General features: G+C 69.0%; 55 protein-coding genes and 1 tRNA gene (2 of these 56 only partly in view). 34 read left to right on the top strand and 22 right to left on the bottom strand.

The genetic code is table 11. The features are described from left to right. From EAO78_RS11970 to EAO78_RS11960, 3 genes are all read left to right on the top strand, one after another. On the top strand, positions 1 to 1,074 hold the 3' portion of the coding sequence (locus EAO78_RS11970) for a mandelate racemase/muconate lactonizing enzyme family protein (protein ID WP_122106065.1). Its footprint begins 33 nt before the window's first position; only the last 1,074 of its 1,107 coding nucleotides appear in the window; its start codon lies beyond the left edge, outside the window; its stop codon occupies positions 1,072 to 1,074. Next, positions 1,071 to 2,288 carry a mandelate racemase/muconate lactonizing enzyme family protein gene (locus EAO78_RS11965; protein ID WP_122106064.1) on the top strand — a complete coding sequence of 406 codons (1,218 nt, stop codon included), beginning with the start codon at positions 1,071 to 1,073 and terminating at the stop codon, positions 2,286 to 2,288. Before EAO78_RS11970 ends, EAO78_RS11965 begins: the two co-directional genes overlap by 4 nt. A 141-nt stretch (positions 2,289 to 2,429) precedes the next feature. Continuing rightward, the gene (locus EAO78_RS11960) at positions 2,430 to 3,590 is read left to right on the top strand and encodes an acyl-CoA dehydrogenase family protein (protein WP_122106063.1); all 1,161 of its coding nucleotides are present in this window, start codon (positions 2,430 to 2,432) and stop codon (positions 3,588 to 3,590) included. 78 nt (positions 3,591 to 3,668) lie between these two features. Here EAO78_RS11960 and EAO78_RS11955 read toward each other — a convergent pair whose 3' ends face one another. From EAO78_RS11955 to EAO78_RS11940, 4 genes are all read right to left on the bottom strand, one after another. Beyond that, positions 3,669 to 4,640: a D-2-hydroxyacid dehydrogenase gene (locus EAO78_RS11955; RefSeq protein ID WP_122106062.1), complete on the bottom strand. Its 972-nt coding sequence runs from the start codon at positions 4,638 to 4,640 to the stop codon at positions 3,669 to 3,671. A gap of 55 nt (positions 4,641 to 4,695) precedes the next feature. Beyond that, positions 4,696 to 5,946, bottom strand: a complete 1,251-nt coding sequence (locus EAO78_RS11950) for an MFS transporter (RefSeq protein ID WP_122106061.1) — start codon at positions 5,944 to 5,946, stop codon at positions 4,696 to 4,698. Between the two features lie 295 nt (positions 5,947 to 6,241). Next, a tRNA-His gene (locus tag EAO78_RS11945) sits at positions 6,242 to 6,314 on the bottom strand. Positions 6,315 to 6,391: 77 nt separating this feature from the next. Further along, positions 6,392 to 7,732: a hemolysin family protein gene (locus tag EAO78_RS11940; protein WP_122106095.1), complete on the bottom strand. Its 1,341-nt coding sequence runs from the start codon at positions 7,730 to 7,732 to the stop codon at positions 6,392 to 6,394. Positions 7,733 to 7,932: 200 nt separating this feature from the next. Between EAO78_RS11940 and EAO78_RS11935 the strand changes: the two genes are divergently transcribed. Both EAO78_RS11935 and EAO78_RS11930 read left to right on the top strand, forming a co-directional pair. Beyond that, entirely contained in the window at positions 7,933 to 10,179 is a 2,247-nt protein-coding gene (locus EAO78_RS11935; protein WP_122106060.1) for a hypothetical protein, read from the top strand. 239 nt (positions 10,180 to 10,418) lie between these two features. Next, positions 10,419 to 11,621, top strand: coding sequence for a M20 family metallopeptidase (locus EAO78_RS11930; protein WP_122106059.1), 1,203 nt, complete (start codon positions 10,419 to 10,421; stop codon positions 11,619 to 11,621). A gap of 146 nt (positions 11,622 to 11,767) precedes the next feature. On the opposite strand, the gene fer is transcribed toward EAO78_RS11930, so the two are convergent. Further along, a complete protein-coding gene (gene fer, locus EAO78_RS11925; protein WP_122106058.1) occupies positions 11,768 to 12,157 on the bottom strand; it encodes a ferredoxin Fer in 390 nt (129 codons plus the stop codon). A 196-nt stretch (positions 12,158 to 12,353) separates the two neighbouring features. On the opposite strand from fer, the gene EAO78_RS11920 reads away from it, so the two are divergent. The 3 genes from EAO78_RS11920 to EAO78_RS11910 all read left to right on the top strand — a co-directional run bounded on the left by EAO78_RS11920 (position 12,354) and on the right by EAO78_RS11910 (position 15,088). Further along, a complete protein-coding gene (locus tag EAO78_RS11920) occupies positions 12,354 to 13,223 on the top strand; it encodes a CheF family chemotaxis protein (protein ID WP_122106057.1) in 870 nt (289 codons plus the stop codon). A 104-nt stretch (positions 13,224 to 13,327) separates the two neighbouring features. Then, a complete protein-coding gene (locus EAO78_RS11915; RefSeq protein WP_122106056.1) occupies positions 13,328 to 14,446 on the top strand; it encodes a sensor histidine kinase in 1,119 nt (372 codons plus the stop codon). 87 nt (positions 14,447 to 14,533) lie between these two features. Then, positions 14,534 to 15,088 carry an HIT family protein gene (locus EAO78_RS11910; RefSeq protein WP_122106055.1) on the top strand — a complete coding sequence of 185 codons (555 nt, stop codon included), beginning with the start codon at positions 14,534 to 14,536 and terminating at the stop codon, positions 15,086 to 15,088. A gap of 72 nt (positions 15,089 to 15,160) precedes the next feature. Here EAO78_RS11910 and serS read toward each other — a convergent pair whose 3' ends face one another. Both serS and EAO78_RS11900 read right to left on the bottom strand, forming a co-directional pair. Further along, positions 15,161 to 16,531 (bottom strand): serine--tRNA ligase, encoded by a 1,371-nt coding sequence (serS, locus tag EAO78_RS11905; protein ID WP_122106054.1) that lies wholly within the window; start codon positions 16,529 to 16,531, stop codon positions 15,161 to 15,163. A 73-nt stretch (positions 16,532 to 16,604) separates the two neighbouring features. Next, positions 16,605 to 17,324, bottom strand: coding sequence for an SDR family NAD(P)-dependent oxidoreductase (locus EAO78_RS11900; protein WP_122106053.1), 720 nt, complete (start codon positions 17,322 to 17,324; stop codon positions 16,605 to 16,607). Between the two features lie 186 nt (positions 17,325 to 17,510). Between EAO78_RS11900 and EAO78_RS11895 the strand changes: the two genes are divergently transcribed. Beyond that, positions 17,511 to 19,187, top strand: a complete 1,677-nt coding sequence (locus EAO78_RS11895) for a thiamine pyrophosphate-binding protein (protein ID WP_122106052.1) — start codon at positions 17,511 to 17,513, stop codon at positions 19,185 to 19,187. 99 nt (positions 19,188 to 19,286) lie between these two features. Then, positions 19,287 to 20,519 (top strand): Zn-dependent hydrolase, encoded by a 1,233-nt coding sequence (locus tag EAO78_RS11890; RefSeq protein WP_122106051.1) that lies wholly within the window; start codon positions 19,287 to 19,289, stop codon positions 20,517 to 20,519. A gap of 41 nt (positions 20,520 to 20,560) precedes the next feature. On the opposite strand, the gene EAO78_RS11885 is transcribed toward EAO78_RS11890, so the two are convergent. After that, positions 20,561 to 21,433, bottom strand: coding sequence for an EamA family transporter (locus tag EAO78_RS11885; protein WP_122106050.1), 873 nt, complete (start codon positions 21,431 to 21,433; stop codon positions 20,561 to 20,563). A 106-nt stretch (positions 21,434 to 21,539) separates the two neighbouring features. Between EAO78_RS11885 and EAO78_RS11880 the strand changes: the two genes are divergently transcribed. The 7 genes from EAO78_RS11880 to EAO78_RS11850 all read left to right on the top strand — a co-directional run bounded on the left by EAO78_RS11880 (position 21,540) and on the right by EAO78_RS11850 (position 28,347). Next, a complete protein-coding gene (locus EAO78_RS11880) occupies positions 21,540 to 22,142 on the top strand; it encodes an LURP-one-related/scramblase family protein (RefSeq protein ID WP_122106049.1) in 603 nt (200 codons plus the stop codon). Positions 22,143 to 22,238: 96 nt separating this feature from the next. Then, positions 22,239 to 23,489 (top strand): ArgE/DapE family deacylase, encoded by a 1,251-nt coding sequence (locus tag EAO78_RS11875; RefSeq protein WP_122106048.1) that lies wholly within the window; start codon positions 22,239 to 22,241, stop codon positions 23,487 to 23,489. A 56-nt stretch (positions 23,490 to 23,545) separates the two neighbouring features. After that, positions 23,546 to 24,820: an amidohydrolase gene (locus EAO78_RS11870; RefSeq protein ID WP_122106047.1), complete on the top strand. Its 1,275-nt coding sequence runs from the start codon at positions 23,546 to 23,548 to the stop codon at positions 24,818 to 24,820. Positions 24,821 to 24,998: 178 nt separating this feature from the next. After that, positions 24,999 to 26,015: a threonine ammonia-lyase gene (locus EAO78_RS11865; protein ID WP_122106046.1), complete on the top strand. Its 1,017-nt coding sequence runs from the start codon at positions 24,999 to 25,001 to the stop codon at positions 26,013 to 26,015. A 186-nt stretch (positions 26,016 to 26,201) separates the two neighbouring features. Next, on the top strand, positions 26,202 to 26,642 hold the full coding sequence (locus EAO78_RS11860) for a phage tail protein (protein ID WP_122106045.1): 441 nt from the start codon (positions 26,202 to 26,204) through the stop codon (positions 26,640 to 26,642). 123 nt (positions 26,643 to 26,765) lie between these two features. Beyond that, a complete protein-coding gene (locus EAO78_RS11855; RefSeq protein ID WP_122106044.1) occupies positions 26,766 to 27,317 on the top strand; it encodes a phage tail protein in 552 nt (183 codons plus the stop codon). Positions 27,318 to 27,366: 49 nt separating this feature from the next. After that, entirely contained in the window at positions 27,367 to 28,347 is a 981-nt protein-coding gene (locus tag EAO78_RS11850) for a helix-hairpin-helix domain-containing protein (protein WP_162498071.1), read from the top strand. Between the two features lie 38 nt (positions 28,348 to 28,385). On the opposite strand, the gene EAO78_RS11845 is transcribed toward EAO78_RS11850, so the two are convergent. Next, complete coding sequence (locus EAO78_RS11845) at positions 28,386 to 29,558, bottom strand: NAD(P)/FAD-dependent oxidoreductase (RefSeq protein WP_122106094.1); 1,173 nt, start codon at positions 29,556 to 29,558, stop codon at positions 28,386 to 28,388. Between the two features lie 183 nt (positions 29,559 to 29,741). Here EAO78_RS11845 and EAO78_RS11840 point away from each other — a divergent pair, with 183 nt between their 5' ends. The 7 genes from EAO78_RS11840 (at position 29,742) to EAO78_RS11810 (ending at position 36,403) form a co-directional block, all read left to right on the top strand. Beyond that, positions 29,742 to 30,749: an ornithine cyclodeaminase family protein gene (locus EAO78_RS11840; RefSeq protein ID WP_122106042.1), complete on the top strand. Its 1,008-nt coding sequence runs from the start codon at positions 29,742 to 29,744 to the stop codon at positions 30,747 to 30,749. A gap of 189 nt (positions 30,750 to 30,938) precedes the next feature. Next, positions 30,939 to 32,345 (top strand): ABC transporter substrate-binding protein, encoded by a 1,407-nt coding sequence (locus tag EAO78_RS11835; protein ID WP_122106041.1) that lies wholly within the window; start codon positions 30,939 to 30,941, stop codon positions 32,343 to 32,345. 5 nt (positions 32,346 to 32,350) lie between these two features. After that, complete coding sequence (locus EAO78_RS11830) at positions 32,351 to 33,265, top strand: branched-chain amino acid ABC transporter permease (RefSeq protein ID WP_122106040.1); 915 nt, start codon at positions 32,351 to 32,353, stop codon at positions 33,263 to 33,265. Next, positions 33,262 to 34,305 (top strand): branched-chain amino acid ABC transporter permease, encoded by a 1,044-nt coding sequence (locus EAO78_RS11825; protein WP_122106039.1) that lies wholly within the window; start codon positions 33,262 to 33,264, stop codon positions 34,303 to 34,305. The genes EAO78_RS11830 and EAO78_RS11825 overlap by 4 nt, the downstream gene beginning before the upstream one ends. After that, positions 34,302 to 35,066 (top strand): ABC transporter ATP-binding protein, encoded by a 765-nt coding sequence (locus EAO78_RS11820; protein ID WP_122106038.1) that lies wholly within the window; start codon positions 34,302 to 34,304, stop codon positions 35,064 to 35,066. The genes EAO78_RS11825 and EAO78_RS11820 overlap by 4 nt, the downstream gene beginning before the upstream one ends. Beyond that, positions 35,063 to 35,767, top strand: a complete 705-nt coding sequence (locus tag EAO78_RS11815; protein ID WP_122106037.1) for an ABC transporter ATP-binding protein — start codon at positions 35,063 to 35,065, stop codon at positions 35,765 to 35,767. Before EAO78_RS11820 ends, EAO78_RS11815 begins: the two co-directional genes overlap by 4 nt. A 342-nt stretch (positions 35,768 to 36,109) precedes the next feature. Next, positions 36,110 to 36,403 (top strand): hypothetical protein, encoded by a 294-nt coding sequence (locus tag EAO78_RS11810; protein WP_122106036.1) that lies wholly within the window; start codon positions 36,110 to 36,112, stop codon positions 36,401 to 36,403. 57 nt (positions 36,404 to 36,460) lie between these two features. On the opposite strand, the gene EAO78_RS11805 is transcribed toward EAO78_RS11810, so the two are convergent. The 4 genes from EAO78_RS11805 to EAO78_RS11790 all read right to left on the bottom strand — a co-directional run bounded on the left by EAO78_RS11805 (position 36,461) and on the right by EAO78_RS11790 (position 39,780). Continuing rightward, the gene (locus tag EAO78_RS11805) at positions 36,461 to 37,297 is read right to left on the bottom strand and encodes a VOC family protein (protein WP_122106035.1); all 837 of its coding nucleotides are present in this window, start codon (positions 37,295 to 37,297) and stop codon (positions 36,461 to 36,463) included. A gap of 42 nt (positions 37,298 to 37,339) precedes the next feature. Then, a complete protein-coding gene (locus tag EAO78_RS11800; protein ID WP_122106093.1) occupies positions 37,340 to 37,801 on the bottom strand; it encodes a YqaA family protein in 462 nt (153 codons plus the stop codon). A 101-nt stretch (positions 37,802 to 37,902) separates the two neighbouring features. Continuing rightward, a complete protein-coding gene (locus tag EAO78_RS11795; RefSeq protein ID WP_122106034.1) occupies positions 37,903 to 38,331 on the bottom strand; it encodes a GtrA family protein in 429 nt (142 codons plus the stop codon). Further along, positions 38,332 to 39,780, bottom strand: coding sequence for a sulfatase (locus EAO78_RS11790; RefSeq protein WP_122106033.1), 1,449 nt, complete (start codon positions 39,778 to 39,780; stop codon positions 38,332 to 38,334). It abuts the gene before it with no gap. A 158-nt stretch (positions 39,781 to 39,938) separates the two neighbouring features. Between EAO78_RS11790 and EAO78_RS11785 the strand changes: the two genes are divergently transcribed. Continuing rightward, a complete protein-coding gene (locus EAO78_RS11785; RefSeq protein WP_122106032.1) occupies positions 39,939 to 40,253 on the top strand; it encodes a transcriptional regulator in 315 nt (104 codons plus the stop codon). A 1-nt stretch (position 40,254) separates the two neighbouring features. Here the strand turns inward: EAO78_RS11785 and EAO78_RS11780 are convergent, their stop codons facing one another. Continuing rightward, a complete protein-coding gene (locus tag EAO78_RS11780; RefSeq protein ID WP_122106031.1) occupies positions 40,255 to 40,701 on the bottom strand; it encodes a universal stress protein in 447 nt (148 codons plus the stop codon). 81 nt (positions 40,702 to 40,782) lie between these two features. After that, positions 40,783 to 42,687, bottom strand: a complete 1,905-nt coding sequence (locus tag EAO78_RS11775; protein ID WP_122106030.1) for an ATP-binding protein — start codon at positions 42,685 to 42,687, stop codon at positions 40,783 to 40,785. 125 nt (positions 42,688 to 42,812) lie between these two features. On the opposite strand from EAO78_RS11775, the gene EAO78_RS11770 reads away from it, so the two are divergent. After that, the gene (locus tag EAO78_RS11770) at positions 42,813 to 43,148 is read left to right on the top strand and encodes a DUF7113 family protein (protein ID WP_122106029.1); all 336 of its coding nucleotides are present in this window, start codon (positions 42,813 to 42,815) and stop codon (positions 43,146 to 43,148) included. Between the two features lie 30 nt (positions 43,149 to 43,178). On the opposite strand, the gene EAO78_RS11765 is transcribed toward EAO78_RS11770, so the two are convergent. The 6 genes from EAO78_RS11765 to EAO78_RS11740 all read right to left on the bottom strand — a co-directional run bounded on the left by EAO78_RS11765 (position 43,179) and on the right by EAO78_RS11740 (position 48,481). After that, positions 43,179 to 44,162, bottom strand: coding sequence for a PfkB family carbohydrate kinase (locus tag EAO78_RS11765; RefSeq protein WP_122106028.1), 984 nt, complete (start codon positions 44,160 to 44,162; stop codon positions 43,179 to 43,181). A 58-nt stretch (positions 44,163 to 44,220) separates the two neighbouring features. Next, complete coding sequence (locus EAO78_RS11760) at positions 44,221 to 45,144, bottom strand: LLM class oxidoreductase (RefSeq protein WP_122106027.1); 924 nt, start codon at positions 45,142 to 45,144, stop codon at positions 44,221 to 44,223. A 141-nt stretch (positions 45,145 to 45,285) separates the two neighbouring features. Continuing rightward, positions 45,286 to 45,762: a 50S ribosomal protein L11 gene (locus EAO78_RS11755; protein WP_122106026.1), complete on the bottom strand. Its 477-nt coding sequence runs from the start codon at positions 45,760 to 45,762 to the stop codon at positions 45,286 to 45,288. A 134-nt stretch (positions 45,763 to 45,896) separates the two neighbouring features. Next, the gene (locus tag EAO78_RS11750) at positions 45,897 to 47,279 is read right to left on the bottom strand and encodes an MFS transporter (protein ID WP_238987681.1); all 1,383 of its coding nucleotides are present in this window, start codon (positions 47,277 to 47,279) and stop codon (positions 45,897 to 45,899) included. Positions 47,280 to 47,373: 94 nt separating this feature from the next. Further along, a complete protein-coding gene (locus EAO78_RS11745; RefSeq protein WP_122106025.1) occupies positions 47,374 to 48,114 on the bottom strand; it encodes a TetR/AcrR family transcriptional regulator in 741 nt (246 codons plus the stop codon). Between the two features lie 172 nt (positions 48,115 to 48,286). Then, positions 48,287 to 48,481: a cold-shock protein gene (locus EAO78_RS11740; protein WP_004046659.1), complete on the bottom strand. Its 195-nt coding sequence runs from the start codon at positions 48,479 to 48,481 to the stop codon at positions 48,287 to 48,289. Positions 48,482 to 48,753: 272 nt separating this feature from the next. Here EAO78_RS11740 and sdhC point away from each other — a divergent pair, with 272 nt between their 5' ends. From sdhC to EAO78_RS11705, 8 genes are all read left to right on the top strand, one after another. After that, entirely contained in the window at positions 48,754 to 49,179 is a 426-nt protein-coding gene (sdhC, locus tag EAO78_RS11735; protein WP_112077414.1) for a succinate dehydrogenase, cytochrome b556 subunit, read from the top strand. Position 49,180: 1 nt separating this feature from the next. Beyond that, positions 49,181 to 49,552, top strand: a complete 372-nt coding sequence (locus EAO78_RS11730) for a succinate dehydrogenase/fumarate reductase transmembrane subunit (protein WP_122106024.1) — start codon at positions 49,181 to 49,183, stop codon at positions 49,550 to 49,552. A gap of 7 nt (positions 49,553 to 49,559) precedes the next feature. Beyond that, positions 49,560 to 50,456, top strand: coding sequence for a succinate dehydrogenase/fumarate reductase iron-sulfur subunit (locus EAO78_RS11725; protein WP_122106023.1), 897 nt, complete (start codon positions 49,560 to 49,562; stop codon positions 50,454 to 50,456). 65 nt (positions 50,457 to 50,521) lie between these two features. Further along, entirely contained in the window at positions 50,522 to 52,351 is a 1,830-nt protein-coding gene (locus EAO78_RS11720) for an FAD-binding protein (protein WP_122106022.1), read from the top strand. A 226-nt stretch (positions 52,352 to 52,577) separates the two neighbouring features. Further along, entirely contained in the window at positions 52,578 to 52,805 is a 228-nt protein-coding gene (locus EAO78_RS11715; RefSeq protein ID WP_122106091.1) for a MarR family transcriptional regulator, read from the top strand. Positions 52,806 to 53,353: 548 nt separating this feature from the next. Further along, complete coding sequence (locus EAO78_RS17920) at positions 53,354 to 53,521, top strand: hypothetical protein (RefSeq protein ID WP_162498070.1); 168 nt, start codon at positions 53,354 to 53,356, stop codon at positions 53,519 to 53,521. 1 nt (position 53,522) lies between these two features. Further along, the gene (locus tag EAO78_RS11710) at positions 53,523 to 53,855 is read left to right on the top strand and encodes a type II toxin-antitoxin system RelE family toxin (RefSeq protein WP_122106021.1); all 333 of its coding nucleotides are present in this window, start codon (positions 53,523 to 53,525) and stop codon (positions 53,853 to 53,855) included. Between the two features lie 298 nt (positions 53,856 to 54,153). Then, entirely contained in the window at positions 54,154 to 54,789 is a 636-nt protein-coding gene (locus EAO78_RS11705) for a uracil-DNA glycosylase (RefSeq protein ID WP_122106020.1), read from the top strand. 77 nt (positions 54,790 to 54,866) lie between these two features. Here the strand turns inward: EAO78_RS11705 and EAO78_RS11700 are convergent, their stop codons facing one another. Further along, a protein-coding gene (locus EAO78_RS11700) for an NAD-binding protein (RefSeq protein ID WP_122106019.1) crosses the window boundary here: on the bottom strand, positions 54,867 to 55,943 show its 3' portion. The gene runs 114 nt beyond the window's last position; the window shows 1,077 of its 1,191 coding nt (coding positions 115-1,191); its start codon lies beyond the right edge, outside the window — the gene reads right to left on this strand; it ends in the stop codon at positions 54,867 to 54,869.

Genomic DNA, 55,943 nt, shown 5'->3' with positions numbered 1-55,943 from the left:
GAGCTCCCGTTGGAGTCGCCCGTCTCCTTCTCCAACCGGACGCTCACCTACCGGGACCACGCGATCACGTACGTTCGAACCGCCGACGGCCTCGAGGGAGTCGGCTACTCGCTGGGCTACGAGGGTGCCCACCTCGTCGCGGACGCGGTCGAGTCGATGCTCGAGCCGATCGTGGCCGGCGAGGACCCGCGCGACACCACCCGGCTCTGGCGCGAGATGTACGAGGGCAACGTCCAGATCGGTCGGATGGGCGTCATGTTGCGCGCCATCTCCACCGTCGACATGGCGCTCTGGGACCTGAAGGCGAAGGACGCCGGCCAGCCGTTGTACAAGCTGCTCGGCGGCAACAGCGAGTCGGTTCCCTCCTACGGCAGCGGGGGATACTACCGCGACGAGAAGGGACACGAGGCCCTGCGGAGCGAGGTTCGGCGATACGTCGACGAGGGGCACGACGTCGTGAAAATGAAGGTCGGCCGCCTCTCGATCGACGAGGAGGTCGAGCGCGTCGCCGCCGTCCGCGACGAGGTGGGCTCGGAGACGACGCTGCTTCTCGACGCCAACGGCGTCTGGGAGTCGACGACCGAGGCGGTCCGCGCCTGCCGCGCCTTCGAACCGTACGACCCGTACTTCATCGAGGAGCCGGTGATGATCGACCGCGTGGAGACGATGGCGGAGGTGAACGACGCCATCGACTACCCGGTCGCCACCGGCGAGCTCGAGGGGAGCCGCCACAACTTCGCGCGGCTCCACGACACGGGCGCGGCGACGATCCTCCAGCCGGACGTGACCGTCTGCGGCGGGATCACGGAGTGGCTCCGGATCGCGAACTACGCCGCCGCCTACGACGTCCCGATCGCGCCCCACTACAACTGGAACATCCACACGTCGCTACTCGGGGCGATCGACAACGGGCTGTGGATCGAGTACTTCTATCGCGACATGGACGTGAAGGCGTTCGACGACGTCGTCGCGGAGCCGCTCGCGCCCGGCGACGACGGCCGGATCGCGATGCCCGACGAGCCGGGCCACGGCGTGACGCTCGACGAGGACGCACTGGAGGAGTTCAGCGCATGAGGGACTTCTCCGATCGGATCAACGTTCGCGACGCGGACCGGGACGTCGAGATCACGAGCATCGACGCCTGCGTCGTCGAGGGCAACTTCGAGTGGAACCTGATCAAGGTGGAGACCGACGCCGGGGTCACCGGGATCGGCGAGTCGTACCGCGGCGGCGGGATCCCCGAACTCGTCGAGTACACGAACCGGTTCCTCGTGGGTGAGAACCCGCTCGACGTGGAGCGGCTCGTCCGCTATGTCTTCCAGGAGATGTCCGGCCACGGCGGCACCACCGGCAAGGTCGTGACCGCCGCGTCCGGCATCGAGGTCGCGCTCCTGGACGCCGCCGGGAAGATCCTCGGCCTCCCCGTCTACCAGCTCCTCGGATCGAAGTACCGCGACGAGGTCAGGCTCTACTGCGACTGTCACGCGGGCGAGGCGTACGCGGTCGAGGACGGCGCGACGGCCTACGCCGACGCCGAGGCGTACTCCCCGGAGGCGTACGCCGCCGAGGCGGCCCGCGTCGTCGACATGGGCTTTTCGGCGCTCAAGTTCGACCTCGACCTGCCCGCCGACAACGAGAACGACCCGTACAACGGGCGGCTGACGAACGCGGCCATCCGCGAGAAACGCGAGATCGTCGAGGCGGTGCGCTCGGAGATCGGCTACGACGTCGACCTCGCGTTCGACTGCCACTGGGACTACTCCGTGGAGAGCGCGAAGCGGCTGGCCTACGAGCTGGAGGAGTTCGACCTGATGTGGCTCGAGGACCTCGTCCCGCCGGAGAACATGGACGCACAGAAGGAGGTGACGAAGGCCACGCGGACGCCGGTCGCGACCGGCGAGAACCGGTTCCGCGTGTTCGAGCTCTCGGACCTGATCTACGACCACGGCGTCGACGTCGTCACGCCCGACCCGACGACGGTCGGCGGGCTCCACGAGACGATGCGGATCGCCGACCGGGCCGAGGAGAACTACATGCCGATGTCGCCGCACAACGTCTGTAGCCCGGTCGGGACGATGGCCTGCGTCCACCTCGGCGCGGCGACCCCGAACTTCGACCTCCTGGAGTACCACGCGCTGGAGGTCGACTGGTGGGACGACCTCCTCGTCCGGGACGAGCCGCTGATCGACGAGGGCCGGATCGCGGTCCCCGAGGAGCCGGGACTGGGGATCGAACTCGACATGGACGTCGTCGACGAGCACCTCCTCGAGGGAACGACCGGGTTCTGAGGGACGGATCGGCCGCCTCCTCGATTCGTCGGCATCCTTCTCGACTCGTCGGCATCCCCGAGACCGACGATCCGGAGCGTTTCCCCGACCGCGTCGTTCCGGGAAGTAGGGTTATTTATTCGTGGATACGTAACGCCGTACATGATCGATTATTTCGATTTGGAGGCGTCACTCACCCAAGAGGAGCGACTGCTCGTCGACTCCGCGCGCTCGTTCGTCGAGGGGGAGGTCGACGACATGGGGGAACACTGGATCGAGGGCACGTTCCCGACCGAACTCATCCCGAAGATGGGCGAGATGGGGTTTTACGCGCCGAACCTCGAGGGATACGGGCTACCGGGCGTGAGCGAGACCTCCTACGGACTCCTGATGCGCGAGCTGGAGGCGTGTGACTCGGGGCTCCGCTCGATGGCGAGCGTCCAGGGCGCGCTCGTGATGTACCCGATCCACGCGTTCGGCAGCGACGAGCAGAAGGAGGAGTGGCTGCCCGCCCTCGGCGAGGGCGAGGCGGTCGGCTGTTTCGGCCTCACCGAGCCCGAACACGGGTCGAACCCGTCCGCGATGGAGACGCGCGCCGAGAAGGACGGCGACGAGTACGTCCTGAACGGCACGAAGACGTGGATCACGAACTCACCGATCGCGGACGTCGCCGTCGTCTGGGCGAAGGACCACAGCGAGGAGGGGACGCCCGTCCGCGGGTTCCTCGTCGAGACCGATCGCGACGGCGTGACGACCAACAAGATCGACGAGAAGCTCAGCCTCCGCGCGTCGATCACCGGCGAGGTCAGCCTCCAGGACGCCCGGATCCCCGAGGAGAACCGCCTTCCGGGCGTCTCCGGGATGAAGGGCCCGCTGTCGTGTCTGACGCAGGCACGGTACGGCATCGCGTGGGGCGCGGTCGGCGCGGCCCAGGACTGCTTCGAGACCGCCCGCGAGTACGCGACCGACCGCGAGCAGTTCGGGAGGCCCATCGGCGGCTTCCAGCTCCAACAGCGCAAGCTCGCGGAGATGGCCACCCAGATCACGCTCGCGCAACTCCTCGCCCACCGACTCGCCGAGCTCAAGGAGGCGGGCGAGATGCGCCCGCAACACGTCTCGATGGCCAAACGGAACAACGTCCGGACCGCCCGCGACCAGTCGCGGATCGCCCGCGAGATGCTCGGCGGCAACGGGATCACGGCTGACTACTCCCCGATGCGGCACATGGCCAACATGGAGACCGTCTACACGTACGAGGGAACCCACGACATCCACACGCTCATCCTCGGCGAGGACCTCACCGGGCTCCAGGCGTATCAGTGAGCCGGTAGCTACCGGCTGGCGATCGAATCGGACGCCGGCGGACCGGAAGTGGGACGTCTCGACGGGACCGGGGAGGACTCAGGCGACTCGGTTGCGGAGGTCCTCGTACTCGCCCGTTTCGGCCACCCGCTCGACGTTCGCCACGAGCACGTCGGCCCGCCGCTCCCAGTACTTCGGGGTGTGACCGGAGACGTGCGGCGTGAGGAAGACGTTCTCGAAGCCCCAGAGCGGATGGTCCTCGGGGAGCGGCTCGGGGTCGGTCACGTCGAGGCCCGCCCCGTGGATCCCGTTGTTGCGTATCGCGGACACCAGCGCCTCGGTGTCGACGACGCCGCCGCGCGCGACGTTGACCACGATCGCGTCGTTCGGGAGCGCCTCGAACTCGTCCTCGCCGATCAGCCCCGTCGTCGTTTCGGTCAGCGGACACGAGAGGACGAGGACGTCGGTCCGAACCAGCGCCTCCGGGAGGTCGTCGTACCCGAGGACCTCGTCGGTGGGTCCGCCCTTCGAGGGAGTGTGTCGGATCCCGATCGTCTCCACGTCGAACCCCTCGAGTCGTTCGACGATCGTCTCGCCGATCGCGCCGAGGCCGACGACGGTGACGGTGCTCCCCGTCAGCTCGGTGAACGACTGGAACCGACGCCACTCGCGGCGTCGCTGTCGTCGGCGTCCCTCGTCGAGGCGGCGGACGAACGTCAGGATCCACCCGAGCACGTGTTCGGCGATGTTCGGTCCGTGGACGCCGGAGGCGTTCGTGACCGCGACGCCGCGTTCGGCGAGCTCCTCGAGCGGCAGGTGGTCGACGCCCGCGGCGTTACACGCGAACAGTTGCATGTCCTCCGCGATCCCCAGGTCCTCGTCGGTCAGACGCACTCCGGCGACGACGGGTGCCTCGGCGAGGTATCGACGCCGCTCCGCGTCGGTCCGAACCAGACGGACCGTGTGGTCGGGGAGTCGCTCGCGCAGGATCGAGACGTAGTCGGCGGCCGGGATCCCGTGTGCGCCGTGGTCGAGCACCGCGATGTCGGTGGTGGTCGGCTCCGCGTTCATCGTCCGGGGGTCGCCGCGGGGGGACTAAGTACCCGCGGTCGGAGCGGGGAGGGGATCAGCCGTCCACCCGGATCGGCGGCGCCCGGCTCATCAACACCAGACAGCCGATCCCGCCGACCGCGCCGACGACGCCGGTCGCGACGCCGACGGCGCGGACGGCGGGAACGAACCCGAGCCACGAGCCGGTGACCGCGATGGCGCCGCCCATGAGGATCGGCGTCAGCGTCGCGCTCGCCCGTCCGGTCCCCTCGCTCAGGCTCACGAGCCCGCCGCGCAGCGCCGGCGGGGCCAGATCGGTGACGATGCTCCGGTAGATCGACAACACGACCCCGAAGCCCGCTCCCATCAGGACGACTCCGAGCGCGGCGAGCGGGAGCGCGGTCGCGAGGAAGACGAGCCCGATCCCGGCACCCATCGAGGCGTTCGCCGCGATGAGCGGGTAGAGTCGGTCGTCGAAGGCCGCCGAGATCCGGCCCGTCTGGGTCGCCGCGAGCGCGTACGTGAGGCTGGCGAGCGCCGCGAGCACCCCGGCCTGTGCGGGCGTTCCGCCGAGCACGTCGACGACGACGATCGAGTTGTACGTGAGGAAGCCGAACCACGCGAGGTTCGCCGTCCCGCGGGCGACGACGATGCTCCACGCGCGTCGGTGAGCCACGAGGGACCGGAGGTCCGCGAGCTGCGTCCGGAGGTCGTCCCCGGATCCGCCCTTCGCGTCGTCGTCCATCGGCTCCTCGAACCGGAGGTACACCACCGCCGCGATGGGGAACGCGAGCGCGTAGAGGAGGAACGGGTACTGCCACGCGAACCCGACAAGGACGCCCGCGATGAGCGGGAAGACCGTCTGTGAGAGGCCCGACCCGGTGAAACGGAGTCCCTGTGCGGTCGCCTCCTTCGTGCCCGCGTAGAGGTCGCCGAGGCTCGTGATGATGATCGGCGTGAGCGCGGCGAACCCGATCCCCTGGAGCAGCCGAAGGGCGAGCGCCGCGGCGAACGTCGAGACGAACGCGATCGCGGTCCCGGTCAGTCCGAACCACACCAGCCCGAAGATCAGGACCGGCCGTCGGCCGTACCGGTCGGCTATCACCCCGGCGATCGGGATGACGACCACGGCCGGGCCGGTGAACGCCGACATCAACAGCCCGACGTTCGCCGCCGACGCGCCGAGCGGCTCGACGAGCGACCCCAACACCGGCGAGAGGAGGGCGGTGCCGAGCGGCGGGAGCACGTTGATCAACAACAGGAGCTGGAACGGGCGCTCCCGGACGATGCCCGACTCGCTCCCCGCTATCGACGGCGTCGAGACCACGGATACTCTCCCGGAAGGCGGTGGGGTACATGGGACTGCGTCTTCCGGCAGAGATCGTTGCGATCGACGGCGTTCACCGAACCGCGAGACGCTCGCCACGGACCTCGATCGTCCCTCGGTCACCGCCACCGTCGCGTCGACTCCGCGGCGGCGACGGTGACACGCGAAGCGGACCGCGACCACCCTTGCGTTCCCGTGTCACCGGAAAAACTGACCCGAGCGAGACTCGCTAACTCTCGTCTCGCGTGGTTCGATCTCGCCTTCCGGCTTTCCTCGTCACTACGCTACTCGGAAGGTCCGGGTGCGAGAATCGAACCCGCGTCTCAGCCTCCACAAGGCTGAAGGATAGTCCACTACCCTAACCCGGACACGCACCCTCACGTACCCCGTTTCGATTGATAACCGTTACGACTCGGGACAGGCCGTGCGAGCGAGTCGCGCGCGGCTACTCGGCGTCGTTTTCCCCGTCTCCTCCGTCCTCCTGACGGATCCGGACCGTGGAGACGCGGGCACCGTCGACCGCCAGCACTTCGATCGTGTAGCCGTCCTCCGAGACGGCGTCACCGACCTCGGGCGGGCGGCCGAGCCGGTCGAACACCAGGCCGCCGAGGGTGTCGAAGCCGACGCCCTCGAAGTCGACGCCGAGCGTGTCGTTGACCGTCGAGAGGGGAACGCCCCCGTCGATCTCGTATCCCTCGTCGCCGTGCCGGCGGATCGAGGGTTCTCCCCCCTCGATGTCGAAGCCGTCCCGGAGGTCGCCGACGATCGTCTCGACCGCGTCCTCGACGGTGACGAGCCCCTCGAACGCGCCCCACTCGTCGATCACGACCGCCAACTGACGACGTTCGTCCTGGAAGCGGACGAGCAGTTCCGCGACCGTCGTCGTCTCGGGGACGACGAGCACCTCGCGCGCGAGGTCGCCGGCCGTCGCGGTCCCGCCGCCGTCCGGATCGACGGCGCCGAGGACGTCCTTGGCGTCGAGGTAGCCGACCACGCGACCCTCGTCGTCGGCTTCGACGACCGGATAGCGCGTGTGTCCGGCCTCGCGGATCGTCGCCCTGATCGCCGACAGGGAGGCGTCCGTCGGGACGCTCACCACGTCCGGGCCGGGGACCATGACCTCGGTGACGTCCGTGTCGTCGGTCTCGAAGACGCGATCGATCATCTCCACCTCCGCCTCGGCGACGTGACCGGCCTCGCCGGCGCGTGCCAACACCCGTCGGATCTCGCGCTCGTCCAGGGTCTCGTCGGTCTCGGAGGCCGGCGGGACGCCGATGAGTCGCGTGAACGCGTTGGCCGTCCCGTTGAACACGACGAGTCCGGGGTAGAACAGCAGATAACAGAGCTTCATCGGCGGCGCGACGAAAAGCGAGAGCCGCTCGGCCTCCGCGATGGCGATCGTCTTCGGCGCGAGCTCGCCGAAGACGACGTGGAGGAACGTGATGAAGCCGAACCCGACCGCGAACGCGACGAGGTGGATCAGATTCGCCGGGAGCAGCGGCTCCAGAACGGGCTCGATGAGCGACGCGATCGCGGGCTCGCCGGCCCACCCCAGACCGAGGGACGCGAGCGTGATTCCGAGCTGTGTCACCGCGAGGTAGTTGTCGAGGTTCGCCATCACCTCCTGGAGGGTTTCCGCGCCCGGACGCCCCTCCTCCGCGAGCTGCTCGACCGACGTCGACCGGATCCGGACGAACGCGAACTCCGAGGCGACGAAGAAGCCGTTCAGGACGACCAGCACCAACGCGAGGAGGAGCCGCGACCCGGAGACGACGAGGTCCGTCATCGGTGCCTCCGCGTCGCGTCGCCGTTCGATCGAGTCGTGATCATACCGGTACGTCACGACGGGGGCTTAAAACGGTGACCGAGGGTTCGGGACGCGAGACGGACGACGGGGGATCGGCCGCCCTCGGTCCGAGCGCCAAGAGAGTACGACGCTGAGGAAGGTAATTATACCCCGCTCGCGTATTCCGTGAGAGATTCGAGATGTCGAACACGAACGGAGGTGACGACGAGGGTGTGACCGATGGGGACGGAACCGACCGCGACGCGGCGGACGAAGGGACGACCGACGGGCGACGCCGTCGGCTCCTGGCGTACGCGGGGCTCGCGACGCTGGGCGCGGGCGGGCTTCTCGGGGCGTGGACCCGCTCCGACTCGGAGGAGCCGACGGTTCCGGAGCCGCCGACGTCCGAACCGCCGGAGAGCGACGGGAACGGATCCGAGGATCCCTCGGACGGCGAGGATCCGCTGGACGAGATCCCCGCGGTCGTCGAGCGGTACGCCCCCGACCTCTACTTCGGAGCCCTCGAGAAGTGGTTCCCCACCGATCCTCGTCCGTACGTCGTCGACTCCGGCGACGGTCCGGTCGTCGACGGCTTTCGCGCGCTCGAGGAGTACTCGCGACGGTTCCGCGAGACGGGGTCGCCGCCGGCACCGACGGTGTTCTACCGGGTCGTCGAGGCGGCCGACGGCGTCGACGCGATCCAGTACTGGTTCTACTCCGTCTTCGACCAGTTCACGGTGAACTTCCACTGGCACGACTGGGAGCTGCTCCAGGTGTTCCTCGACCGCGAGACGGGCGAACCGCTGTTGTTGTCGGCGAGCGCTCACGCGCGTGGCACCCCGAACAACGAGTTCCTCGAACCCGATCTCGCGGCCGGCCGTCGGCCGGGGATCCTCTCGGAGGTCGGCTCACACTCGAGCGCCAGCGAGGTCAACGGGGTCCGACCGAGCTTCGAGCGGCTGCCGGGTGACGACTGGCAGTCGGACGTGACCAACGACGCCCTGGAGGTCGCCGAGAGCCTGGCAGCCCCGTTCGCGTACGGACTCCCCCGCGGCGAGGGAGCCAGGCTCCCGTTCGTCATGCCGGAGCTCGACGGGTATCCGCTCCACGAACACCCGTCGCTGTCGGTCGACCGCGAGGACTTCGTCGACGAGCGGGTGACCGTCGGGGGCTGGCACGGGTTGCCCCGCCCGCCCGATGCGATCCCCCTCCGGGAGCCGGGGCTCGTATTGACCCATCCCGACAGCGCCACTCCCGCGGACGCGACGTACGCCCTCGAGCCGATGGAGTCGCTTCCGGAGGCGATAGCGGATTTCGTCGGTCCGCAACTCAGTTTCGAGTTCGCGATCCCGGGATTCGCCGAGGATCGCCTCGCGGACCACATCACGTCCGTCGGGATCCCGTGGGAACAACCGCGGTACGCCGACCCGCTCGCCGACGTCACGGACCCCGCGCACCGACGCCGGATCGACGGCGAGTCGCCGTCGGGACTCACGAACCGGGTCGTCGGCCGGGTCCGTTACCTGGGTTCCGGAGCGGACGGCGCGCTCGACGGGATCGGCGACGACGCGCGCGACGCGCTCGGGTCCGCGATCGCCGTGTCGCGATACCCGTTGCCGGTGGAGCTCGCCGTGCGGCTCGCGAGCGAGGACCCGACCGCGACGGTGACTCGCGGGGGCGTCTTCGGGTACCTCGACGTCGACCCCGGCGAGCACCTCCTCGTCGTCGACGGACCGGGGTTCGCCCCGGTCGCCCGGCGGTTCGTCCATGAGGGTGGAACGTACCGGGCCGCCGGGGACGGCGAACTCACTGTCGTCCCGACCGAGGACGCGGGATGGATCCGCGGCGACGGCCGCGAGACCGGGGGGATCGCTCACGTCCGCGTGACCGAGGACTACGCCGGCGTCGTCCACGACGGAGCGCCGACCGAGGCGGACCGGTTCGCCGTCGCGGTCCACCGGGAGGGACGCTACACCGTCGAGGTGGTCGATTCGGAGGGGCGCCCCGGCGCGTACCGGGTGACGCCGGAGACGTTCGGCGACGGCACCGAAGCGACGCGCCGGGCCGTCGAAACCGGGAAGGCGTCGCTCGCCGGAGCGCTCCGCGACGAGTTGGCCGACGTCATCGACCTGGCGCGGTCGCTGCGGGAGGACGGCGACGCCGACGGCGGGACGGACGCCGACGGGAACGACGACACCGACGCCGTACTCGATCGACTGTCGCGTGCCCGCGAGGAGGCCGCGGCGGCGGCACGGACCGCCGAACGCGGCGACGGGGAGGCGGCGAACGAACACCTCGCGGCCGCCGTCTCGTCGCTCGAGGAGGCGATCGAACTCCTCGCGAGCGGGAGGGTTCGGGAGTACGACGACGCCGACGCGGCGGCGCTCGAGCCGCGGATCGAGGGCACGATCGCTCGGGGCGAGACCGCGATCGAGACGGAACTGTGAGCCGGGAAACGCGGGCAGGGGAGGGTCCGAGCGATCCGATCGATCTCCGGCGCGTCGCCCGAGGGCTTTATCGATCGTCGCTCGCGAATGGTGGACGATGACCACATGCGATCCACCGACTGCGGCGACGACGCTCGAGCGATGCGGCCGAACGCGACGGCCGCCGAAGAGCCGTCGGCTTCGGATCGAGGGGTTGCCGGCTTCTGATCGGTCCGCGACGTCCGCGCGGGTGATGACCCGTGAGTGAGGGAGCCGCCTCGGAGCGTTCGACGGAGATCGAGGATCTCGCCCGCGACCTCGTGCGGATCCCCACGGAGAACCCGCCCGGGAACGAGGGGGCTGCAGCGGAGTTCGTGTACGACTGGTTCCGCGAGGCGGGGATCGACGCGACGCTGCTCAAGGAACCCGATCCCGACCGGCCGCAGGTCGGCGCCCGCGTGGGCGAGGACGGGCCGACGGTGGTGTTGAACGGGCACCTCGACGTGGTCCCCGCCGGCGACCCGGACGCGTGGTCCGCCGACCCCTACGCGGGCGTCGTCGAGGACGGCCGGCTCTACGGCCGCGGGAGCGCGGACATGAAGACGGGGGTCGCGATCGCGATGCTCGTCGCCCGCGATCTCGCACCCGAGATCCGGTCGGGCGAGCTGTCGGGTTCCGTCGTCGTCCACGCGGCGATGGGCGAGGAGACGGCGGATCCCGGCACCCGAACCCTCCTCGAACGCGGGTTCGACGGCGACTACGGGATCGTCCTCGAGCCCACCGACTTCCGCGTCGCGACGAGCACCAAGGGGCTCTCGGTCTACCGCGTCGCCGTCGAGGGCGTGGCGACGCACGCGAGCCAGCCCGACGCCGGGAGGAACGCGATCGACGAGGCGCGGCCGTTGCTCGACGCGATCGACGAGTACGACGCCGAACTCCGCGAACGCGAGGGGTCGCTGTGTGGCGGCGCGTTCGCGACGGTGACCGAGATCGAGGCGGGGACCGGCTCGAACCTCGCGGTGATCCCGGACCGCGCCGAACTCGTCCTCGACAGACGGGTGCTCCCCGGCGAGGACCCGGACGCGGTCGACGCCGAGGTCGAGGCGTTACTCGAACGGGTTCGGGAGGAACACGGCCTCAAGGCGTCGTGGACGCGGATCCAGACCTACGCCTCCTCGTCGATCCCGGTCGATCATCCGCTGGCGACGATCCTTCGCGATCGGTCCGTCGAGGTGGTCGGCGCGGGCGGGGACGTCGGCGCGGGTGGGGAGGTCGGCGATCCATGGGGTATCGAGGCCGCCACCGACGCGCGGAACTTCGTCAACGACGCCGGGGTTCCGGCGGTGACGTGGGGACCGGGCGACCTCGATCAGGCGCACACGGTCGACGAGTCGATCGACCTCGGGGACGCCGGGATCGCGAGGAACGTCCTCGAGGGCGTGGTTCGAGAGTTCCTCGAGTAGCGGAAGTGCTCACCCGCCGATCCGTCGGGAGCGGCGGGTCGAGACGGGGCGGCCCGGGAACGTCCGACGGGACGCCGCCGACGTGACGGGTGGTTTTCGGCGCGATCGGGTCGTTTCGTGTGGGTCACACGAGTACGACGCCGACGTTAGATGACGCGGTTCTGGAGGTAATCGAGGTGTTTCGCGTTGTAGACGATCTTGACCTCGTCGGCGGCCGGGCTCCCGATACAGGTGAGCCGGACGTTCTTCTCTTCGACCTCCTCGTCGGAGAGGATCTGTTGCATGTCCATCTCGATCTCGCCCTCCTTGACGATGGACGCGCAGTTCGCACACGCGCCGGCACGACACGAGAAGGGCCAGTCGTAGCCCTGCGCCTCGGCCGCTTCGAGGATGTACTCGCCCTGGTTGACCTCGAGGGAGCCGTAGTCCTCCGCGTCGAGGTCGGCGGCGGCGGCCTCCTCGAAGAGGTCGTCGTCGTCCATCGACCAACCGTGGTCGTCGAGCACTTCGTAGTTGAGGTATTCTACAGTGGGCATCAGCCGTGATTTCATCCCCCACCTCATTAGGCTTTGCTGTTCCTCCCGTGGTCCGGCAACGAACGATCCGGCATCCGTCCGCCGGAATCGTGGTGCGCGGAGACCGTGAGCACCGCGGGAACCGGGACGACCGACGGCTATCAGTTCCGAGAGAGGACGGGTAAGCCTAAAGACGGCGCTCGCCCAACCTCGGCCGATGGAGGAGTCGGTGGTGGCGGATTTCGTCGGCCGGATACACACGTCCGACGTCGAGAGCGACGATCCGGTCCGCGGACGGGTGCTGTTGAGCCAGCGCAGACTGGTGCTCGCGACGGCGGACGTGCGGACGACGGTTCCGCTCTCGCGAGTGTTCGACGTGGTGGTCGGAACCGTTCCCGGGGACCTCCAGTCGTTCTTCAGCGACAGCGTGACCGTCGCGTACGAGCGCGGCGGGAGGCGATCGACCGCTCTCGTGGAGGGCGAGTCGGACGACATGGAGCGGTTCACCCGCGTGCTGTTCAAGACACTGTTGCGGGACGTGACGGTGACCGTCCGACACCCGGCGAAGGTCGGCGGCCGGGTCACGGACGCGATCGATCGGACGGCGAAGGTGTCGCTGTCGCCCGGCGTGATCGGCTTCGTCGGAGCCGACGACTCGTTCTCGGTGGACCTCTCGACGGTCATCGACTACGACCGAACCGACCGGACGCTCGCTGGGGAACGGCGACCGGCGCTCGTCTTCCGACACGTCCCGGAGAACCGGACCGTCACGTCGATCGTCACGGTCCCCGACGAGCGGACCCTCAACGTGCTCGGCCGGTACCTCAGACTCGAGTACGAGGAGGTCCGGACCGAAGTCGAGAAGCTCGACCCGACCGGGGACGAACTGGAGGTTCTCGTATCCATCTACTCCGCCGGCGGCGAGGCGTCGGTCTCCCAGGTCGTCACCGGCGACGCCACGCGAACGTCGATGATCCTCGATTCGCTCCGGGAATCCGAACTCGTCGTCGACGGCGAGACGGGCGCGACGCTGACCCGAAAGGGACGGATGGTCGTCACGACGTACCTCGAGTCGGTCAATTCCTGACCGGTTGACCGCTCGCGGAACGACCCACGGCCTCACCGGGTGGTCCGTTGTCTCGCGATTCGACCCATAAGTATTTCCCACGCAGCGGCGACGTATATCGTCACATGGACGCGTCGCGCTCGGACGGCCGGATCCCGGTCCCGTTCGAACGGGACGCCCCGATCCCGATCGCGCTCGGCGTCTCCGGCGGGCTCCTCCTCCTCGTCGGAGCGGTGCTGGCTGCCGCCGCGATCCGTGACGGCGGGTCCCTCCTGATCGCGGTCCTCGACATCGTCTTCTTCTGGATCCCGGGGTTCTCCTTCGTCTACGCCGGCTACTGGCTGCCGCGCTCCGACCTCCCCGACCGCTCTCACCCGCGGATCGTCGCGTGGACGGGAGGTGGCGTCATCGTGATGTACGGGTTCATCGCGCTCCGTGACCTCCACCCGGCGGTCACCGTCGAGTGGTCGATCGGGACCCAGGCGATCGGGCTGACGCTCGGCTCCGTGATCGGACTCGTGATGGGTATTCAGCGAGCCAAAGCGACGGTCCGGACGGCCACGCTCGAGGAACGAACCCGCGAACTCGAGGCGAACGAACGCGAACTCGAGCGCCAGAACGCCCAGTTGGAGCGGTTCGCGAGCGTCGTCTCACACGACCTCCGGAACCCGCTCTCCGTCGCGCGTGGAAACCTCGAGCTGGCCCGTGACGACTGTGAATCCGACCGGCTCGAGGCGGTCGACGACGCTCACGCCCGGATGGAGGCGCTCATCGACGACCTGTTGACGCTCGCGCGTCAGGGCGAGTCGGTCGAATCGATGCAGACGGTCGGGCTCGCCGAGGTAAGTCGGCTCTGCTGGAGGCAGGTATCGACCGGGGACGCGACCCTCTCGGTCGAGGACGCGCCGCCGATCGTGGCCGACCGGGACCGACTCAGACAGCTCCTCGAGAACCTGTTCAGGAACGCAATCGAACACGGCGCCGTCGACGGTTCGTCCGTCGCGATCCGCGTCGGCATCCTCGACGACGGCGAGGGCTTCTACGTCGCCGACGACGGCCCCGGGATCCCCGATGGCGAACGCGACCGCGTCTTCGAGAGCGGCTACTCGACCGCCGACTCGGGGACGGGGTTCGGACTCGCGATCGTCGCCGAGATCGCCGGCGCGCACGGCTGGGAGGTCCGCGCCGTCGAGGGCGCCGACGGCGGTGCCCGCATCGAGGTCACCGGCGTCGAGTTCGCGTGAGTCGACGGGAGCCGCACGAGGCGTGGTCGCTCCGGGACGGGTGACGGGATCGCCGCCCTTGAAACGCCCGCGTCCCGTCGAGCGGATATGGACCGGATATACGCCCCCTGGCGGATCGAGTGGGTCGAACGCGACGCGGACCCGATCGAGGGCTGCCCGTTCTGCGTCCTGCCGGAGCGCGCGGACGCCCGGGAGGCCCGCGTCGTCGCACGAAGCGACCACAACTACGTCCTGTTGAACAACGCGCCGTACAACCCCGGACACGCGATGGTGATCCCCGACGCCCACGTCGAGGACTGGACCGACCTCGACGGCGAGACGATGCTGGATCACGCCCGGCTGAAGGCGGCGACGCTCGCGGCCTCGCGCCGTGGGATCGATCCGGACGGCTTCAACACCGGGCTCAACCTCGGCGGCGGGGCCGCCGGCGGCTCGATCGACCACCTCCACACCCACGTCGTTCCACGGTGGGGCGGCGACACCAACTTCATGCCGGTCGTCGGCGACACGAAGGTGATCGTCGAGGCGGTCGACCGGAGCTACGAACACCTCCACGAGGGGTTCGCCGCGGACGACGACGTCGTCGATCCCGGCGACCTCGAGACTGGCGAGGCGGTTCGGCTCTCCTTCGATCCGGCGTGATCGGCCGGCGGTTCACCCGTCGATTCGGCCATCGATTCGCCCGTCGACTCGGTTGTTGCTTCGACCGTCGGTTCACTCCCCGCCGAGTTTCGTCTCGCCGACCGCGTCGTGACCCTCGATGACCGCCGTGCCGCCCATGTACGGCCGGAGCGGCTCGGGGACGGTCACCGTACCGTCGTCGTTCTGGTAGTACTCCAGGATCGCGACGACGATCCGCGGGACCGCGAGCCCGGAGCCGTTGAGCGTGTGAAGGTGCTCGGCGGACTCGTGGTGCTCCTCGCGGAAGCGGATCCCGGCGCGGCGCGCCTGGAAGTCCTCGAAGTTCGAGACCGAGGAGACCTCCAGCCAGCGGCCGCCCTCGGCGGGACCCTCCTCCATGTCGTCGGCGGGAGCCCACACCTCGAGGTCGTACTTCTTCGCCTGCGTGAACCCGAGGTCGCCGGTACACATCTCCAACACCCGGTAGGGGAGTTCGAGCCGACGGAGCACCTCCTCGGCCTCGTCGACGAGCCCCTCGAAGCGCTCGTAGCTCTCCTCCGGTCGCACGAAGTTCACCATCTCCACCTTGTTGAACTGGTGGACGCGGACGATCCCGCGCGTCTCCGTGCCGTGTTCGCCCGCCTCCTGTCGGAAGTTCGGCGTGTACGCCTGGTACTTCAGGGGCAGGTCCTCGCCCAGCAGTATCTCCTCGCGGTGGAGGTTCGTGACGGGGACCTCCGCGGTCGGGAGCAGCCAGAGGTCCTCGTCGTCGTACGCCTCCTCGTTTCGTCCCTCGAGCCGGTAGGCGTCCTCGGTGAACTTGGGGAACTGTCCGGTGCCCCGCATCGACGCGGAGTTGACCGGGATCGGGGGGAACACGTCGGTGTACCCCTGCTCGCGGTGGACCTCGAGCATGAACTGGATCAGCGCGTGCTCCAGGCGCGCGCCGTCGCCCTTCGCGACGTAGAAGCCGCCCCCGGCGACCTTCGCGCCGCGCTCGAAGTCGAGTATCTCCAGGTCCTCGCCCAGGTCGTAGTGGGGTTCGACCGACTCGGGGAGCTCTCGCGGGTCGTCGAACCCCTCCCGGCGCACCTCCTCGTTCTCGGAATCGTCCTCGCCGACCGGCACCGACTCGTGGGGGATCTGCGGCAGCTCGAGCAGCGACTCCTCGAGTTCGGTCTCCAGCGTTTCGGCGCGCTCTTCGACCTCCTGGAGCTCCGATTTGAGCTCTCCGGACCGTTCGATGGCCTCCTGGGCCGCCTCCTCCTCGCCGTCGGCCTTGAGATCGCCGATCCGCGAGGAGACCTGGTTGCGCTCGTGACGCAGGTCGTCGCCGCGTCGCTTGAGCTCGCGCCACTCCTCGTCGACCTCGAGTATCCGGTCGAGGTCCACGTCGACGCCCTTGTTCTCGAGCGCCTCGCGGACCGTCTCGGGGTTCTCCCGGACGAACTGTCGGGAAAGCATTTACGGGCCGTTCCGCGGGACGGCCCAAAACCGTATCGGAGCGCCGGCGTCCCGACGCGACTTCCCCGTCCGACTAGATGAACTCGGACGGGCGCGGTCCGTTCGTGACGTGGACCTCGAACGGCTGCGTGCCGACGTCGTCCCGCTCGACGAGGTGCCAGTACGTCTCGGCCAGCTCGTCGGGGTCGAGGAACGTCTCCTCCTCGCGGTCCGGCTGCCGCTCGCGGACCTCCGGCGAGTCGATCTGCCCGTCGATGACGACGTGCGCGACGTGAACTCCCTCCGGGCCGAACTCCTGGGCGATGTCCATCGCCATCCCGCGGGCGGCGAACTTCGCGGCCGTGAACCCGATCGCCCCGCCGCGGCTCCGCACCGCGGACGTCGCGCCGGTGAACAGCACGGTCCCGCCGCCCGTCCCGAGCATGTCGGAGACGGCCTCCCGCGAACAGACGAACGCGCCGCGTCCGTTGACCGCCCACGCCTCCTCGAACTCCTCGACGGTCGTGTCGAGGAGCCCCGTCCAGGAGGCCGCGCTCGCGTGGTTGACGAGGACGTCCACCGGGCCGAACGCCTCACGGACCGCGTCGAACCCGTCCCGGATCGCGTCGACGTCGGTGAGATCGACCGGGACCGCGAGTCCCTCGCCCGGCTCCGGAAGGTCGGCCGCGAGCTCCTCGATGTACCCCGCGGATCGAGCGAACAACGCGACCCGACACCCCTCGGCGGCGAACCGCCGTGCGATCGACGCTCCGAGCCCCGGACCGACGCCGGCGACGACGACTGTGCGCGTCATGGGTGCGCGTACGGGCCGGCGGCTCAAAAGTACGATCCGCCGTTCGACGGACGCTCCGCCCGAGCCCCCGGTTCGACGAACGATTCGACCGTTCTTCGGCCGGGCGTTCGTCGGCCGAACCCTCGTTCCTCGGCCGGGCGTTCCGAGGCCCAAACGGTTTTTTCGGTCCGGCGAGTCGCTTCGAGCATGACCGTTACCGGGGCTGAATATCTGGCCGACGCGTTGGAGAGGTACGGCGTGGAACACGTCTTCGGGAACCCCGGAACGACGGAGCTTCCGACCGTTCAGGCGGTCGCCGACAGCTCGATCGAGTACGTCCTCGCCCTCCACGAGGACGTCGCGACCGGGATGGCGGCCGGCTACGCGACGGCGCGACGATACCACTCGCACCACGACGACTCGGTGAACCCGCTCGGCGTCACGAACCTCCACGTCGCGCCGGGGCTCGCACACGGTATCGGAAACGTCATCGGCGCGGCCTTCTCCGGTTCGCCGCTTCTCGTCACCGCCGGCAACTACAGCACGGACTTCCAACACGAGGAACCCATCCTCCACGGCGACCTCGAGGCGCTCGTCGACCAGTACACGAAGTGGAGCGCGTCGGTCCCGTCGGTCGAGGCGCTCCCGGCGATGCTGCGCCGGGCGGTCAGGCAGGCGCTCACCCCGCCGACCGGTCCCGTCTTCCTCGAGCTACCGGTCGACGTGATGACGGACGAGACCGACGTCGACGTCCAGCGTCTCGGTCCGATCCCCGACGCGGGCCGGGGCGATCCCGACGCCGTCGCGGCCGCGGCGCGGCTCGTGGCGGCGGCCGACGAGCCCGTGATGGTGATCGGCGACGAGGTCGCCCGGTCGGGCGCCGACGCGGTACGGGCCGCCGTCGACTTCGCGGAGGCGGCCGGCGTCCGGGTCCACGGCGAGTTCATCACCGCGGAGTCGAACTTCCCGACCGACCACGACCTGTGGGGCGGGGCGGTTCCGGGGACCGAGCCCGGGTTCGTCGAGACCGTCGACGGCGACACGGTCGTCTTCGTCGGCTGCGGATCGGCGACGACGTCGCTCGCGCACGACGAGGAGCTCCTCCCGGACGCGACGATCGTTCAGATCGGCCCGAACGGCTGGGAGCTCGGGAAGAACTGGCCCGCGGACGCGTCGGTGCTCGGCGACCCGGAACACGTGTTCCGCGAGCTCACGGAACTCGTCTCCGGCGAGCTCTCCGGGAGCGAGCGCGACGCGAGGCTCGAACGGGCCCGCGAGCGGGTCGCCGAGTTCCGCGAGGCCCGACGCCCCGCCGATCCCGACCCGGACGATCCCCGGGCCTCCAAGGGCCAGCTCGGGGAGGCGATGGCGGAAGCGGCCTCGGACGCGCTCATCGTCAACGAGGGAGTCACGTCCGGACGCTCCGTCCAGTACAACGTCCCGCTCGGCCCCGAACAGTGGATCGGGAACAAGAGCGGCGGGCTCGGCTACGGGCTCCCCGCGGCGATCGGAGCCGCCATCGCCGAGCGCGAGCGTCCCGATCCCCGCGACGTCGTCGCGTTCATCGGCGACGGCTCGTACTTCTACTACCCGCAGGCGATATACTCGGCCGTGCGACACGACGTGGGGCTCACCACGGTCGTCGCCGACAACCGTAACTACCGGATCCTGAAGGACAACACGCTCCGAGTGCTCGGCGGCGAGGAGCGGGACCACGACTTCACCGCGATGGACTTCGAGCCGCCGATGGACATCCCCGCCAACGCGGAGAGCTACGGTGCGACGGGCAAACTCGTCGACGACCCCGAGGCGATCGCGGACGCCATCACGGAGGCTCGAGGGCGGGACGGGCCGACGGTCCTCGACGTCGCGATCCACGACTGAGGACCGACTCGCGGTCGAATCCGATCCACGATCGGGACCCGACCCGCAGCTCGGTTCGCCGGCCGCTGGATTTAGTTGCCCCTTCGACGAGTGGACGACATGGTCACCATCGACCCCGAGCGGTTCAGGGAGACGTTCGAACGGTACTCCGAGATCGGCCGCACCGAGAACGACGGCCTCCACCGGCTGGCGCTCTCCGAGGAGGACCGGGAGGTACGCGACCTGTTCGTCTCGGACCTGGAGGACCTCGGGCTCGACGTCCGGATCGACGGGATCGGAAACACCTTCGGACGCGCGGAGGGGACCGACCCCGACGCCGAGCCGGTGTTGATCGCGTCACACCTCGACTCACAGCCGTACGGCGGCCGGTTCGACGGCCAGCTCGGCGTCCTCTCCGCGCTGGAGACGCTCCGCGCGTTCGACGACGAGGGCGTCGAGCATCGCCGACCGATCGAGATCGTGAACTGGACCAACGAGGAGGGTTCGCGGTTCAAGCCGGCGCTGATGGGAAGCGGGGCGTTCACCGGCGAACTCGACCTCGAGGAGGTGCTCGGCCACGCGGACGCCGACGGCGTGACGGTCGCCGAGGCGCTCGACGAGATCGGCTACCGGGGCGACGAGCCGGTCGGCCCCCGCGAGGAGTACCACTCGTCGCTGGAGCTCCACGTCGAACAGGGGCCGAAACTCGAGGAGGAGGGGCTCTCGGTCGGCATCGTCGAGGGCGTGTTCGGGATGGCGTGGCTGGAGGTGACGGTCCACGGCGACGCCGACCACGCCGGTCCCTCCCCGATGTACTCCCGGAAGGACGCGCTGGTCGCGGCCGCGGACGTCGTCACGGCGGTCCGGCGGCTGTCGAACCGCTTCGCCGACGACGTGGTCACGACCGTCGGGGAACTCGAGGTGGAGCCGAACTCCATCAACGTCATCCCCTCGGAGGCCCGCTTCACCGTCGACGTGCGCAGCTACGACGACGCGGTCGTCGCCGAACTCGTCGAGGCGGTCGAACGCGAGGTCGCGACCGCCTGCGAGCGCGAGGGCGTCGAGTACGACCTCGAGGAGATCTGGCGGATCCCGCACACCGAGTTCTCCCCGACCGTCGCCGAGACGGCACTTTCCGCCGCCGACGCGGTCGACGCGTCCCACCGCGCGATGGTGAGCGGGGCCGGCCACGACGCGAGCTACGTGAACGAGATAACGGACACCGCCATGCTGTTCGTGCCGAGCGTCGACGGGAAGACCCACAACGAGGTCGAGTTCACGGAGTGGGCCGACGCCGTCGAGGGCGCACGCGTGTACGCCGAGACGGTGAGACGACTGGCGGACGCGGAGTGAACCTGAGGCGGCCGGTGAACGCGGCGTGAATCAACCGCCGCTCAGAGCGCGATCAATCCCACGCCGATCACCGCGAGCAGCGCCGCGATCAGGCGGACGCGGAAGTAGCGCTCCCCGAGCAGGACGCCCCCGAGAACGACCGCGACGATCGCCTGGGTGTTGATCACCGGCGAGGCGATGCTGGCGGGCAACAGCGCGAACGCGAGCGTCGTGACGTGCTCGCCGACCGCGACGATCCCGCCCGCGGCGGCCAGCTTCGGGAGGTCCGCACGGACCCCCGTGGGTGGGTGACGAACAGCGCTCGGCAACAGGACGAGCGCGACGCCGATCAGGAGGAGCGGAACCCACAGCGTCCCGGGGAGCGCGAGCTCCTGGAGCGCGACGCGTTTGCCCAGGTCGCTCACGGCGTAACACATCGCGCTCACCAGCGCGAGCTGGGCCGGTCGCGACGCGGCCGCCTTGCGGAACGGCTCGAGCAGTCCGCCCGGCTCGTAGTTGGCGACGTACACCGCGAACGTCGCGACCAGGACGCCGAGGACCTGAACCGGACGCAACACCTCCCCGAGGAGCAGCACCTCGAGCGGGAGGACGAACATCGGCACGACCTTGTTTATCGGCGCCACGTACGAGACCTGTCCCTCCGCGATCGCCCGCAGGAAGAGGACGAACGCGAGCGCGGTCGCCGCGACGGTGAGCGCGACGATCCCGATCTCGGCGGCCCCGAACTCGCCGAGCGCGGAGAGGGAGCTCCCGCGGTCGGCGAGGGTGAGCGGGGCGTACCAAACTAGCGCGAACGCGTTGATACAGACGGTGAGCGCGGCCGCGGAGTAGCCCTCGAACCAGTGTTTCAGGACGAACAGGTAGACGCCCCAGACGACGGCGGCGACGACCGCGAACCCGAGACCGAGATCCATCGCTCGCCCGGACGACCGGCCGGTGCAAGAGGCGTTCGATCGGGCGACGGACGGGACGACCCGGCCGAGCGGAACCTTTTTCCGAGTCGTCGGTTCCCGTTATCGCATGGCCGAGCCCTCCATCCACGAGTCGCGAACGAACCCGTACGACATCTCGACGATCGATCTCTCCGACGACCGCTACGAGGTCAAACAGTCCGCCGTCCGGAACAAGTACGCCGTCCGCGACGGCGCCGGAAACGTCGTTCTCCGCGGGAAACAGAAGATGTTCAAGATGAAAGAGGAGTTCCCGTTCGTCACCGGCGACGGCGCGGACGCGTTCACGGTCAAGGCGGGCGGGATCCTGGACGTCGCGGGGAACTACGCGATCGTCGACGCGGGTACCGGCGAGGAGGTCGTCGTCCTCGACGAGGACTTCTCGCTTTTCGTCGAGAACTGGACGATCCGTGACCCCGAGACTGGGACGCCGCTGGCGACGATCCGATCGAAGAACAAACTCCTCTCGGCACTTCGACACCTCGTCTCAGTCGCCAACCTCGTCCCGAACAAGTACGAGATATTCGACGCCGACGGCGACCACGTCGGCGACATCGAGGGGAAGTTCTCGCTCCGGGACGCCTACACGGTCAGCATCGACGACGCCGGCGACGTGCCGAGGGAGGCGGTGATCGCCGCCGCGTGCGTCCTCGACGCGCTCGAGAACCAGTGACACACGACGCCGACGCTCGCACCCCGGATCCTCCGGGACGGTACCGTCCCGGAGGATCCGAAATCTGTTATGGGTGGTGGTGGTATCGCCGGTAGAATGGACGTCCGCGAAGACGAGCTGCGGGAGACGATCCGGGAACTGGTTTCATTCGAGAGCTATCCGGGCGAGGAGGCCGAGGTTCAAGCCTGGTTCCGCGAGCACCTCGCGGACCTCGGATTCGAGACGTACGAGTGGGAACCCGATCCGGCCGTCCTGGAGGCGAACCCCTCGTTCCCGCCGGTCGAGACGCTCGATCTGGAGGACCGACCGAGCGTCGGGGGCGTCCTGGAGCTCGGCGACCCCGACGCCGGGCCGACGGTCGTGTTGGGCGGCCACCTCGACGTGGTCCCGGTCGACGAGGGCTCCTGGACGGTGGACCCCTTCGACCCCCGCTGGGAGGACGGTCGCCTCTACGGCCGCGGGTCGCTCGACATGAAGTCGGGAGTCGCCGCCTGCGTCTTCGCCGCGCTCGCGGTCGAGGCGCACGCGGACGAGCTCGGCCTCGACGGCCGGATCGTCGTCGAGGGCGTCGCCGGCGAGGAGGAGGGCGGGATCGGCGCGGCGACCGCCGCCGGAAAGAATCCGTATCCCTTCGAATGCGACGCGGCGATCATCGCCGAACCGACCGACTTCGCGCTCGTCGTCGCCGCCGAGGGGAGCCTGATGAAGCGGCTCGAGGTCTTCGGTAAATCGGCGCACGCCGCACGGACCTGGGAGGGAGAGTCGGTGCTGCCGCATTTCGAGCGGATCCGCCACGCCTTCGAGGACCTCGAGCGCGAGCGCGCCGAGCGCGTCGCCCATCCCCTCTACGCGGCGTACGACAACCCGTGGCCGATCAACTTCGGCACCGTCGAGGCGGGCGGCTGGGCCTCATCCGTTCCCGCCCACCTCACCTCGGAGATCCGGATCGGCGTCGCCCCACAGGAGACGGTCGCCGAGGTCGAAGCCGAGTATCAGAAGCGGCTCGACGAGGTCGTCGCCGAAAGCGAGTGGCTGACCGAACACCCGCCCACGTTCGAGCGCTTCTCCGTTCAGTTCGAGGGGTCGGAAGTGGACCCGGACGAGCCCGTCGTCGAACGCGTGGCCGAGGCCGCGACCGCCAACGGGATCGAGGAGCCCGCGTACGAGGGGTTCACCGCGGGCACCGACGCCCGCCACTACCTCGAGGCGGGGATCCCGACCGTCGTCTTCGGGCCCGGGTCCGTCGACCTCGCACACCAACCCGACGAGCACGTCGAGTGGGAGGACGTCCGGCTCGCGTCCGAGATCATCGCCGACGCGACCGCCTCGACGCTCGAGTCGTACTGAGCTCGCGGTCTGCCGACGGATCAACGCTTAAGCGATCCCTCCGCCAACCCGCCTCCGTGAACTCGAAATCGAAGTCCCGACTGGTCGAGTTGCGTCGCGACCTCCACGAGCGTCCGGAGATCGGCTGGCGCGAGTTCTACACCACCGGACGGATCGTCGAGGAACTGGAGGCGATCGGTCCCGACGAGCTGTACGTCGGTCGCGAGATCCACCGCGAGGAGCGGCTCCGGCCGCCGACGGACGAGCAGCTGGCGAGCGCACGCGAGCGGGCCCGCGAGACCGGCGTCGACGAGGGCCTACTCTCGAAGGTCGAGGACGGCTACACCGGCGCGCTGGCGGTTCTCCGGAAGGGAGAGGGTCCGACGGTCCTCCTCCGCGTCGACATCGACGGCCTCCCCCAGTCGGAGTCGGACGGCCCCGACCACCAGCCGGCGGCCGAGGGGTTCCGATCGCGCTACGAGAAGCGTATGCACGCCTGTGGCCACGACGCACACGCCGCCATCGGCGTCGGCGTCCTCGAGGCGGTGAAGGAGAGCGACTTCGAGGGGACGTTCAAGGTGCTGTTCCAACCCGCCGAGGAGCTGGGCGCGGGCGCGGCGAGCGTCGTCGGCAGCGGCCATGTCGAGGACGTCGACTCGCTCCTTGCCGTCCACGTCGGTCTCGACGTGGAGACCGGAGTCGTGATCCCCGGCATCGAGTCGTTTCTCGCGATCAACGGCTTCGAGGCGACGTTCGAGGGGGCTCCGGCTCACGCCGGCAACAGCCCGCAGGAGGGCGCACACGCCATCCAGGCCATGTCGACCGCGGTCGGGAACCTCCACGCGATACCTCGCCACGCCGACGGCGCGACCCGAGTCAACGTGGGGCGCGTCGAGGGCGGGACGGCGACGAACATCGTGCCCGAGTCGGCCTCCCTCGAGGGGGAGGTCCGGGGGACGACGACCGAACTCCGGGAGTACCTCGAGGAGCACGCCGTTCGCGTGCTCGAGAGCGCGGCCGAGCTCCACGACTGCGAGGTCGACGTGGCGTTCCGCGACGGGGCTCCGAGCGCCGAGTGTGACGACGCGCTCGTCGACGCCGTCTCCGCGGCCGCCGCGGGACACGACGCAACCGTCACGCCCGACGAGGGCGACGCGCTCGGCGGCAGCGAGGACGCGACGCGGCTGATGCGGGCGGTCCAGCGGAACGGCGGCGACGCGACCTACGTCGGCTTCGGCGCGAGCAACCCCACCGGCCACCACACCGCGACGTTCGACGTCGACGAGGCGGTCATCCCCCTCGCGGTCGACGTGCTGACCGACGCGGTCCGATCGGTGGCGACGGCGGAGTAATGGGTTCCCTCTCCGCTACTTGGTCCGTCCAGTCGAAGCGCTTATCGACATCGATTGAGAGGGCATAGCAAGGTGTATCCATGAGATGTGACGACACGAGACATGTGGAACCCGCATCGGACGGGGAAGCCGAGTCGGACGGGGGGTCTCTCGCCGGGGAACAAGGGGTGCGGCGAGCGTGAGCCGGTACGAACCGGTCGACTCGCCCGACGAGACGACGATCTTCCCGTACCACGACCTCGCGCCGCCGGAGCCGGGCGACGTGTACGAGGCCCGCGAGGTCGTCCGCCGGTACCTCCCGCGGACGCCGCTGGTCCGGAGCGAGGCGCTCTCCGCGGAGACCGGCGCGGACGTCTACTTCAAGCGCGAGGACACGCTCCCGACGGGCGCGTTCAAGGTGCGCGGCGGCGTCACGCTCGGTCACCGGCTCCCCGAGGAGTTCCGCGAGGCGGGGCTCGTCGCCGCGTCGACGGGGAACCACGGGCAGTCGGTCGCCTACGCCGGACGGGAGTTCGGCGTCCCGGTGACGATCGCCGTCCCCGCCGACCCGAACCCGGAGAAGGTGGCCGCGATGGAGCGGTTCGGCGCGGACGTCGTTCCGACCGGCGCCGACTACGACGAGGCGCGCGAGTGGGCCGAGAGCCGGGCCGCGGAGGAGGGACTCCGGTACGTCCACTCGGCGAACGAGCCCGACCTCGTCGCCGGCGTCGGCACGGCCGGGCTGGAGGTGCTGGAGTCGCTCCCGGCGGTCGATCGGCTCGTGTGCCCGATCGGCGGCGGGAGCGGCGCGGCGGGGTACTGTCTCACGGTCGGAGCGATCGGCGGTGCCGACGTCGTCGGCGTCCAGTCGGCGGCCGCGGACGCGACCTACCGGGCGTACCACGAGGGTCACCTCGACGCGGGGGAGGAGGCGACGACGGAGGCGGAGGGGATCTCCTCGCGAGCCCCGTTCGCGCTCACGGTCGGGATCCTCCGCGACCGGCTGGACGAGCTGATCACCGTTCCGGAGGAGGCGATCTGGGACGGCGTCCGGGACGTGCTGGCGACCGAACGGGTCCTCATCGAGGGGGCATCAGCGGCGGCCGTCGCGGCGGTGCGATCGATGGACGACGTCGCGGGCGAGACCGTCGTCGTCCCGGTTACCGGCCGAAACCTCTCGACCGAGAAACTCCGGCGGGCGGTCGCCTCCGCGTGAGGCGAACCGCGTCGAGCGCTCCGCTTCGACGTCGCGATTCCGCCCGACAGAATTAATTGGGACGCCCGTCGTTGGTTTAGGTTAGTTGTCAATAGACGACGATCACCATGATACGGAACGCGACCGCGGCCACGACGCACACCGCACCGGCGCGTGAACGCGAACGGGGTACATCGGGGTTCGCCGATGCCGGATAGACACGGACCCTACCGGCGGATCAGATACCTGCTCGAGATCGACGGGATCGCGAAGGCGGGGTTCAGCCGCTGTTCGCTCCCGACCGCCCGGACTGACGTCGTCGAGTACCGCGAGGGGAACGAACCGCCCACTCCGCGGCAGCTCGGCGGACTCGGCCGACACGGCCCGCTCGTGTTGGAGAGCGGCGCGACCGACGACTCCATCGCGCTCTACGAGTGGCGGAAGCTGGTCGAACAGGGGAAACTCGACGAAGCCCGGCGGCCGATCGCGGTCGTCGTCCTCGACGAGGAGGGCGAGGCCGGGCCGCGGTGGGAGTTCAGGGACGCGTGGCCCCGCAGCTACACCGCCCCGGACCTCTCCGCGGACCGGTCCGACGTCGCGATCGAACGGCTCGGGATCGTCCACGAGGGAATGGAACGGACCGCATAGCATGTGGTTCGACCGAACGCGGCGCGTTCGGAGACACGCCGCTTCCGGCGCGGACGTTTCGAGCCCGAACGGGGTAGCACCGGACGGGACCGTACCGAACGCGACCGCGGACGGGGACGGGGGATGACCGACGCGGAGACGAGACCCGACGGCGAGACCCGATCCGAGGGGCGAGTCCGATCCGAGGAGGGAGTCCGGACGGACCCGTACCCGAATCACCGGTTCGTCGTCGAGATCGACGCGATCGGTGCTGCGGGGTTCAGCGAGGTCCGCGGCATTTCGGCGCGCGTCGACGACGGTCCGGAGGCGGACGGACCGCTCTGGCGACGGCTCCTGGAACGCGACGCGTCGTGGGGCGGTGGCGGTCTCGAAGCGGCGGGCTCCGAGGCGACGCACCGAAGCCGGGTATCCCCGCGACTCGAGCTCCGGCGCGGCGTGACGGACCGGACGGAGCTGTGGGAGTGGTTCCGCGAGTGGACCGAGGGACGCGGCACGGTGCGGACCGCCCGGGTGACCCTCCTGGACGAACACGGCGATCCCGCCCGCGCCTGGCGATGTGAGCGCGCACGCCCGGTGCGATGGGACGGTCCGACGCTCTCCGCCGTCGGCTCGGGCGTCGCGACGGAGACGTTCGAGCTGGCACACGCCGGGATCACGGAGGTGTCCGTGGAATGACGCGACCGCCGGCCGCCCCCGGCGCTCCGGCACCTCGGAGGTGTCGTCCGTGAGTTCGCTCGAGGACCTCTACGGGGTCGGGGAGGTCCGCGCAGCGAGACTCCGCGAGCACGGACTCGCGTCGGTCGAGGAGGTCGCGAACGCCCCGATCGACGGCCTCGCGGACCTGCTCGACGGGGTCGGCCGCCAGCGGGCACGACAGATCCGCTCCTCAGCGAGACGGGCCGTCGCCGAAGGTGATCCCGACCGACGGTGCCGGGACCGGGGGAGCGGCCGGGAGAAACCGCCGAAACGACCGTCGGGAGCCGACGGCGTCTACGTGACGACGAGGCGAGTTCCCGCCGCGGACGCCGTCGTCGTCGTCCCCGGACGCGCGTTCCTGACGCGCGCCGGCGGGACCGACCACCGACGACCCTGGCGGCGCGCGCTCGTGTCGGTTCCCGGCCACGCACTCCTCGAGTCGGAAGCGATCGACGGAACCATCGTGTTGTGCCCGCCCGAGCGGGCGGCCGCGACGGCACCCGGCCTCTACGGAGCGCTCGCCGCCGACGCCGGGAGCGGCTCGGGGCGCGAGGACGACCCCGACGCCGATATCGCTCCTCCCGCCTCGTTCCTGGCCGACGTCCTCCGGCCGGGAACCCTGATCCCCGGCGACGTGGTCCGTGACCTGTACGAGCGACGTCCGGAACTCGAATCCGAGCTCGACGCGGTCCTGCGGAACGGGACGGTGCTCCGTCGCGGCGAGTCGTTCGACCTCGAGGACGCCGCACAGGCCGAGCTGCTCGCCTCGGCCGGTGCGTATCTCCCCGGCGAGCGCGTCCTCCCGGAGGGCGCGGCGTTCGACGCCGGGTCGACGGTTCCGGGCGACGAACTCCCCGAGTCCGCGTCGTTCCTCTCGGCCGGCGTCGTGGCCGTTCCGGGCTCCCGTGCCATCGGACGTCTCGCCGCCGACGTCGACGACGACCCGGCGCTCCCGCTGCTCCGTTCGGGCGGCGTGTTGCTCCCGCCCGACGCCGTCCGGGAGCGATAGGTCGACGGGGCCCGACGCGGCGGCGTCGCCGTCCGTTCTCAAGCGACGCTGCGCTCGGTGAGCGTCTCGCCGCGCTCGAACCGGTCGCCGGCGAGCGGTGAGATGTCGACGAGATCGGTCCCGCCGTCGAAGGCGAGGTCGGCGACGATCCGACCCGAGGCGGGCGCGTGCTGGAACCCGTGTCCGGAGAACCCCGCGACGGTCACCAGGCCGGGGACCGTCTCCTCGAGGATCGGATGGTGATCGGGAGTGACCGCGTACAGCCCGGCCCACCCCCGTTGTATCCGGGTGTCGAGCCCGAAGTACTCGGCGTAGTCGGCAGCGTGCTCGACCGCGCGCGCGGCCCACTCGACGTCCATCCCCTCGTCGTAGGCGTCGGGGTTCTGGTCCGGGTCGTCGTCCTCGTCGAAGTGCCCCCCGACGAGCGCCACCCCGTCCCGCTCGGGCCGGAAGTACGACCCCGTCTCGAGGTCGATCGTCAGCGGAACCGACTCCGGGACCGCGGGGGTCGGATCGACCACCGCGATCTGCCGCCGTCGCGGGGCGATCGGCAGGTCGACGCCGGCCATCTCGCCGATCGACGCGGCCCACGCGCCCGCGGCGTTGACGACGTAATCGACCTCGTGGCGCTCCGTCTCCGCCGCGTCGTCGACGCCGCGGACGTCGGCCGCGACGACGCGATCGTCCTCGCGATGGAGGTCGATAACGGCCGTCTTCGTCCGAACGTCGACGCCCCGCTCGCGGGCGGCCTCGGCGTATCCCTGGACGGCGAGGTTCGGGTCCGCGATCCCGTCGTCCGGGTTGTACGTCGCCGCGACGAACGGATCGGGATCGAGGCCCGGACAGTGCTCGGTCGCCTCCGCGGGCGTGAGCAGCTCGCTTTCCGCGCCGAGCTCGCGCTGCATCTCGACGTTCTCGCGGAACTGCTCCGCGGTCTCGTCCGAGCGGGCGAGGAACAGGTAGCCGTTCTTTCGGAGCCCGATGTCCACACCGAAGCGGTCCTCGAAGGAGTTCCAGACCTCCTTGCTGGCGAGCGACAGCTCGACGTTCACGCGCGTGGAGAACTGCGACCGGATCCCGCCGGCAGCGCGGGCGGTGCTCCCGTTCCCGAGCGATCCCTTCTCGACGAGCGTCACGTCCGCGCCGCGGTCGGAAAGCGAGTACGCGGCGGAGAGCCCGACGACTCCCCCGCCGACGACGAGTACGTCCATGTCTGGCGATCGCCCTCCCGGCATATAAACGTACGACGCCGCCGGTCGAGTCGGCGGCCGTCCAGTCGGGTCGCCGTCGGGGTGGTGGGTCGAGTCGCCGTCGTAGCGATCGGTCGGGTCGCCGCCGTGGCGGTCGGTCGGCTCGACGATCAGGCTAAGTCGCCGGGGGGCGACGCCCCGGACATGGTGCTCGTACTCTCCGCGGAGGAGGTCGAACGGAGCCTCGATCTGGCGGGACTCGTCGACGTGGTGGACGACGCGCTGGTCAAACAGGCCGCCGGCGAGGTCGAGCGGCCACACCGACCGCACTTCCCCGTCGGGGCGGGTCTCGACGGCGACGAACCCGCGGGAACCGGGATCGCGATGCCGGCGTACGTCCACGGCGCGGAACACTACGCGACGAAGCTCGTCGGCGTTCACGAGGGGAACGCGGATCGCGGACTGCCGACGATCAACGCCCAGATCGCCCTCACGGACGCCCGGACGGGACTCCCGAGGGCGTTCATGGCGGGGACGACGATCACGAACGCCCGGACGGGCTGTATCGGGGCGGTCTCGGTACGGGAGCTGGCGCCGAAGGCGGGCCGGGAACCGGGTTCGGAGTCGGACGACGAGGGACTCACGCTCGGCGTTCTCGGTGCGGGCGCGCAGGCGCGCTGGCAGACTCGCGCGATCGCGACCGTGGCGGCCCTCTCGGAGGTGCGGATCCACTCGCCGAGCGACTCGCGGGAGGCGTGTGCCGCCGACCTGAGCGAGAGGGGGATCCCGGCTCGCGCGGTCGACACGCCGCGGTCGGCCGTCGAGGGGGCCGACGTCGTCGTGACCGCGACGACCGCGACCGAGCCCGTCTTCCCGCCGGACGCCCTCGGGGCGGGAACCCTCGTCGTCGCCGTCGGCGCCTTCACCGAGGGGATGCAGGAGCTGCACCCGGCCGTCCTCGACCGGGCCGAACGGGTGTTCGCTGACGTGCCCGAGGAGGTCGCGGGGACCGGCGACCTCCTCGCGAGCGATCTCGGTGCGGACGACCTGGTCGAACTCGGCGTCCCCCTCGGGGACGAATACGTCCGGCAGTCGCCCGACGGCGTGTTGGTGGTCGTGAGCGTCGGGTCCGCGACGCTGGACGCCGCGGCGGGCGAGACGGTCTACCGGGACGCGCTGGAGGCGGGCGACGGGACCGAGGTCTCGCTGTAGCGGTCGCCGCGGAACTCCGCCGTGAGAACGCGGTCGAACCGTTCGGTGCGCCCGCCGCGAGAGACGAGACGAGTCACAGGATCGCGACGGCTGTCCGCCCGAGGCCCAGGTGAGTTGGCGATCTCTCTCACCCGACCGACCATGGTCGGCCCCTCTTTTAATAGCTGGTGTGTGAGAGGCTGTATCGGAATGCCATCCAATACCAACGAACGTGTGAACCGGCGAGCGTTCCTTACCGTCGCCGGGAGCGGTGGGATCGTCGGGCTCTCGGGCTGTGTGAGCTTCGGCGGCGGCGAGGAGAGCGGTGGCGACGACGGGAGCGGGGACGGCTCGAGCGGCGACGGTTCGAGCGATGACGACGGAAGCGGCGACGATTCGACCGACGACGGTTCGAGTGACGGGGGTGGCGGACCCGACACCATCGCCCTCGGTCAGCCCGCATCGCTGAGCGGGCAGTGGGACTTCCTCCAGCCGGGCGTCTCACAGGCGACGGACGCCGCGGTCGCCCACATCAACGAGGCGGGCGGGCCGCTCGACGCGGAGTTGGAGGTGATCCGTCGGGACACCGCAGTCGACCCCCAGGAGGCGCGTACCGTCACGACCCAACTCATCGAGAACGACGGCGTGCCGGCGATCCTCGGCCTCTACTCCAGCGAGATCAACCCGCTGTGGGACTTCCTCCAGGACTTCGAGGTCCCGATCGTCACCCCGTGGCCGGGGTCGACGTTCCTCGACACCCGCGGCGGCGACAAGGCGACGCCGGAGGACCTCTCGGACGACGAGTGGGTCTGGCGGACCGTCGTCGGCGACACCGTCCACACCAGCGGGAGCGCCGTCTACGCGCTCGAGAACGACCTCGACACGCTGGGCGTGCTCAACGGGACGACCGAGGGCGAGCGCAGCTACGTCGAGGGGTTCCTCTCCGTCTACGAGGACAACGGCGGAACCGTCGCCGAGCGGGTGGAGGTCGAGATCGGTAACTCGAGCTACCAGTCGGCGCTCAGTCGGCTCTTCGACGCGGACTTCGACGCCTTCCTCGTCAGTCTCCCCCAGGAGTCGGCGATCACGGCGCTCAACGACTGGTCCGACGCCGGCTACGGTCGACAGCCGATCCTCTCCGATCCGCTGGCCCAGCAGGCGGTCATCGACCAGGTCGGCAGCGACATCCACGGCGCGTGGGCCGGCTCCCCCGGCCAGTCCGGGCCGAGCTACGACACGTTCGAGGAGGCGTACTCCGGACGGGACGGCGACGCGGAGATCAACGCCTGGACGCCGCCGGCGTGGGACGCGACCATCGTGACCGCGCTGGCGATCCAGCGGGCGGGCGAGGCGACCCCCGAGGCGATCCAGCGGAACCTCGGTCCGGTCAGCCGGGACGGCGGAACGGAGGTCCACACCTTCGCCGAGGGGAAGGAGGCGCTCGAGAACGGCGAGGAGATCTCCTATCAGGGCTCGGCGACCCCCGTCAACTTCACCCAGCACGGCAACGTCTTCGGCAGCGTCACGATCAGTACCGCCGGCGAGAACGGCTTCGAGGCGACGAGCGAGGTTCCGGCGGAGGACATCCGGGAGTACGTCGCCGAAGGCGAATACTGATCCCGATGGGGTTGCTCCAGGAGGCCATCTTCGGGGTCGTCACGGGGTCGTACATCGCGATCGCCGCGATCGGGTTCACGCTGATCTACGGGATCGTGAACATGATCAACTTCGCGTACGGCGAGTACCTCACCCTCGGCGCGTTCGTCGGGTTCTTCGCCGCGAGCGCGGTTCCCGGTCCGCTGCCGGTCGCCGTCGTCGCCGCGATGATCGGCGGCGGCGTCGTCAGCATCGCGCTCGCCCGCGGCTTCTTCACGCCGATCAACCACACGGGCCCGGTGCCGATGCTGTTGACGTCGATCGGTCTCGGGATCGCCATCCGCAACGCGATCCGTCTCTTCGGTGGCCGGAGCGCCCGCTACATCGAGACCGAGACCGCGACGTTCCGGTTCGACGCGGTCCCCGACGTGCCGATCGGGTCGGTGGACCTCCTCGGCGGGTTCTTCGTGACGTCCGAACACCTGACCGTGTTCGGGTCCGCGGTGGCGGTCTTCCTCGCCGTCCACCTCCTCCTGACCCGGACCGACGTGGGGATCGCGATGCGGGCCATGGGCGACGACGAGAGCCTGGCTCGCGTCCGCGGCATCGACACTCAGCTGATCCGCGACAGCGTCTGGGTGCTCGCCGGCGTTCTCGCCGGACTCGCGGGGGTGTTGATGGCGATACAGACGAACGTCAGCTCCACCACGGGATACAGCCACATCCTCCAGATCCTCTCGGCCGCCATCCTCGGCGGGGCCGGGAGTCCGTACGGAGCGATCGTCGGCGCGTACGTCATCGGACTCGCGCTCGCTATCTCCACGGCGTTCCTGCCGTCGTCGATGACCGGCCTGTCCTCGGCGGTCGCGTTCGCGATCCTGATCGCCGTGCTGCTCGTCAAGCCGAGCGGCATCGCCGGAACGGAGGTGCGTGAGGCATGAGTGCCCTCGACCGCCTCCCGTCCGGACGCGGGGACACGGCCCTGCTCGCCGGGATCGCCTGCCTGCTCGTGGGCGGGCTGTTCGCGCTGACGCCGCTTCGGGCGGAGCTTCCCAGCGCGCTGTACGTCTTCGTCGAGGTCGGGATCACCTTCGTGATCTACGGGATGCTCGTGCTCGGGCTCGACCTCCAGTACGGCCACACCGGCCTGGTCAACTTCGGGCACGTCGTCTTCTTCGCGGTCGGCGCGTACGCGACCGCGATGCTGGCCGCACAGGACACGTTCTCGGGGATCGGACTGGGATACCCTTGGCCGCTCGCGCTCCTCGTGGGCGTGATCGCGGCCGCGCTCCTCGGCGTCGCCGTGAGCGCCACCTCGATCCGTCTCCGCGACGACTTCCTCGCGATCGTCACGCTCGCGACCGCCGAGATATTCCACTCGATCTTCGTCAACTTCGAGGGGATCTTCGGCGGCAACGTCGGGATCCTCGGCGTGCCGCGGCCGCTCGCCGCGATCGTCGGGGACGCCGACACCCGGATGCTCGCCACCCTGCTCGTGTTGGGCGGGTTCACGCTGATCACGCTCGCGGCCGTCACCCGCCTCACCGACGCGCCGTACGGGCGCGTCCTGCGGGCGATCCGGGCCGACGAGCTGGTGACGCGCTCGGTGGGCAAGTCCACCATCACCTACAAGACGCAGGCGTTCGTCTACGGCGCGGCGCTGGCCGGGCTCGCCGGCGGGCTGTTCGCGCTCTACAACGGCGCGGTCGCGCCCGGTTTCTTCACCATCCAGGTGACGGTCACCGTCTGGATCGGGATGCTGCTCGGCGGCGCGGCGAACCACCGTGCGGTGCTCGCCGGGCTGGCGATCATCATGGGCCTGCGGCTCGTCTCGCGGTTCGGACTGAGCGTGACGCCGGTTTCGGGGGACGTCTTCGCCGCCTTCCGGCTGCTCGTCGTCGGTCTGATCCTCGTCGCGGTGATCCGCTTCCGCCCCGCGGGGATCTGGGGCGACCCGCAGGAGCTTGGGGTGGACCAATGAGCCTCCTCTCCGCGGACGGGCTCGTCAAGGATTTCGGCGGCCTGCGGGCGATAGACGGCCTGTCCGTCTCGATCGACGAGGGGGAGCTCGTCGGCGTCATGGGGCCGAACGGCGCGGGCAAATCGACCTTCTTCAACTGCGTCAGCGGGGTCATCCCCCCGGACGAGGGGACCGTCGCCCTGAACGGAACCGACGTGACCGGCGATCCGCCCGAGTCGTTGGCACACCGCGGACTGGTGCGGACCTTCCAGGACACGCGCGAACTGGAGACGATGACCGTCCGCGACAACGTCCGGCTCGCCGCGCCCGACCAGTCGGGCGAGCGGACGCTTCCCGCGCTGCTCCGAACCGACGGAATGAGACGCGAGGAGGCGGCCGTCCGGGAGCGTGCGGACGAGCTGATCGAGACGTTCGAGCTTGACCACCTCGCCGACGAGTACAGCAGCAACCTCTCGGGCGGCCAGCGGAAGCTGCTCGAACTCGCGCGCACGCTGATGCTCGACCCCGACGTGCTCATGCTCGACGAGCCCTTCGCGGGCGTGAACCCGACGCTGACCCGCGAGATCGCCGATCGTATCCGCGACCTCAACGCGGACGGCATGACCGTCGTGATCATCGAACACGAGCTCGAGACCCTGACCGAGCTCGTCGACCGGCTGGTCGTCCTCCAGCAGGGACGGCTGCTCGTCGAGGGCGACCCGGAGACGGTGCTCGAGGACGAACGCGTCATCGAGGCGTACCTCGGGGGTGACGCCGAATGAGCCTGCTCGAGGTCGTCGACCTCGACGCGGGCTACGGCGACCTCCAGGTCCTCTCCGGGGTCGACATCCACGTCGACGACGGCGAGTACGTCACCATCGTCGGCCCGAACGGCGCGGGCAAGTCGACGGTGATGAAGGCGATCGTCGGGATCGCGACGTGTCTCGGCGGCTCGATCGCGTACCAGGGGACCGACATCACGGGGCTGTCTCCCGAGGAGGTCGCCCACGAGCGGGTCGGCTACGTCCCGCAGTCGAACAACGTCTTCCCGACGCTTTCCGTCGAGGAGAACCTCCGGCTCGGCGCGTACGTGCTCGACGAGGTGCCGGAGGAGCGGAAGCGCGACGTGTACGACCGGTTCCCGGCTCTCGCCGACCGTACCGACGAGGACGCCGGCTCGCTCTCCGGCGGCCAACAGCAGATGCTCGCGATGGGGTGTGCGCTGATGCTCGACCCCGACGTGCTGCTCCTGGACGAGCCGAGCGCGGGGCTCGCCCCCGACCTCGTCGACGACATGTTCGACCGGATCGACGAGATCAACGACGCCGGCACCACGGTCCTGATGGTCGAACAGAACGCCAAGGAGGCGCTCAGACGCTGTGACCGCGGCTACGTGCTCGCGAACGGCCAGAACCGCTACGAGGACGAGGGAACCGCGCTGTTGAACGACGAGGAGGTCCGCCGGGAGTTCCTCGGCGGCTAGATCTCCGATCTCCACCTTTTCGCCTCCACGTTTTTCTCGTCCTCGGAAATCGGAGATCTCCGGCTAGCAGTCAGAACACGGGGCATTCCGACGACATCTCCGGAACGCTTGCGTTCGGGTTCGCGGCCAGAACCCATGTGATTCCGGCAACATCACCAAAGACCTCCGGTCTTTCGAACGACTTCGTCGCCGGCGCTCCGCGCCGGCTACCAGTGGCGCGTCGCGCCACGCTGCTCCCGTATGCTTAAGACGGGAGGTTCATCCCGGAATCGCCGATTATTCCGTCCCATCAGAACACTAAACCAGCATATATTTCCGACATTAATCGATCGTTAGATCGGAATGGTTCCCACACCCGTGCTTAACGAGGATGACCTTGACCTCTTAATATCTCATCCAAGGAGCGGTGAAAGTATATCTGAAGAGATAATAAATGCTTTTCGCACCGCCAATATCGATGTGTCTGAGAAGTCGACGCGACTCTTCGACTGGATCAACAGTGACGTGTTAGAGAGCATTAGGTGGGACTCCATTTCTCCAGTGTATCTGAGTAAGCGGATTTGGGGGCAGAGAGTCGTGATCACTGGAGAAGAGATACGGATCTACGAGCCCATGAACCTCCAAGAGTCTGACTAACGGGGATCCGGTTAGAAGACGGTGAAGACGACTCCCGATAGCGACCTCCCTCGTCTTCTATGAGTCCACCCCGACGAACCCGAGATAGCGCCGGGCGACAGGGTGCGTCACGGGAGCCCATTCGACGGACTGGCCGCCGATCGACCCGGTCTCGAGGTCGGCGAACTCCGGCTCCTCGCCCTCGTACCCGAGCAGATATGCCGCCGGGCGCGGTCCGAACGCGGCGAGACGGTCGGCGAGCCACCCCTCACCGCGCGGCTCCGCCAGTGCGACCGGCGCGTCCGGGTACGTCGCGACCGCGGCGTCGAGTTCCGGACTCTCGCCTCGCTTCGGGTCCGCCAGCCCGAACGCCGCCTCGAACCGCCCGATCGCGGCGTCGAGATCGGGGACCCCGAGCACGACCGTGTCGACGCCGACGATCGGCGACGACGCCAGGTCCCCGGTCGGCCGGACCCGGCGATCCCGCGGGGTTCGGTCGCCGATGAGGAACGGGAGCGTCGATCCCGGATCGCCCTCGCCCAGATAGGTGAGGTCCCACTCGACGAGCGTGCCGTCCTCGCGCGTCCGCTCGTAGCCCGAGGGGCCGTCGACGCGGATGCCGCGCTCGCGGAGGTCGGCGCTCACGGCCGCGATGTCGTCGGCCCTGACCGCCCACGCGCACGGGCCGCCGTCCCCGTGGATGGGGTCGTCCCACCAGGGCGAGTCGGCTTCGGGCTCCACGGTCGAGATGAGCTCGAGGTAGCTCCCGTCGCGAAACCCGACGATCGCCATGTGCGTGACGCCGTTCGAGTGGCGACCGCCGTACTCGACCGGGAATCCGGCCGCCTCGAAGGCGTCCGCGAGGCGGTCCAGGTCCCGTCCCGCGACCGTGACGTGATCGATGTGGAGATCCATACCGGGGAGTCGAGCGCTCGGATCAAAGGAGTTCCGGGGCGTTCACAGGACCGTGAACAGGCCGCCGACGAACGCGACCGTGACGACGAGCCGGCCGAGGCTCCCGAGGAACGTCGCCACGGCGAACCGGGTGTAGTCGCGCTCGAGGACCGCGAACGCGTAGATCGAGATGGTGTCGGGGAAGAAGGGCACCGAAAGCGCCATCGCGAGGCCGCCGTAGCCGTACTGCTGGGCGAGCTCGACCGAACGTTTCTCGGACCACTCCATGACGTTCCACCGGGACCGTCGGAGCCACCGGGTGACGGGCCCCGACTGTTTGACCTCCTGCCCGATGTGGAACGCGAACAGGCTGCCGACCGCCTTCCCGGTCGCGCTGACGAGCATGATGCTCCCGAGGTGCGCCCACGGCGGGAACCCGAGGTCGATCGGCGCGACGAGCACGACCTCGCTCGGGCCGGGGAGCGCGAACGCGATCAGAAACGAGTACACGAAGATGATCCCCATGCCGGGCCAGCCGGTGGCGGACTCGACGAGCGACTCGAAGCCGCCACCGAGGGAGGAAAGCGTTCCGTCGACGGCGAGGGGAACGAGCGGCGTCACGGAGCTCACGTGTCACCCCATGTCCAGCGAGCGTCAAGGACGTATCGGTAGAGCCCGCTGAGGAAGATCGCGACCGCGTTCGCGACGAGGTACAACAGCCCGATCCACTCGACGAGCGCGAAGAGTATGGCGAGCTGGATCGGGATCGCGGTCCCCCGAACCAGGTTGGTCTTGAGCAGTCCCGAGAAGTAGTCGATCCGACCGGTGTTTCGCGAGGCGCGGAAGGTCCAGGCGTTGTTGAGCACGTACGAGAGGACGATCGTGAACTCGATGGCGACCGTCGCGCCGAGCAGGTAGTTCAGTCCCCCGACGTCGACGAACAGCCACAACAGGCCCATCTGGACCGCCGACGCGACGAGCCCGACCGTGACGAAGCGCCGGAGCTGGACGGCGAGCGGCCCGTACACCAGGCCGCGGAGAAGCGACCGAACCATCTATCGGTAGCCGAGCGCCTCCAGACGAGCGTTGAGGTCCTCGTCCACGGACCCGTCGGCGTCCCCCTCCTCCCCGGCCGTCTCCCCCGCCCCGCCGGCACGGATCGACTCGGCGTGCGCCTCGACGAGGGGAGCGAACCGGTCGATCACCGCCCGCTCCTCCTCGGACGGATCCGTCGATCGATCGTTCGTCTGAAGGGGGTCCGACGGCCGGTGATACAGCTCGGTCGTTCCGTCGTCGACGTTCTCGATGTACGTCCACTCGCGGTCACGAACGCTCACGTACAGCTCGCCGTCGTCGAGCGATCGGGGGATCGGCTGTGCGGTCACGTCCTCGTCGCGAACGGTGACCGATATCACGGGCTCGTCAGCCGGCTCGTCGCCCGAGAGCACGGTCGAGGCGAGGCTCTCTCCCGTCCATTCCGCCGGCAGGTCGACATCGAGGAGGTCGGCCACGGTCGGTGGGATCGCGTCGAGGCCGACCTGTCGGTCGATTCGTCGCCCCGACGATCCGGGGACGTCGACGACGAACGGGACGTGGATCAGCTCGTCGTACAGCTTCGGATAGTGTGCGAGATGGCCGTGTTCCTGGAACTCCTCACCGTGATCCCCCGCGAGAACGACCGCGGTGTCGTCGTCGACTCCCGCGGCCGAGAGCGTCTCGAGGACCCGGCCGATGCTGGCGTCGATCTGGCGAACCGCCGCCTGATACAGCGTGCGAAGCTCCTCGAGGGTCCGCTCGTCGACCTCCAGGCCGAGGCCGGTTCGAGTGTGCGCATGGAGCATCCGGTGGGTCCCCAGCCAGTTCGAGGACACCTCCCGGATGTACCTGGGTGCCGGGACGTACGGGGTGTGTGCATCCATGTAGTGGATCCAGAGGAAGAACGGTCCGTCGGTCCCCTCGATGAAGTCCGTCGCGGCGTGTTCGACGTCGAACATCCGGGACGTGTCGAGGAACGGCCGGTCGTCGGTCTCGCCGCGGACCCACGACCCCGCACGTCGAAGCGGCGACGCCGCGAGCTGGATCCACGCCTCGACGGTCGGATGGGTCGCGAGATACCGGCTGTAGATGCTCGAACCGACGCTGGCGACGAACGGCTCGAACTCGTCGAAGCCGTCGTCGTATCCCCAATGCGAGGTGAGAAAGCCGTTCGCCGCGTTGAACCCGGCGGTCGAGAGTTCGGCGTCGGAGAGCGTCCCCGCCAGCGTCGACGACCCCTCGACGCCGATGTCGCCGGTACCGGTGAACACGTCCTTCGAGGCCAGGATCGACGGGAACGAGAAGGGCGTCCAGTTGCCCGTCGCGAAGGCGTGATCGAAGACCGTCCCTCGCTCTGCGATCCCGTCGATGACGGGCGTGTGTCGCGTCCCGTCGTAGGCTCCGACCGCGTCCGCCCGGAGCGAGTCGACCGTGACGAGGACGACGTTCGAGACGTCGGCGTCACCCACGGGTCGATGACACCCCTGTCGCGGTTCCGGTCGAGAACGCGGTCATGATGGCTGTACTATGGACAGTTTCGCGTTTTACCCTTTCGGTACCGTGGGCGTCCGCCGTGACGTCCCGGTGGCTCACCGGGTTTTTATCGCGACCCGTCGAAGTCTCGACCGTGCCCGATCTCCATCCGATCGCCAAGCGGATCCACAACGTCCAGCCCGAACCGGTCCGTCTCGAACTCGATTCCGGCGAGACCGGAACGTACGAGTTCTCCTCGACGGAGTTCTTCCAGCGGGAGTTCCGCGGCGAGGGCGTCCGGACCGACGCGGACGCGGACGCCGCCTTCCGTCTCGTCACCTCCGAGGACCACGAACGGGTCCTCCTCGGACGGTCCGGCCCCGACGAGGACGGGTGGTCGATGCTCGGAGAGGTCGTCGCCGCGGAGCGTGCCGGTGACGTGTCGGGCGATGACGGCGGGCCGTCGTAGCTCACCGCACGACCGTCACCGGGACCTCCGCCCGCCGAACGACGCCCTCGGCGACGCTTCCGAGGACGACCCGTGAGAGCCCGGTTCGTCCACGGCTCGCGAGCACGACGTGATCGAACGGCTCGCCGTCCTCGCCCTCGCCGTCCCCGTCGCCGGCGGCGACGTCGAGGATCGTCGCCGTCGGCCGGCCGACCTCCAGGCGCGTCTCGACGTCGCGGTCGACCCGGTCGGTCGCGTCCGAGAGGATCCGCTCGCCCCGTTTCCTCGCGCTCTCGTACCACTGGTCGACCGCGCCCGGGAACCCGCCCTCCGCGCCAGTCGTCGAGTCGGCCGGGTTGATCACGTGAAGCGCCGTCAGGTCGGCGTCCGGCCACTCCTCGGCCGCGAACCGGAGCGCTTCGGCCGCCTCCTCCGAGCCGTCGACCGCCACGAGTATCCGTCCGGTCATGCGTGAGGGTTCTCGCGGTCGTCTCAAAAACGCGTCGGCGGTTTCTCGCGCGTGGAAAGTCCAAAAGCGTGCAGGCGCCGATCAGTCCCCGTGGCGAGTGACGCACGTCGACAGCCCGATCAGTTCGACCGGCTCGGAGTTGTCGGGCGAGTAAACGGCCATCTGGCCCTTCTCCATGTACGGGACCTTCCCCGCGAGCGCCGAGGGGATGTTCACGCTCGCTATCGCGTCCTCGTCGCCGAGGTTCAACACGACCTTGGTGTTCACCTGCTTGAACACGGACTCGGCCACGTCTTGGGGGTCCTGCGTGATGAGAAACAGGCCGAGCCGTTCCTTGCGCCCCTGTTTGGCGGCCTCGGTGAAGGTGTCGAGCACCTTGCGCGCCTGGACGTTGTCGGCGTCCGCGAGGAAGTTGTGCGCCTCGTCCATCCCGACGAGAAGCGGAGTCTCCTTGATCCGGTCGCTTCGCGGGTCGTTCGAGAGCTTGTCCCCGACGAGCATCGTCGAGACCGCGAGCACGACGATCTCCTTCTGTCTCGAGGTCGGGAGGTGATAGGTCGGGACGACGCTGAGGCCCCCCGAGCGCACGAGAGTGTGGTCGAGCTCGGTGATCGGCTTGGCGTCGCCGTCGAAGACGCCGCCGGGAACGCCGCGAACCCGACGCATGACGGCCTCGAACGTCTTCTCGTGGACGCGTCCGGACTCGTCGAGCTCCGCCTTGAGCGCGGGGTCGTCGAGGTACGAGAGGAACTGCCGGTAGGTCCCGGACTCGCCGTGATCGGCGAAGAACCGGTTCAGGAGCGTCAACAGTGCGGGGTACTGGTTCTCGTTGAGCCCGGAGCCGGCGACGAGCCACGGCATGTCGTACTCGTCGACCATCGAGAACGGGATCGTGAACTCGACCTGCTCGGCGCGGTGCCCCTCGCCGGGATACGTCGCGTTCGGGACGCTCGGCACCAGCGCGACCGTGTCGTCGTGGCCGCCGTGGGCGATCCCCTCGCGCTCGAACCGCCGGGCCGTCGAGGGGTCCATCGCGGGGTTGTCGTCGTGCATCTGGGCGTACTCGTCCTGTGGGTCGAACTGGACCACGGCCATCCGGGCCTCCCGGCCGTCGTCCATCGGGTACGTCCGGTCGGTGTCGAGGTACTGGCGGAGCACGTTCTTCGAGGCGTGGGTCTTGCCCGAACCCGTCCCGCCGGCGACGAGCGTGTGTCTGAACGCGAGGGGGTCGCCGTCGCCGTAGTCGTCCTTGATCCGGTAGTCGACCGTCGGCGGCTCGGCGGCGGTCCTCACCTTCTCGCCGCCGACCGAGAGGTGACCGAGGAAGACGCCCTCCTCGGGGATCTTCAGCCCCGTCTTGATCTCCGCGTCGTCCGCGGCCTCCTCGACTATCGCGCCGGGTTTCGGGACCCGGTCGGTCATCCGGCGGCTCAGCCCGTCGGCGTCGTCGTACACCACGGACATGGGCTCGAGCTCGGCCATGAACTTGTAGTCGCGCTCCGTGAAGTCGTCGCGGCGCATCTGTCGGCGGGCGTGGATCTCGGTGGCGTCGTCCGACTGGAACTCCTGGGCGTACTCCAGGGCCGTGATCCGCGAGAAGAGCCGCTCGCCGTCCGGATACGGGACCACGAGGTACTTCCCCAGCCGCACCGAGTCGCGGTTGCCGGTCGTGACGAACGCCTTCAGCGCCGTGTCGTCGTCCTCCTCCGACACGCGGAGCCCCTGTGAGACCGAGACGACGCCGAGCCCGACGTCGTCGCCGGCGGGGTCGACGTCGTAGGTCGCGAAGTCGTCGCTCGCGGCGTCCGTCGTCCCGGCCGCCGAGCCGCCGTCGGATCCGGTGAGCGCGGACCCGTCGGCGGCGGATCCGTCCGCGGATCCGGGAGCAGATCCGGCAGCGGCCTCCCTCGCCTCGTCCTCGGTCGCGTCGCGGTCGGCATCACCGCCGCCCTCGTCGGTGTACTCGGTGAAGTCCTCGAGAGTCATGCTCGAGTCACCGTCGCGCAGGCCGAAAGCGTTTCGCCCCGCGTCGGGGCACGGCCGCGAACCGGGATCGCGATCCGACGAGTCGACCACGGACGGCTTTTAGGCGTCGGTCACCTATCGTCGGTATGATACTCGTTCGCGGCAGCGCCGGGGGGACCGACCTCACCGGGACGGTGTTCGAACGCGGGGAGGACCCGCCGACCTACAAGGGCGCGCCCGACGAGGACGCCGCGTACGTCTGGGTGTGCGACTCCTTCTATCAGGTCGAGAGCGGCGGGTCCGCGCTGCTCGTCGACGGGTCGGAGATCCGCGTCGCGTTCGAGGAACCGATGCCCCGCGGCTTCGACACCCGCGATCAGGCGGTGGCCGCGGCCCGCGAACACGTCCGGACCCAGTTCGCCCGGATCGGCGTCGATCCCGACGACGTCGAGGTCGAGGTGACGAAGGCGGACCCGGCCTGACCGGCCCTCGGACTCTGGAGTCGATGCCGGTCAGTCCGTCTCCGCGCGCATCGCCTCGACGTCCGACCGGCCCGGGAGCGCCGTCATCGCGCCCTTCGCGGTCGTCGACCGCGCCGCCACCGCGTTCGCGAACGCCAGCGCCTCCGAGAGGGGTTCGCCGGTCGATAGCGCCGCGATGGCGCCCGCGGTGAACGCGTCGCCCGCGCCGGTCGTGTCGACGGGCTCGACGGGATAGCCCTCGTGTTCGACCACGAGCGGCTCGTCCGTGTGGTTCCACGGCGCCTCCGGCGTCGCTCGCGCGAGCGCGCCGTCGGGACCGCGGGTGAGGAGCGCGGTGTGCGGTCCCCGGTCGCAGACGGCGCTGGCGAGCGCGGGCGCGTCGTCGTCGTCCGCGCTGGGGTCCGCGATCCCCGCCGCGACGAGGTCCTCGGCGGTAGCCTTCACCACGTCCGCCAGTCCGAAGGCTCGCCGACAGGTGTCGACGAAGTCGGTCCCCTCGAACAGCTCCGGGCGGGCGTTCGGGTCGAAGGAGACGACCGCGTCGTCGACGTCGTTCGCCCGCGACAGCAGGTCGAACGTCGCCGTCCGGCTCGGTTCGTCCGCGAGGACGACGCCGCCGGCGTGGACCCACTCGGTCTCCGCGAGGGTGTCATCGCCGACGCTTCCCGGCCGCATCCGCGTGTCGGCGGTCCCGTTCCGATGGAAGCTGAACGCCCGCTCGGCGTCGGGGTCGAGACTGACGAAGACGAGCGTCGTGTCGGCGTCGGGGTCCCGCTCGATCAGGTCCTCGCGGACGCCCGCCTCCGCGAGCGTCCGGACGAGGTAGTCGCCGAACGGCCCGTCGCCGACACGGGTCCAGAACAGCGGCGGGTCCCCCAGACGCGCCAGTCCGACCGCGACGTTTGCCGGCGCGCCGCCGGCTCGGCGGTGGAACGTCTCCGTCGCGTCGAGCGGGCCGTGACCCTCCGGAACGAGGTCGATGAGCGTCTCGCCGGCGACGAGGAGTCCGGTCATGCCTCCCCGTGCGACCGGGCGGGCAAAGTCGGTTCGGGTTCCGACGGCGGACCGAAGGTCACAGCTCGTCGATGACTTCCTCGGCGAACGTCGTCATCGCGGCCTCCGGATCGTCGGCCTGCAGGCCGACGATCGCGTGGTCGAGGCCGTACTCCTCGAGGTCACGGAAGTACTCCCGGAACCACTCGACGCCGGCGCGGAACCCGAGATGGAGGTGCTCGGGGTCGGCGTCCGGGTCGTCGGCGAGTTCGACCCTGACGGCGATGGCGAACGGCTTCTCCCCCGCGAGACCGCGCCACCGGTCGAGGTACGACCGGAGCGTCTTCTCCGGGAGGTGATAGAACAGCCAACCGTCGCCGTGCTCGGCGATCCACTCGGTCGACTGGCGGGCGTTGCCCGTCGGCAGGAGCGGAAGCGTGTCGGTCGTCGGCTTCGGCAACACGTCGAGCTCGCCCTCGAGTGCCCCCCACTCGCCGGCGATCGACCGGTACTCCTCGCGCCAGATCGACCGGATCGCGCCGACGCGCTCCCGGAACGCGGTCCCGCGCTCCTCGGGATCGACGCCGAACGCCGAGTACTCGGGGTCGCGGTCGCCGGAGGCGACGCCGAGGACGAGCCGGCCGTCCGAGAGCCGGTCGACGGTCGCCGCGGACTTCGCGACGTGGATCGGATGCCGAAGCGGGAGGACGACGCTCGACGTGCCGAGCGCGACGGCGTCCGTGTGGGCGGCGACGTGCGAGAGCAGCGGCCAGGGGTCGAACGCCCCGCCGGCGTCGCCGAACCGGGGCCAGTAGGTCGGCACGTCCCGCGCCCAGAGGCCGTCGAAGCCGACCGACTCGGCGTGGCTCGCGAGCCGCACCTCCTCGTCGACTGCCGGGGTCGACTCTCGAACGCCGGTGAGCGGAAAGCCGATCCCGAAGGTCAGCCCGTCGGAACCGAACAGCCTCCGATACCCCCGGTTCTCGTGGTCCGGACCGGTCATCGGCGGAGTTTCGCGGCGGGGACGTATCCCCCCTTCGGAGGCGGAAGCAGGACGCTCGCGAAGGGTACGGAAGGGTTACGCGGCGTCGAAACCCGGTGAGAAAGCGTCGGAAGCGTGAGAGCGACCGGGGGAACCGGAGCGTTACGCCTCGAGGACGTCGTCGTAGTCGCCGGCGTCGACGCGGTCGTCGAACGTCCGGGCGTCCTCGCCCTCGATGGTGACGCCGAGGGAGGCGCAGGTGCCGCCGACCTCCTTGGCGGCGTTCTTCGTGTCGTACGCCAGCAGGTCGCTCGACTTCTGTTCGGCGACCTTCTTCACCTGTTCGACGGACATGTCGGCGACGAAGTCCTTCTGGGGCTCGCCGGAGCCCGTCTCGAACCCGGCCTCGTCCTTGATCAGCTCCGCGGTCGGCGGGACGCCGACGTCGATCGTGAAGGAGCCGTCGTCGTCGTACTCGACGGTGACGGGGACCTCCATCCCGTCGAACGCGGCGGTCTCCTCGTTGATCCGGTTCACGACGTCCTGCACGTCCACCGGCGTCGGGCCGAGCTCCGGGCCGAGCGGCGGACCGGGGTTGGCCTGCCCGCCGGGGACGAGCGCTTCGATGGTTCCAGCCATGTCCGTACGAACCCGCCGATGACTTTTAACGGTTGTTCTTTCGTCCAGCGGGCGCGAGCGGTTCGCATACGGCGTTCCGACGGACGCGGCCGACGGTCCGATGGGATGCGGTCGACGGTCCGACGACGTGCGGCTCACGCCTCCGTCGACGCCGCCTCCCCGCGGGCCGACTCGCCGGCGTCGCGGCCGGGAACGAACGTCCCCGTCTCCCGACGGACGCCGACGAGCAGCGCGATCCCGGCCGCCAGCGGCACGGCCGCACACGCCGCGTACACCGGCGTGAACCCGACCGTCTCGACGAGCGGGAGCGACACCATCGGACCCAGACCGCCGCCGACGTCGCCGAGGACGTTGTTGGTGCCCGAGGCCCGACCCATCCGATCGTCGGGGGTCAGATCGGCCAAAAGCGCCATCATCGGACCGCTCGTCCCGCCCTGTCCCGCGCCGATGGCGACGCAGGCGACTCCCAACTCGAGCGTCGAGCCCGCTCGCGCCAGAAGCAGGAAGCCGACGAACGAGACGACGAGAAAGCCCAGCAGGATCGGCGTCCGCGATTCGCGGGAGTCCGAGACTCGACCGCCGGCGAACATGAACACCGCCGCGGAGACCACGGTTCCGGCCATGAACAACCCCGACGTTCCCTGCGGGTCGAGCCCCAGAAGCGAGATGTCCGTCTCGCCGAGGAACAGGACGAGGGTGGCGAAAAGCGCCCCGATGTACGCGAACATCAGCCCGAAGTTCACGAGCCCGACCGTCACCGCCGGCGTCGAGGTGTCGACGTCCCACGGCTTGACGGACTGCTTCTCGCCGGCGGTCGTCACGTGCGTCTCGGGAACGAGCCGGTGCGCGACGACGCTGGCGAGGAGCGCGAACGCGGCGGCGACGACGAACGCCGCGACGTTGCCCGCGAGCGAGGAGACGACGCCGCCGAGCACGAGGCCCGCGGGGAAGCCCATCGTGATGCCGCCGCGCACCACGCCCATGTTCGTCCCCCGCGAGCCGCTGTCGGAGACGTCCGCGGCGATGGTGTAGGCGGTCGCGAACACCGCGGCGGACCCGATCCCCCAGAGGACCCGCGCGAGCAGGAACCACGCCTCGGGCGCGACGACGAACTCGAGCACCGCGAACCACTCGGTCGGACCGACCGCGACCGGCCCGATCGATCCCGCGGGCAGTCCCGCCAGGGCCGACCGGAGCGATTCGGCCGGCGGCAACGCGATCGCGACGACGTAGCCGAGGGTGGCGATCCCCTCGATGAGCAGCCCGAGCACGAAGGGTTTCCGCGTGCCGTATCGGTCGACGAGCGCGCCCGCGGGCGCGTTGGCGACGAGCCGGACCCAGCGGTTCGCGGAGAGGATCACGCCGACCATGAACGCGGAGATGCCGAGGACCGCGCCGAGGTTCGGGAGGATGGGGAAGACCACGCCGCCGCCGAACCCGACGAAGAACGTGCTGGCGATCACCGCGAGCAACACGGTCGGGAATCGGGAGAGACCGATCGAGGGAGGCCGGATCACCGGTCACCCCCTCCGCCCGGCCGACGGTACGTGACGCGCCCGAAGTGTCGAGGGCGTCGGGCGTCCTCGCCACGGCGGTCCGAACGTACCGGCGTCATTCCGGCGTCTCGCTCGCCGGACCGGAGCCGGCGGGGTTCTCCCCGGTCCGGGCCGTGAGTTTCCCGAGCGTTTCGTCGAGCGACGGAAGCGTCGTTCCCTCGGCGAGCAGCGGTTCGACGATCCGTCGGAGCGTCGCCTCCGCGACCGTCCGGGTGTACGCGATGTCGGCCTCGGCGTCGGGCTGACCGGGTCCGGGATCGCCCTGTCCGCCGAGCCCGGTTCCGAGCGTGATCTGTCTGGTTCGCGCGCCGTCGAGCGTCGCCACGAGGAGCGCGGCCGTCTCGTCGACGTCGACGTCCCGGAAGACGCCGGCGTCGATCCCGTCCGAGAGGACGTCCGCGGCGGTCTCACGGAGGAGCCGGTCGCTCCGGAGCAGCTGTTCGCGGATCCGGTCGTTGAATGGCCCCTGTGAACGCATCTCGAGGAGCCCGATGTGGAACGACTCGCGCTCGGTCTCGGCCGGCTCGAAGACGAACCAGCCGACGAACGCGACGAGCCGCTCGACCGGCGGCGCGTCCGCGCCGCGGCTCATGCGACGCTCGAAGTCGGAGATCACCCGTGCGAGGAACGCCACGAGGAGGTCCTCCTTCGTGTCGTAGTGGTAGTGGAGGAGCGACTTGCTCTTCGAGCACTCGTCGGCGATGTCCTGCATCGTCAGCCCCGCGTAGCCGTGTTTACACAGCGCCCGGTAGACGCCGTCCATGATCTCGTCGGCCGCGCCCGGCTGCTCGCTCATTGACTGACCGGTCAGTCAGCAAGGCCCAAAGCCCTATCGGTGAGCGGTACGCCTCGCCGGAAGCTCTCGATCCAGGTTACGTTTGCCGAGAACTGGTCCGCGGTTCCCACGGCGCGGTGGCTACCGAGCGTGGGACGTTCGAAAAGCCGATACAACGGAACGGTCTGACGCCTTACAGACGCGTGACGTTCGTCGCGCGCGGACCCTTGTCCGCCTCCTCGATGTCGAACTCGACTTCCTGACCTTCCTCCAGGTCCGGGCCGCCGACGTCCTCCATGTGGAAGAACACGTCCTCGTCCGCGTCGTCAGTCTCGATGAATCCGTAGCCGCCAGTGTCGTTGAAGAAGTCAACTTCGCCTTTCGCCATTGCATTCGTACGGCCGGGAGGAGTACATAAAAGGCTTCCGCGAGCGAGCCGAGCGCGACAACGGCTGGCACACGGAGACGTCCGGACAGGGAGAAGGTACGGTACGAGAGGGTCCGGGCAGGGGGTGGTACGATACGAAAGAATACGATGCGAGAGAGTACGGAGGGAGGGTCGATCGCGGTCCCGGGATCGACGGGTCCGTCCCGCTCGTCGTCGATCGGTATCGGCCGTGGTAGTAACTACTATACGACCCCAGTACCGAGCCCCTACGTATGAGTCAGTCGTACAATCGAGGCCTCATCGAGGACTTCAGCCGTTGGCGGGAGTTCGAGGCCGGCATGTGGGCGTGGATATTTCATAAGTTTACGGGGTGGGTACTCATCGGGTACCTCTTCACCCACATCGCCGTCCTGAGTACGGCGATCCCCGCGTCGGGCGCGGAGACCGCCGTGCTGCAGGCGGGCAACGACGTGTACACCCAGACGATCGTCTCGCTCGAGGGCCTGCTTTTGGTTCGGGTCCTCGAGGTCGGGCTGCTCGCCGTCGCGGTGTTCCACATGCTCAACGGCGCGCGCCTGCTGTTGGTCGACCTCGGCGTCGGACTGGAGTCACAGGACAAGAGCTTCTACGCGTCGCTGATCCTGACGGGGGCCATCACGGTCGCGTCGGTTCCGACGTTCATCGCGGGGGCCTTCTGAGATGGCACAGCGCTACTCCTCGTTCGACAAGGGCGGGCGGATGTGGCTGCTCCAGCGCGTCACGGCCGCGTTCCTCCTCGTCGTGTTGGCGTTCCACTTCTTCCTCCTGCACTTCGTCCATCACGCGGACGAGGTGTCCTTCCTGATGAGCGCCGGCCGGATGGAGACCATGAGCTACTACTCGCTCATGGTGTTGTTCCTCCTGACGGCGACGTTCCACGGCGTCAACGGCGTCTACAACGCCCTCGTCAACCAGGGGCTCACGGGTACGAAACGCACCGTCATCAAGTGGACGCTCGTCGCCGCGAGCGTCGTGTTGGTCGTCCAGGGGATCCGGACCGCGAACGCGTGGGCGGGGATCCCGCTTTACTGATCGAACCATGAGCACGCAGATACCCAAACAGACCGAGAAAGCGGACGAGACGGCGGCCGAAACCGAGACGGACGCCCCCTCGAAGGGGGACGAACGCCGGGCCGAGAAGCGCCGGCGGGCGGACGAGCGACGCCGGCAGCGCGAGGCCGAGGAGGCCGAGCGGGCGGCGGCCGACGAGAACACGGTCGAACTGCGGGTGTTCCGGTACGACCCGGACGTCGAGGGCAAACAGGAGCCCCGGTTCGACACCTTCCACGTCCCGTTCACCAAGGGGATGACCGTCCTCGACGCGCTGATGTACGCCCGGGACAGCTACGACTCCTCTCTCACCTTCCGACACTCCTGCCGGCAGGCGGTCTGCGGCTCGGACGCGATGTTCGTCAACGGCGGGCAGAAGCTCGCCTGTAAGACCCAGATCGACGAGCTCGAGGAGCCGATCCGCGTGGAGCCGCTGCCACACGCCGAGGTGACGAAGGACCTCGTCGTCGACATGGAGCACTTCTACGACCAGATGGAGGCGGTCGAGCCGTACTTCCAGACGAACGAGTACCCCGACGGCGAGCTCGAGGAACAGCGCCAGACCAGGGAGAACCGCGAGAAGATCAAGATGTCGACCCGGTGTATCTGGTGTAGCGCGTGTATGTCCTCGTGCAACATCGCCGCCGGCGACAACGAGTACCTCGGACCGGCCGCGATCAACAAGGCGTACCGGTTCGCGATGGACGAGCGGGAGGGCGAGGACGTCAAGCAGAAGCGCCTGGAGATAATCGAGCAGGAGCACGGCGTCTGGCGGTGTCAGACCCAGTTCTCCTGTACGGAGGTGTGTCCCAAGGACATCCCGCTCACCGAACACATCCAGGAGCTGAAACGCGAGGCGGTCAAGAACAACCTGAAGTTCTGGTGACGACCGGAGACGCCAGGGACACGCTCAAGCGACACCACCACTAACCACACACCACACCACAAACCATGCACGAACACGACGTCGTCGTCGTCGGCGCGGGCGGAGCGGGCCTCCGCGCGGCGATAGCGGCACAAGAGGAGGGAGCCGACGTGGCCATCGTCTCGAAGCTGCACCCGGTGCGATCGCACACGGGCGCGGCGGAGGGCGGGATCAACGCGGCGCTTCGGGACGCGGACTCCTGGGAGGACCACGCGTACGACACGATGAAGGGATCCGACTACCTCGGGGACGCGCCCGCGGTCGAGGCGCTCTGTAAGGAGAGCCCCGAGGAAGTGATCCAGCTCGAACACTGGGGAATGCCGTTCTCGCGCGAGGAGGACGGCCGCGTCTCCCAGCGCCCCTTCGGGGGGCTCTCGTTCCCGCGGACGACGTACGCGGGCGCGGAGACGGGCCACCAGATGCTCCACACGATGTACGAACAGGTGGTCAAACGGGGGATCACGGTGTACGACGAGTGGCACGTGATGGACCTCGTCGTCACCGACGAGGACGACCCCGCCGACCGGACCTGCCACGGCGTCGTCGCCTACGACATCCAGCGCGGCGAGGTCGACGGGTTCCGCGCGAGCGGCGGCGTCATCCTGGCCACCGGCGGGATGGGACAGGTGTTCGACCACACCACGAACGCGGTGGCGAACACCGGCGACGGGGTCGCGATGGCCTACCGCGCCGGCGTCCCGATGGAGGACATGGAGTTCATCCAGTTCCACCCGACGACGCTGCCGTCGACGGGCGTGTTGATCTCGGAGGGCGTCCGCGGCGAGGGGGGCATCCTCTACAACGAGAAGGGCGAGCGGTTCATGTTCGAGCACGGGTACGCGAACAACGACGGGGAGCTCGCCTCCCGCGACGTGGTCTCGCGCGCCGAGCTGACCGAGGTCAACGAGGGTCGCGGCATCGAGGACGAGTACGTTCACCTCGACATGCGACACCTGGGCGAGGAGCGTATCCTCGACCGCCTGGAGAACATCCTCCATCTCGCGGAGGACTTCGAGGGAGCGGACGGCCTCACGGAGCCGATGCCGGTCAAGCCCGGACAACACTACGCGATGGGCGGCATCGAGACGAACGAGCACGGCGAGACGGTCATCGACGGCCTCTACGCCGCCGGCGAGTGTGCCTGCGCGTCGGTTCACGGCGCGAACCGCCTCGGCGGGAACGCGCTCCCGGAGCTCATCGTCTTCGGCAAGCGCGCGGGCCACCACGCGGCCGGCAGGGAGATGGGCGAGGCGGAGATCCCGACCGGCAAGCGCGGCGAGTGGGAGCCAGCCGAGTACGAGTTCGAGGTCGACGTGGGCGCGGTCGGCGATCGCGGCCCGGCGGCGGCCGACGGCGGCGCGGTGGCGGCGGACGCCGAGGGACTGATGGAGGCGGAGATCGAGCGCGCTCGAGAGCGCGTCGAGGACCTCCTCGCACGCAAGGGTCGCAACCACGCGGAGATCCGCTCCGCGGTCCAGGAGACGATGACGGCCAACGTAAACGTGTTCCGCGAGGAGGAGGGGCTCAAGGAGTCGCTCTCGGACCTCCGCGAGGCACGCGAGGCGTACACGGAGGTCGCCGTCTCGGACCCGTCGCGGACGTTCAACACGGACCTCATCCACACGATGGAGACGCGGAACGTCCTCGACATCGCGGAGGCGCTGGCGATGGGCGCGCTCGCCCGTCGGGAGTTCCGGGGCGCACACTGGCGCAAGGAGCGCCAGGAACGTGACGACGAGAACTGGCTGAAACACACGCTCGTCTCGTGGAACGACGGCGAACCCGAACTCTGGTACAAGCCCGCCATCCTCGAGGGCGAGGCCAAGACGTACGAGCCGAAGGTCCGGTCGTACTGACGCCGGAGTCGGCTCCGACTTTCGGCGCGAATCGTTCACGGTTCTCTATGCGTCGTCGGTCGAAAGTGCCGACGGAATACGGCCGATTCCGTCATACGGTACTTCCCTCGACGAGGGCGATATCCGGCGTGAAACGGCTCGATGCGGGCTACGTCGTCGGTCCCGGTTATTTCGACGATCGTTGAAATAGGGATTTATTATCGTCGAAGGAATGGGATCGAGTGAGATGTTAGAGACAGAGACGGCGCACGCGGCGGCTCCCGCGCTGCCGCCGGAGCTGCAGTCTCCGCGCGCGAAGCTGGTGTACCTCTATCTGACGACCAACGGGCACGCGACGGTCTCGGAGATGGGCGACTCGCTCGGCATGAAGAAGATGTCGCTGTACAGCATCCTGAAGACGCTTCGGGAACAGGACATGGTCGTCCGCGAGGGCGACGCCTACACGCCGGCCTGATACGATCCGTCCCTCCCGTGTCCACCGTACCGGCCCTGTCGAGATCCCGTCCTTCAGACATAACCTCGTGTGAAACGGCTGGTCGGTGAGGACTGCACATCCATCTTTTTCATCGTCGGATTCCCTTCGGGAACCGCTCCTCGAAAACCCTGGAGGGAAAAAGCTAACTCCCCCGTCTTCGACGCCGTCGGTGAAACGCCTCACCGTGCTCGGCGTATGCTGGCATCGTCTCCAGTCGATCTGTGAATCCGCTCCTCAACCCGCACGGCTCCGCACCTCAGGCCTCCCCAACCTCGTCGCTGGCGCGGTTCCGCGCCAGCGACTCCCTCGCGGGCTCCTCGTGCCCGTCAAGGCACTCGGAGGCGCGCCGGCCGCTCCGGCGATCGTTCGTTCCTCCGCCTGTATCGACTACAGCCGGGTCAGAAAATATCACCTGTTGAGGATTTCAACAGAGCCCGACGACCCAATTATCTCGCCGACCTTCCGGAACACGCGGATCGAACGCCCTCGTGAAAACAGTTAACTGTACGACGGGCACACTGTGAAACATGGCTACTGATGGAGAGACCCCGAATTCACCGGCTGAGGACGAGATGTTGCCGGACGAGCGGGAGGTACTCTCCGAGCGCGGTAAAGCGCTCGACGAAGCCGATGAAGACGATCTCCTCACAGTAGATGAGGTAGCGGCCGATCTCGGAATCGACCTCGACGAGTAACGTGCCGCGTTCACCGAGCAAACTCCGTATTCTCCCGGAAGCGGCTGACGATATCGAAGAGATCCAGCAGGATGACTCGGAGGGTGCGACACGGATTCTGAAGAAGATCAACGAGTGGAAAGACCAGATCCAGTGGGGCCGCGTCCCACAAAGACACCTGACGTATCTCTCTGGGTCAAAGTCCTATAATTTCTACCGACAGCGAGTCGGGAACAGCAAGTACCGCGTCGTGTACGAGATCAGTGACGACCTGATGACCGCGGTGGCCGTCTTCCCGAAAGACGACAACGCCTACGACCTCGACGACTACCGAAGTCGAATGGATCGGCAGTGACCAAGAGCGCTCCGCCCCACCGCTATACGACAGCCGGTCGATGAGAACTGCATATCCACCTTTTTCTCGTCGGGTTCCCGAGGTGAACCCAGTGAGCGAGGGAATCCGACGTTCACGAGAGCAGAGCTCTCGTGCAGCCCAGCAGAAATCTCCGATTCTGAGGCGATGAAAAAGGCGGTCGTATTGACCGCAACCGGATCAAAACTCATCACCTGCGACGGGTTTTTCGGAGCTACCGATCCGGTCCCCGCTCGCGACGCCCCGGAGGATTTAGGTCGCGGAACGCCCCAGTACGGTCGTGGACGCAACCCAGGAGGAGTTCGCGAACCCGTTCGGGATGGACGTCGACTGCGAGAACTGTGAGGGGCTGTGCGACGCCCGCGATCGCGTGATCCACGGCTACGGGGACGTGGGAGCCGAGTTCCTCGTCGTCGGCGAGCGACCCACGGCGGCCGCCGAAGGGAACGGGGTCCCCTTCACCGGCGCGGGCGGCGGAGAGCGCGTCCAGTCGATCTTCGCCGACCTCGGCTTCGTCAGGTCGTCACCGGGCGCGGCCGAACCCGACGTTCAGAACGTCTTCTTCACGAACCTCACGCGCTGTCGACACCCGGATCGGGCCCCGACCGACGAGGAGGTGACGACCTGCGAGCCGTTCCTCAACGCGGAGATCCGGATGATCAACCCGCAGATCATCGTCGCCGTCGGCGATCGGGCGCTCCGCGAGCTCGCGGTGGCGTACACGACCCGGCAGCCGGACTCCTTCGACGTCGAGAGCGAGCACGCGACGACGATCCGCGGGCGCGGCTTCGAGATCGTCCCGATGCGCGAGCCGGACTCGATGACCGACGACGAGGCGGCGGCGTTTCTCGATCACATGCGCGAGAACGTGTTGAGCCGGGACTACCGGCAGACGAAGGGTCGACGGAGTCGGTGAGTTCGGGTCGGACCCGATCGAACCGCACCGGATCGGACCGACCAGATCGAACCGGACCGGCCAAACCGGACTGACCGCTATCCCTCTCCGGAGTCGAACGCGTCGTCGAGAGCCCCTTCCATCGCGTCGTCGATGGCTCCCTCCATCGCGTCGCCGTCCGTCTCGAACGCACAGTCGATCAGGATGTGGCCGCCGAGCGTCGTCGGCGAGATCACCTGGTCCGCGCCGGCCCGCCGGAGCTTGTCGATGTTCTCCCGTTGGGTCGCGGCCGCGACGATCCGCACGTCGGGGTTGAGCTGGCGGGCGGTGAGGATCGCCAGCGCGTCGCGGGCGTCGTCCTCGGTCGCGACCACGACCGCGCGGGCGTCCTCGACGTGGGCGCGGTGGAGCGGCTCCACGTCGCTCGGGTCCGCGGTGAGTACGGGAATCGACTGCTCGTCGAGCCGCCGTGCGGCGGTCTCGTCGGTCGTCACGACGGCGTAAGTGACACCGTCCCGCTTTTCGAGTTCTTCGAGTATCGGTTCCGTCAGGTCCCCGTATCCCAACACGAGGACGTGGCCGTCGAGGAGGTCGAACTGTTTCTCTGTCATCTTTCCGAGCGCCTTGGAGAGCTGTGCCTCGATCGCGGGCGTGAGCAGGACCCCGAGGGCGACCGCGAACGCGGCGACGTTCATCACGAGCGCGGAGAGCACGAACAGCTTGGCGATCCCCGTGTCGGGGGTCACGTCGCCGTACCCGACCGTCGAGGCGGTGACGACGGTGAAGTAGAACGCGTCGACGATCGTGTCGACGCCGCCGAACTCGTCGCGGAGCGCGTAGGATCCGACGGTCCCGTACGAGATGGCCGCCGCGAGCGACGCCGCGGCGGCCAGCTGCGTCGGCGACGGGGTGAAGTCCCGGTCGAACCGCCCCCGGTTGATCACGAGCGCCGGGACGGAGACGAGCGAGAGCACGACGAGCGGCAGCGAGAACACCGACACCTGTAACAGTCCCTGGATCGCGGTCAGCGGCAGCAGGATCGCGGTGGAGTGCCAGCCGACGCGGTACCCGCGCCCCAGCGCGAACCCGCTCCCGAGCATCGCGAAGCCGGTGATCGTGCCGGTGAACCCGACGGTGCGTCGGACGATGTCGGGAATGTGCGGCGAGAGGGGTCC

This window comes from Halobellus captivus, assembly GCF_003697845.1.
In the GTDB taxonomy this organism is placed as follows: Archaea; Halobacteriota; Halobacteria; order Halobacteriales; family Haloferacaceae; genus Halorubrum; species Halorubrum glutamatedens.
Note: the sequence above shows the minus strand (reverse complement) of the source record. Positions and strands in the feature narration are given on the sequence as shown.

What these genes read in the sequence shown, in the direction of transcription:
- EAO78_RS11965 (WP_122106064.1), top strand. Translation starts at nt 1,071, where the DNA reads ATGAGGGACTTCTCCGATCGGATCAACGTTCGCGACGCGGACCGGGAC.
- EAO78_RS11960 (WP_122106063.1), top strand. Translation starts at nt 2,430, where the DNA reads ATGATCGATTATTTCGATTTGGAGGCGTCACTCACCCAAGAGGAGCGA.
- EAO78_RS11955 (WP_122106062.1), bottom strand. Translation starts at nt 4,640, where the DNA reads ATGAACGCGGAGCCGACCACCACCGACATCGCGGTGCTCGACCACGGC.
- EAO78_RS11940 (WP_122106095.1), bottom strand. Translation starts at nt 7,732, where the DNA reads ATGACGGACCTCGTCGTCTCCGGGTCGCGGCTCCTCCTCGCGTTGGTG.
- EAO78_RS11935 (WP_122106060.1), top strand. Translation starts at nt 7,933, where the DNA reads ATGTCGAACACGAACGGAGGTGACGACGAGGGTGTGACCGATGGGGAC.
- fer (WP_122106058.1), bottom strand. Translation starts at nt 12,157, where the DNA reads ATGCCCACTGTAGAATACCTCAACTACGAAGTGCTCGACGACCACGGT.
- EAO78_RS11920 (WP_122106057.1), top strand. Translation starts at nt 12,354, where the DNA reads ATGGAGGAGTCGGTGGTGGCGGATTTCGTCGGCCGGATACACACGTCC.
- EAO78_RS11915 (WP_122106056.1), top strand. Translation starts at nt 13,328, where the DNA reads ATGGACGCGTCGCGCTCGGACGGCCGGATCCCGGTCCCGTTCGAACGG.
- EAO78_RS11910 (WP_122106055.1), top strand. Translation starts at nt 14,534, where the DNA reads ATGGACCGGATATACGCCCCCTGGCGGATCGAGTGGGTCGAACGCGAC.
- serS (WP_122106054.1), bottom strand. Translation starts at nt 16,531, where the DNA reads ATGCTTTCCCGACAGTTCGTCCGGGAGAACCCCGAGACGGTCCGCGAG.
- EAO78_RS11900 (WP_122106053.1), bottom strand. Translation starts at nt 17,324, where the DNA reads ATGACGCGCACAGTCGTCGTCGCCGGCGTCGGTCCGGGGCTCGGAGCG.
- EAO78_RS11895 (WP_122106052.1), top strand. Translation starts at nt 17,511, where the DNA reads ATGACCGTTACCGGGGCTGAATATCTGGCCGACGCGTTGGAGAGGTAC.
- EAO78_RS11890 (WP_122106051.1), top strand. Translation starts at nt 19,287, where the DNA reads ATGGTCACCATCGACCCCGAGCGGTTCAGGGAGACGTTCGAACGGTAC.
- EAO78_RS11885 (WP_122106050.1), bottom strand. Translation starts at nt 21,433, where the DNA reads ATGGATCTCGGTCTCGGGTTCGCGGTCGTCGCCGCCGTCGTCTGGGGC.
- EAO78_RS11880 (WP_122106049.1), top strand. Translation starts at nt 21,540, where the DNA reads ATGGCCGAGCCCTCCATCCACGAGTCGCGAACGAACCCGTACGACATC.
- EAO78_RS11875 (WP_122106048.1), top strand. Translation starts at nt 22,239, where the DNA reads ATGGACGTCCGCGAAGACGAGCTGCGGGAGACGATCCGGGAACTGGTT.
- EAO78_RS11860 (WP_122106045.1), top strand. Translation starts at nt 26,202, where the DNA reads ATGCCGGATAGACACGGACCCTACCGGCGGATCAGATACCTGCTCGAG.
- EAO78_RS11855 (WP_122106044.1), top strand. Translation starts at nt 26,766, where the DNA reads ATGACCGACGCGGAGACGAGACCCGACGGCGAGACCCGATCCGAGGGG.
- EAO78_RS11845 (WP_122106094.1), bottom strand. Translation starts at nt 29,558, where the DNA reads ATGGACGTACTCGTCGTCGGCGGGGGAGTCGTCGGGCTCTCCGCCGCG.
- EAO78_RS11840 (WP_122106042.1), top strand. Translation starts at nt 29,742, where the DNA reads ATGGTGCTCGTACTCTCCGCGGAGGAGGTCGAACGGAGCCTCGATCTG.
- EAO78_RS11835 (WP_122106041.1), top strand. Translation starts at nt 30,939, where the DNA reads ATGCCATCCAATACCAACGAACGTGTGAACCGGCGAGCGTTCCTTACC.
- EAO78_RS11830 (WP_122106040.1), top strand. Translation starts at nt 32,351, where the DNA reads ATGGGGTTGCTCCAGGAGGCCATCTTCGGGGTCGTCACGGGGTCGTAC.
- EAO78_RS11825 (WP_122106039.1), top strand. Translation starts at nt 33,262, where the DNA reads ATGAGTGCCCTCGACCGCCTCCCGTCCGGACGCGGGGACACGGCCCTG.
- EAO78_RS11820 (WP_122106038.1), top strand. Translation starts at nt 34,302, where the DNA reads ATGAGCCTCCTCTCCGCGGACGGGCTCGTCAAGGATTTCGGCGGCCTG.
- EAO78_RS11815 (WP_122106037.1), top strand. Translation starts at nt 35,063, where the DNA reads ATGAGCCTGCTCGAGGTCGTCGACCTCGACGCGGGCTACGGCGACCTC.
- EAO78_RS11810 (WP_122106036.1), top strand. Translation starts at nt 36,110, where the DNA reads ATGGTTCCCACACCCGTGCTTAACGAGGATGACCTTGACCTCTTAATA.
- EAO78_RS11805 (WP_122106035.1), bottom strand. Translation starts at nt 37,297, where the DNA reads ATGGATCTCCACATCGATCACGTCACGGTCGCGGGACGGGACCTGGAC.
- EAO78_RS11800 (WP_122106093.1), bottom strand. Translation starts at nt 37,801, where the DNA reads ATGGGGATCATCTTCGTGTACTCGTTTCTGATCGCGTTCGCGCTCCCC.
- EAO78_RS11795 (WP_122106034.1), bottom strand. Translation starts at nt 38,331, where the DNA reads ATGGTTCGGTCGCTTCTCCGCGGCCTGGTGTACGGGCCGCTCGCCGTC.
- EAO78_RS11780 (WP_122106031.1), bottom strand. Translation starts at nt 40,701, where the DNA reads ATGACCGGACGGATACTCGTGGCGGTCGACGGCTCGGAGGAGGCGGCC.
- EAO78_RS11775 (WP_122106030.1), bottom strand. Translation starts at nt 42,687, where the DNA reads ATGACTCTCGAGGACTTCACCGAGTACACCGACGAGGGCGGCGGTGAT.
- EAO78_RS11770 (WP_122106029.1), top strand. Translation starts at nt 42,813, where the DNA reads ATGATACTCGTTCGCGGCAGCGCCGGGGGGACCGACCTCACCGGGACG.
- EAO78_RS11765 (WP_122106028.1), bottom strand. Translation starts at nt 44,162, where the DNA reads ATGACCGGACTCCTCGTCGCCGGCGAGACGCTCATCGACCTCGTTCCG.
- EAO78_RS11760 (WP_122106027.1), bottom strand. Translation starts at nt 45,144, where the DNA reads ATGACCGGTCCGGACCACGAGAACCGGGGGTATCGGAGGCTGTTCGGT.
- EAO78_RS11755 (WP_122106026.1), bottom strand. Translation starts at nt 45,762, where the DNA reads ATGGCTGGAACCATCGAAGCGCTCGTCCCCGGCGGGCAGGCCAACCCC.
- EAO78_RS11745 (WP_122106025.1), bottom strand. Translation starts at nt 48,114, where the DNA reads ATGAGCGAGCAGCCGGGCGCGGCCGACGAGATCATGGACGGCGTCTAC.
- EAO78_RS11740 (WP_004046659.1), bottom strand. Translation starts at nt 48,481, where the DNA reads ATGGCGAAAGGCGAAGTTGACTTCTTCAACGACACTGGCGGCTACGGA.
- sdhC (WP_112077414.1), top strand. Translation starts at nt 48,754, where the DNA reads ATGAGTCAGTCGTACAATCGAGGCCTCATCGAGGACTTCAGCCGTTGG.
- EAO78_RS11730 (WP_122106024.1), top strand. Translation starts at nt 49,181, where the DNA reads ATGGCACAGCGCTACTCCTCGTTCGACAAGGGCGGGCGGATGTGGCTG.
- EAO78_RS11725 (WP_122106023.1), top strand. Translation starts at nt 49,560, where the DNA reads ATGAGCACGCAGATACCCAAACAGACCGAGAAAGCGGACGAGACGGCG.
- EAO78_RS11720 (WP_122106022.1), top strand. Translation starts at nt 50,522, where the DNA reads ATGCACGAACACGACGTCGTCGTCGTCGGCGCGGGCGGAGCGGGCCTC.
- EAO78_RS11715 (WP_122106091.1), top strand. Translation starts at nt 52,578, where the DNA reads ATGTTAGAGACAGAGACGGCGCACGCGGCGGCTCCCGCGCTGCCGCCG.
- EAO78_RS17920 (WP_162498070.1), top strand. Translation starts at nt 53,354, where the DNA reads ATGGCTACTGATGGAGAGACCCCGAATTCACCGGCTGAGGACGAGATG.